57 protein-coding genes, 2 tRNA genes and 2 pseudogenes (1 of these 61 cut by a window edge) are annotated in these 57,671 nt (G+C 45.8%); 34 read left to right on the top strand and 27 right to left on the bottom strand.

The window, feature by feature from the left end:
• Positions 1-120: pseudogene (locus ICN16_RS09620) on the top strand (peroxidase family protein); its annotated part reaches 221 nt to the left of the window's first position; the annotation flags it as partial.
• A gap of 83 nt (positions 121-203) precedes the next feature.
• Here ICN16_RS09620 and ICN16_RS09615 read toward each other — a convergent pair.
• The 4 genes from ICN16_RS09615 to ICN16_RS09600 all read right to left on the bottom strand — a co-directional run bounded on the left by ICN16_RS09615 (position 204) and on the right by ICN16_RS09600 (position 3,182).
• Entirely contained in the window at positions 204-956 is a 753-nt protein-coding gene (locus ICN16_RS09615; RefSeq protein ID WP_216136824.1) for a YoaK family protein, read from the bottom strand.
• A gap of 36 nt (positions 957-992) precedes the next feature.
• Positions 993-1,676 carry a haloacid dehalogenase type II gene (locus tag ICN16_RS09610; protein ID WP_216136822.1) on the bottom strand — a complete coding sequence of 228 codons (684 nt, stop codon included), beginning with the start codon at positions 1,674-1,676 and terminating at the stop codon, positions 993-995.
• Between the two features lie 39 nt (positions 1,677-1,715).
• Positions 1,716-2,234 carry a DinB family protein gene (locus tag ICN16_RS09605; protein WP_216136820.1) on the bottom strand — a complete coding sequence of 173 codons (519 nt, stop codon included), beginning with the start codon at positions 2,232-2,234 and terminating at the stop codon, positions 1,716-1,718.
• Between the two features lie 105 nt (positions 2,235-2,339).
• Positions 2,340-3,182 carry an alpha/beta hydrolase gene (locus ICN16_RS09600; RefSeq protein WP_216136818.1) on the bottom strand — a complete coding sequence of 281 codons (843 nt, stop codon included), beginning with the start codon at positions 3,180-3,182 and terminating at the stop codon, positions 2,340-2,342.
• 192 nt (positions 3,183-3,374) lie between these two features.
• Here ICN16_RS09600 and ICN16_RS09595 point away from each other — a divergent pair, with 192 nt between their 5' ends.
• On the top strand, positions 3,375-3,725 hold the full coding sequence (locus ICN16_RS09595) for a DUF3147 family protein (RefSeq protein ID WP_216136816.1): 351 nt from the start codon (positions 3,375-3,377) through the stop codon (positions 3,723-3,725).
• A 35-nt stretch (positions 3,726-3,760) separates the two neighbouring features.
• On the opposite strand, the gene ICN16_RS09590 is transcribed toward ICN16_RS09595, so the two are convergent.
• The 10 genes from ICN16_RS09590 to def all read right to left on the bottom strand — a co-directional run bounded on the left by ICN16_RS09590 (position 3,761) and on the right by def (position 14,117).
• A tRNA-Phe gene (locus ICN16_RS09590) sits at positions 3,761-3,836 on the bottom strand.
• Positions 3,837-4,095: 259 nt separating this feature from the next.
• Positions 4,096-4,737, bottom strand: coding sequence for a trimeric intracellular cation channel family protein (locus tag ICN16_RS09585; protein ID WP_216136814.1), 642 nt, complete (start codon positions 4,735-4,737; stop codon positions 4,096-4,098).
• A complete protein-coding gene (locus ICN16_RS09580) occupies positions 4,734-5,405 on the bottom strand; it encodes a YoaK family protein (protein WP_216136812.1) in 672 nt (223 codons plus the stop codon). The genes ICN16_RS09585 and ICN16_RS09580 overlap by 4 nt, the downstream gene beginning before the upstream one ends.
• 8 nt (positions 5,406-5,413) lie before the next feature.
• Positions 5,414-7,609: an OsmC domain/YcaO domain-containing protein gene (locus ICN16_RS09575; protein ID WP_216136810.1), complete on the bottom strand. Its 2,196-nt coding sequence runs from the start codon at positions 7,607-7,609 to the stop codon at positions 5,414-5,416.
• Positions 7,610-7,716: 107 nt separating this feature from the next.
• Complete coding sequence (locus ICN16_RS09570) at positions 7,717-8,397, bottom strand: response regulator (protein WP_216136807.1); 681 nt, start codon at positions 8,395-8,397, stop codon at positions 7,717-7,719.
• A gap of 2 nt (positions 8,398-8,399) precedes the next feature.
• Positions 8,400-10,709, bottom strand: coding sequence for an ATP-binding protein (locus ICN16_RS09565; protein ID WP_216136804.1), 2,310 nt, complete (start codon positions 10,707-10,709; stop codon positions 8,400-8,402).
• The gene (locus ICN16_RS09560; RefSeq protein WP_255533719.1) at positions 10,706-11,287 is read right to left on the bottom strand and encodes a DUF4390 domain-containing protein; all 582 of its coding nucleotides are present in this window, start codon (positions 11,285-11,287) and stop codon (positions 10,706-10,708) included. Before ICN16_RS09560 ends, ICN16_RS09565 begins: the two co-directional genes overlap by 4 nt.
• The gene (gene rsmB / locus ICN16_RS09555) at positions 11,284-12,597 is read right to left on the bottom strand and encodes a 16S rRNA (cytosine(967)-C(5))-methyltransferase RsmB (protein ID WP_216136801.1); all 1,314 of its coding nucleotides are present in this window, start codon (positions 12,595-12,597) and stop codon (positions 11,284-11,286) included. The genes ICN16_RS09560 and rsmB overlap by 4 nt, the downstream gene beginning before the upstream one ends.
• A gap of 1 nt (position 12,598) precedes the next feature.
• Positions 12,599-13,594: a methionyl-tRNA formyltransferase gene (gene fmt, locus ICN16_RS09550; RefSeq protein WP_216136798.1), complete on the bottom strand. Its 996-nt coding sequence runs from the start codon at positions 13,592-13,594 to the stop codon at positions 12,599-12,601.
• Positions 13,595-13,601: 7 nt separating this feature from the next.
• Complete coding sequence (gene def, locus ICN16_RS09545; protein ID WP_216136795.1) at positions 13,602-14,117, bottom strand: peptide deformylase; 516 nt, start codon at positions 14,115-14,117, stop codon at positions 13,602-13,604.
• Positions 14,118-14,188: 71 nt separating this feature from the next.
• Here def and dprA point away from each other — a divergent pair, with 71 nt between their 5' ends.
• Positions 14,189-14,887 carry a DNA-processing protein DprA gene (gene dprA / locus ICN16_RS09540; RefSeq protein WP_216136792.1) on the top strand — a complete coding sequence of 233 codons (699 nt, stop codon included), beginning with the start codon at positions 14,189-14,191 and terminating at the stop codon, positions 14,885-14,887.
• A gap of 198 nt (positions 14,888-15,085) precedes the next feature.
• The gene (locus tag ICN16_RS09535; RefSeq protein ID WP_370625629.1) at positions 15,086-17,764 is read left to right on the top strand and encodes a DNA topoisomerase III; all 2,679 of its coding nucleotides are present in this window, start codon (positions 15,086-15,088) and stop codon (positions 17,762-17,764) included.
• A gap of 59 nt (positions 17,765-17,823) precedes the next feature.
• Here ICN16_RS09535 and mnmC read toward each other — a convergent pair.
• The 7 genes and pseudogenes from mnmC to rpmH all read right to left on the bottom strand — a co-directional run.
• A pseudogene (gene mnmC, locus ICN16_RS09895) lies at positions 17,824-18,825 on the bottom strand (FAD-dependent 5-carboxymethylaminomethyl-2-thiouridine(34) oxidoreductase MnmC); the annotation flags it as partial.
• A gap of 47 nt (positions 18,826-18,872) precedes the next feature.
• On the bottom strand, positions 18,873-20,720 hold the full coding sequence (locus tag ICN16_RS09530) for a phosphoenolpyruvate carboxykinase (GTP) (protein WP_216136790.1): 1,848 nt from the start codon (positions 20,718-20,720) through the stop codon (positions 18,873-18,875).
• 89 nt (positions 20,721-20,809) lie between these two features.
• On the bottom strand, positions 20,810-22,189 hold the full coding sequence (gene mnmE / locus ICN16_RS09525) for a tRNA uridine-5-carboxymethylaminomethyl(34) synthesis GTPase MnmE (RefSeq protein WP_216136979.1): 1,380 nt from the start codon (positions 22,187-22,189) through the stop codon (positions 20,810-20,812).
• Between the two features lie 41 nt (positions 22,190-22,230).
• Positions 22,231-23,907, bottom strand: a complete 1,677-nt coding sequence (yidC, locus tag ICN16_RS09520) for a membrane protein insertase YidC (protein ID WP_216136976.1) — start codon at positions 23,905-23,907, stop codon at positions 22,231-22,233.
• Between the two features lie 10 nt (positions 23,908-23,917).
• Positions 23,918-24,157, bottom strand: a complete 240-nt coding sequence (gene yidD / locus ICN16_RS09515; protein WP_216136788.1) for a membrane protein insertion efficiency factor YidD — start codon at positions 24,155-24,157, stop codon at positions 23,918-23,920.
• 1 nt (position 24,158) lies between these two features.
• Complete coding sequence (gene rnpA / locus ICN16_RS09510) at positions 24,159-24,407, bottom strand: ribonuclease P protein component (RefSeq protein ID WP_255533717.1); 249 nt, start codon at positions 24,405-24,407, stop codon at positions 24,159-24,161.
• Positions 24,408-24,484: 77 nt separating this feature from the next.
• Positions 24,485-24,619, bottom strand: a complete 135-nt coding sequence (rpmH, locus tag ICN16_RS09505) for a 50S ribosomal protein L34 (RefSeq protein ID WP_011903922.1) — start codon at positions 24,617-24,619, stop codon at positions 24,485-24,487.
• Between the two features lie 222 nt (positions 24,620-24,841).
• On the opposite strand from rpmH, the gene dnaA reads away from it, so the two are divergent.
• The 25 genes from dnaA (at position 24,842) to priA (ending at position 50,840) form a co-directional block, all read left to right on the top strand.
• On the top strand, positions 24,842-26,266 hold the full coding sequence (gene dnaA / locus ICN16_RS09500) for a chromosomal replication initiator protein DnaA (protein WP_216136783.1): 1,425 nt from the start codon (positions 24,842-24,844) through the stop codon (positions 26,264-26,266).
• A gap of 266 nt (positions 26,267-26,532) precedes the next feature.
• On the top strand, positions 26,533-27,648 hold the full coding sequence (dnaN, locus tag ICN16_RS09495; RefSeq protein WP_216136781.1) for a DNA polymerase III subunit beta: 1,116 nt from the start codon (positions 26,533-26,535) through the stop codon (positions 27,646-27,648).
• A gap of 11 nt (positions 27,649-27,659) precedes the next feature.
• A complete protein-coding gene (gene gyrB, locus ICN16_RS09490; RefSeq protein ID WP_216136780.1) occupies positions 27,660-30,158 on the top strand; it encodes a DNA topoisomerase (ATP-hydrolyzing) subunit B in 2,499 nt (832 codons plus the stop codon).
• A gap of 5 nt (positions 30,159-30,163) precedes the next feature.
• On the top strand, positions 30,164-30,658 hold the full coding sequence (locus ICN16_RS09485; protein ID WP_216136779.1) for an SET domain-containing protein: 495 nt from the start codon (positions 30,164-30,166) through the stop codon (positions 30,656-30,658).
• Positions 30,659-30,667: 9 nt separating this feature from the next.
• Positions 30,668-30,889, top strand: coding sequence for a DUF3717 domain-containing protein (locus tag ICN16_RS09480; protein ID WP_216136778.1), 222 nt, complete (start codon positions 30,668-30,670; stop codon positions 30,887-30,889).
• A 42-nt stretch (positions 30,890-30,931) separates the two neighbouring features.
• A complete protein-coding gene (locus ICN16_RS09475; protein WP_216136777.1) occupies positions 30,932-31,750 on the top strand; it encodes an ABC transporter ATP-binding protein in 819 nt (272 codons plus the stop codon).
• On the top strand, positions 31,747-32,451 hold the full coding sequence (locus ICN16_RS09470; protein ID WP_216136776.1) for an ABC transporter ATP-binding protein: 705 nt from the start codon (positions 31,747-31,749) through the stop codon (positions 32,449-32,451). Before ICN16_RS09475 ends, ICN16_RS09470 begins: the two co-directional genes overlap by 4 nt.
• Before the next feature lie 22 nt (positions 32,452-32,473).
• Complete coding sequence (locus tag ICN16_RS09465) at positions 32,474-33,697, top strand: ABC transporter substrate-binding protein (RefSeq protein ID WP_216136774.1); 1,224 nt, start codon at positions 32,474-32,476, stop codon at positions 33,695-33,697.
• A gap of 17 nt (positions 33,698-33,714) precedes the next feature.
• Positions 33,715-34,635 carry a branched-chain amino acid ABC transporter permease gene (locus ICN16_RS09460; protein ID WP_216136771.1) on the top strand — a complete coding sequence of 307 codons (921 nt, stop codon included), beginning with the start codon at positions 33,715-33,717 and terminating at the stop codon, positions 34,633-34,635.
• The gene (locus tag ICN16_RS09455; protein ID WP_216136769.1) at positions 34,636-35,565 is read left to right on the top strand and encodes a branched-chain amino acid ABC transporter permease; all 930 of its coding nucleotides are present in this window, start codon (positions 34,636-34,638) and stop codon (positions 35,563-35,565) included.
• A 236-nt stretch (positions 35,566-35,801) separates the two neighbouring features.
• Positions 35,802-37,727: a tRNA uridine-5-carboxymethylaminomethyl(34) synthesis enzyme MnmG gene (gene mnmG / locus ICN16_RS09450; protein WP_216136766.1), complete on the top strand. Its 1,926-nt coding sequence runs from the start codon at positions 35,802-35,804 to the stop codon at positions 37,725-37,727.
• Complete coding sequence (rsmG, locus tag ICN16_RS09445) at positions 37,720-38,382, top strand: 16S rRNA (guanine(527)-N(7))-methyltransferase RsmG (RefSeq protein ID WP_216136763.1); 663 nt, start codon at positions 37,720-37,722, stop codon at positions 38,380-38,382. The genes mnmG and rsmG overlap by 8 nt, the downstream gene beginning before the upstream one ends.
• Before the next feature lie 24 nt (positions 38,383-38,406).
• The gene (locus ICN16_RS09440; protein WP_216136761.1) at positions 38,407-39,177 is read left to right on the top strand and encodes a ParA family protein; all 771 of its coding nucleotides are present in this window, start codon (positions 38,407-38,409) and stop codon (positions 39,175-39,177) included.
• A gap of 23 nt (positions 39,178-39,200) precedes the next feature.
• Positions 39,201-40,088: a ParB/RepB/Spo0J family partition protein gene (locus ICN16_RS09435; RefSeq protein WP_216136759.1), complete on the top strand. Its 888-nt coding sequence runs from the start codon at positions 39,201-39,203 to the stop codon at positions 40,086-40,088.
• Positions 40,089-40,156: 68 nt separating this feature from the next.
• Positions 40,157-40,651: an ATP synthase subunit I gene (locus ICN16_RS09430; protein ID WP_216136757.1), complete on the top strand. Its 495-nt coding sequence runs from the start codon at positions 40,157-40,159 to the stop codon at positions 40,649-40,651.
• A 39-nt stretch (positions 40,652-40,690) separates the two neighbouring features.
• Positions 40,691-41,566: a F0F1 ATP synthase subunit A gene (gene atpB, locus ICN16_RS09425; protein WP_216136755.1), complete on the top strand. Its 876-nt coding sequence runs from the start codon at positions 40,691-40,693 to the stop codon at positions 41,564-41,566.
• 46 nt (positions 41,567-41,612) lie between these two features.
• Positions 41,613-41,879 (top strand): F0F1 ATP synthase subunit C, encoded by a 267-nt coding sequence (atpE, locus tag ICN16_RS09420; RefSeq protein WP_012357116.1) that lies wholly within the window; start codon positions 41,613-41,615, stop codon positions 41,877-41,879.
• A 63-nt stretch (positions 41,880-41,942) separates the two neighbouring features.
• Complete coding sequence (locus ICN16_RS09415) at positions 41,943-42,413, top strand: F0F1 ATP synthase subunit B (protein WP_215334139.1); 471 nt, start codon at positions 41,943-41,945, stop codon at positions 42,411-42,413.
• Position 42,414: 1 nt separating this feature from the next.
• Positions 42,415-42,951, top strand: a complete 537-nt coding sequence (locus ICN16_RS09410; protein ID WP_216136754.1) for a F0F1 ATP synthase subunit delta — start codon at positions 42,415-42,417, stop codon at positions 42,949-42,951.
• Positions 42,952-42,996: 45 nt separating this feature from the next.
• Positions 42,997-44,538, top strand: a complete 1,542-nt coding sequence (gene atpA / locus ICN16_RS09405) for a F0F1 ATP synthase subunit alpha (protein WP_216136752.1) — start codon at positions 42,997-42,999, stop codon at positions 44,536-44,538.
• 17 nt (positions 44,539-44,555) lie between these two features.
• Positions 44,556-45,425, top strand: a complete 870-nt coding sequence (gene atpG / locus ICN16_RS09400; RefSeq protein ID WP_215376411.1) for a F0F1 ATP synthase subunit gamma — start codon at positions 44,556-44,558, stop codon at positions 45,423-45,425.
• Positions 45,426-45,480: 55 nt separating this feature from the next.
• Complete coding sequence (gene atpD, locus ICN16_RS09395) at positions 45,481-46,881, top strand: F0F1 ATP synthase subunit beta (RefSeq protein WP_015420207.1); 1,401 nt, start codon at positions 45,481-45,483, stop codon at positions 46,879-46,881.
• 21 nt (positions 46,882-46,902) lie between these two features.
• Positions 46,903-47,319, top strand: coding sequence for a F0F1 ATP synthase subunit epsilon (locus ICN16_RS09390; RefSeq protein ID WP_015420208.1), 417 nt, complete (start codon positions 46,903-46,905; stop codon positions 47,317-47,319).
• Positions 47,320-47,328: 9 nt separating this feature from the next.
• The gene (hemE, locus tag ICN16_RS09385; RefSeq protein ID WP_216136973.1) at positions 47,329-48,447 is read left to right on the top strand and encodes a uroporphyrinogen decarboxylase; all 1,119 of its coding nucleotides are present in this window, start codon (positions 47,329-47,331) and stop codon (positions 48,445-48,447) included.
• 260 nt (positions 48,448-48,707) lie between these two features.
• Positions 48,708-50,840: a primosomal protein N' gene (priA, locus tag ICN16_RS09380; RefSeq protein WP_216136749.1), complete on the top strand. Its 2,133-nt coding sequence runs from the start codon at positions 48,708-48,710 to the stop codon at positions 50,838-50,840.
• Here the strand turns inward: priA and gcvH are convergent.
• Positions 50,837-51,229 carry a glycine cleavage system protein GcvH gene (gcvH, locus tag ICN16_RS09375; RefSeq protein WP_216136746.1) on the bottom strand — a complete coding sequence of 131 codons (393 nt, stop codon included), beginning with the start codon at positions 51,227-51,229 and terminating at the stop codon, positions 50,837-50,839. The genes priA and gcvH overlap by 4 nt on opposite strands.
• Positions 51,230-51,309: 80 nt before the next feature.
• Here gcvH and ICN16_RS09370 point away from each other — a divergent pair, with 80 nt between their 5' ends.
• On the top strand, positions 51,310-51,942 hold the full coding sequence (locus ICN16_RS09370) for an MBL fold metallo-hydrolase (protein ID WP_216136970.1): 633 nt from the start codon (positions 51,310-51,312) through the stop codon (positions 51,940-51,942).
• A 32-nt stretch (positions 51,943-51,974) separates the two neighbouring features.
• Here ICN16_RS09370 and ICN16_RS09365 read toward each other — a convergent pair whose 3' ends face one another.
• The 3 genes from ICN16_RS09365 to ICN16_RS09355 form a co-directional block, all read right to left on the bottom strand.
• A complete protein-coding gene (locus tag ICN16_RS09365) occupies positions 51,975-52,160 on the bottom strand; it encodes a hypothetical protein (protein WP_041396810.1) in 186 nt (61 codons plus the stop codon).
• A 41-nt stretch (positions 52,161-52,201) separates the two neighbouring features.
• Positions 52,202-53,344: a fatty acid desaturase gene (locus ICN16_RS09360; RefSeq protein WP_255533716.1), complete on the bottom strand. Its 1,143-nt coding sequence runs from the start codon at positions 53,342-53,344 to the stop codon at positions 52,202-52,204.
• 81 nt (positions 53,345-53,425) lie between these two features.
• Positions 53,426-53,501 (bottom strand) — tRNA-Arg (locus ICN16_RS09355).
• A gap of 105 nt (positions 53,502-53,606) precedes the next feature.
• On the opposite strand from ICN16_RS09355, the gene ICN16_RS09350 reads away from it, so the two are divergent.
• A complete protein-coding gene (locus ICN16_RS09350; RefSeq protein WP_216136743.1) occupies positions 53,607-54,098 on the top strand; it encodes a cytochrome c5 family protein in 492 nt (163 codons plus the stop codon).
• 41 nt (positions 54,099-54,139) lie between these two features.
• Here the strand turns inward: ICN16_RS09350 and rsmI are convergent, their stop codons facing one another.
• Positions 54,140-55,045 (bottom strand): 16S rRNA (cytidine(1402)-2'-O)-methyltransferase, encoded by a 906-nt coding sequence (rsmI, locus tag ICN16_RS09345; RefSeq protein ID WP_216136740.1) that lies wholly within the window; start codon positions 55,043-55,045, stop codon positions 54,140-54,142.
• Positions 55,046-55,152: 107 nt separating this feature from the next.
• On the opposite strand from rsmI, the gene ICN16_RS09340 reads away from it, so the two are divergent.
• From ICN16_RS09340 to ICN16_RS09330, 3 genes are read left to right on the top strand one after another with little or no spacing between them, the layout of a single operon-like run.
• Positions 55,153-55,755 (top strand): phosphoheptose isomerase, encoded by a 603-nt coding sequence (locus ICN16_RS09340; protein ID WP_216136737.1) that lies wholly within the window; start codon positions 55,153-55,155, stop codon positions 55,753-55,755.
• Positions 55,756-55,782: 27 nt separating this feature from the next.
• Positions 55,783-56,427, top strand: coding sequence for a BON domain-containing protein (locus ICN16_RS09335; RefSeq protein WP_216136735.1), 645 nt, complete (start codon positions 55,783-55,785; stop codon positions 56,425-56,427).
• A gap of 38 nt (positions 56,428-56,465) precedes the next feature.
• Positions 56,466-56,807 (top strand): c-type cytochrome, encoded by a 342-nt coding sequence (locus ICN16_RS09330; RefSeq protein WP_216136733.1) that lies wholly within the window; start codon positions 56,466-56,468, stop codon positions 56,805-56,807.
• On the opposite strand, the gene ICN16_RS09325 is transcribed toward ICN16_RS09330, so the two are convergent.
• Complete coding sequence (locus ICN16_RS09325) at positions 56,804-57,463, bottom strand: GNAT family N-acetyltransferase (protein WP_216136732.1); 660 nt, start codon at positions 57,461-57,463, stop codon at positions 56,804-56,806. The two genes, ICN16_RS09330 and ICN16_RS09325, sit on opposite strands and share 4 nt — an antisense overlap.
• Positions 57,464-57,671 lie beyond the last annotated feature (208 nt).

Genomic DNA, 57,671 nt, shown 5'->3' with positions numbered 1-57,671 from the left:
GGCTCTAACTCTATCCTGCGCGCCTATGCAGAAGTCTACGCACAAGATGACAACAAAGAAAAGTTTGTGAATGACTTTGTTGCAGCTTGGACTAAGGTCATGAACGCAGATCTTTTTTGATGCCTAAGTAGCAATAGCTTGTATTAGTAAAGGGGGCTATGCCCCCTTTACTTTTAGCAACTCAGCACAAAAGCAAAAATAGATTAGCCTTTTAATGCTGCCCAAATATCCCGATAAATCTGCAGGCTTGCTATGAAGACAAGCGAGAGGGAAAGCGGTATTACTGATATATAGCCAGCCGTCTTGAAGCTAATAGCACCAACTATTCCGCCCACCAAAAACATTCCAAAAATAAATAAATGAGTTTTTAACTTTTCTTTATTTGCCTGCACATACCCACTTTCATTCGCTTGCGTAGACTTATTCCAATACATCAACTTTCCCACTTCTATACCAATATCAGTAATAACACCTGTCATGTGGGTTGTTCTAATTTCTGCTTTGGAGGCTTTAGTGACAATGGCGTTTTGCAGGCCCATTACAAAACATAAGAGAAGAGCAATAGTCGGAACGGTTAAGGGTAAATATAAATTGAGATTGGCGCCTACTAAACCAAAGACCAATAGCAGAGCAGCTTCAAGGAATAGCGGCAAGGCAAACTCGCTATGAATTTTTCTTCTATGGCCCCAATTAACAATGATGGCTGTAGTAGCTGCCCCAAGTAGAAATGAGAGCAAAAGTGAGATGCCGCCTAAAACCGAAATGAAGTCATTCAGAGCAAGGTCATCGCCAATTGCAGAAATAATTCCGCTCATATGAGATGTATACCGAGAAATAGCCAAGAAACCACCCGCATTAACAGCGCCCGCTACAAACGCCATATAGGCGCCCAACTGAATATTGGTCTTATGGGATCGCTGTGCGCTTGTTAAGCGCCGAATGAATTCAATTGGCATTAAGTCTTTATTTTACGACTCAAGATTGATGCTCTATTAAATAATCTCTAGAACCTTACTTAGAGAGTTGCCTTCATAGTTTGGCAACTCACTAATTTCTTCAAATGGGTGCTCGAGGCGGTTAACCCAAAATACATCAAACCCAAACCACTTTGCCGCCAGCGCATCCCAAGCATTACTTGATACAAACAAAACCTCTTCTTTTGTTACCGGAAATGCTTTTAATAGAAGCTCATATGCTTGAGGGGCCGTCTTGAATAATCGTATATCTTCAACAGTCACTACCCGATCTAAGTAATTCGTCAAGCCGTTGCTATCAACTACGGTTGCCAGCATCTCTCTGCTGCCGTTGGACAAAATTGCTGTAGATATTCCCTTAGCTTTAATTGCCTTTAGAACGCTCAAGCTATCCTTAAAACCAGTGAGCTTCGCATACTGATCCATCAATCGTTTTTCGTAATCAGGGGTGAGGTTTAAGTGCATGCGCTTACATACATAACGCAATGAACGCACCGTTAACTCCCAAAAAGGAAGGTAGTACTTGCTACCGCCTGAACTTGGATCGCTCATGGTAACTAGGCGGGTGTACTCAATCTGTCGATCGCGCCACATTAAAGCGAAGGTCTGACCATTGCCAGGAAATAATTCTTCCGCCAACTCTCCCATGGAATAAACATCAAATAATGTTCCATAAGCATCAAAGGCTATAAGCTTGTACATGTAATCTACTCCATATTGATGTGATGGGGCCTGAATGTCTTATCCAAGGTCTGCCTCATTAAAGGCATCTCGTATATAGACAGGCAAATCTATTGATGGGGGTCGAAAACCAGACTGGTAAAACATATCTCCAATATGGCCACGATGAAATGCTTTGTGATTGCAGATATGAATCAAAATATCGCCCCTAGTCATTTCTCCGGCACCGCCATCAACAAAAGAAAATTTAATCTTTTGATTGAGTAGCGGGTCAGTCATGGAGTCAGCATATTTGATATACCAGTCGCCTGTTTCATTTAACTTTTCAGCAAGTAAAGCTAAGGAATCTAGTGCATCAGTGGTTCTGGATGTAAACCCGTGATCTTTCCCCAGTAAGTGGGCCCGCCAGATTTGATCAACAATCTCCATATGGGCCAAGGTAAAGGACATTCCGCCAAATGCTGCAGCGCGCTTTTTGGTCACTTCATCCGGCGGCAGGGCAGCAATCGCGTCCAAAAGCATGTTGTTTGCCCATTGGTTATAACGCGTGAGCATTCGGATGTTTCGAACAGCAGACATATAGCCCTTCTTTAACAAGTAAGCACAGTCTAACAAATGAAAAACCGCCCGAAGATGGTTTTGGTGTTTCTTGGTGAACGGGGCGGAATCGACTAGCGCCGGGGGCTATTCGCCAACAATAGCTTGAACTCGGCCGGTTTTAATCCACTGAATCACTGCGGTTGAGGCGGCCTCTTCTCTGCCCCCCATGGAATGTAAGTGCGTTCCACCACAAACATCCCCCGTGCCTTCGCCACCTTTTACTGTTATCAGATTATTTTTTGAATATGCGACAACAGTTGAATAAGGAGTGTGGGAGCATTGATCATCGCCATGATGAATATTTAATACAGGCGCCTTTAATGCTGACATATCGAATGACTCCACTGAAGAGCCATAGATCCTGTTGTAGTTATTGGCTAAGGTCATAGATGCCGAATGAATGCTGCCTCTTATTTCAGTACCTAGATTTTTAGCAAGCCACTTTGATGAGATTGTTCCGTAGCTATGGCCCATCACATAAAAATTTTTGATCCCATACTTTTCTTTTAACAGGACCATGATTTTCCTTACATCATCAGCATGCTTGCCTGAAGATCGGTAGTCGTCATTACACCCCAATGGTTTGTTGCCTGGTGCTACGCTATTCTCATCGCTAGGACAATCCATCACTACAAGAGCTATACCCGATTGAGAAAATAATTCTGTATTGTTTTGTAGGTAATTTAAATTTCTCTTCCAGTCATTCTCGGTCTTAATATTGGCAATGCCAGACCAACCGCGATAAAAGAGCAAAGCAGCATCTGTTGGCGTAGAAGGCTTAAGTAGTATCGCCCTTTGAACCACTGGAGATTTTGAAAAAACCCCCGACTCTCTTCCAGCATCTGCCTCCAGAAGAATGGGAGTCATTGTTTGAGCTGTTACAGAGCCAAGGCAAGCTAAGGCGCAGATGCTAAATAGCCATTTCATTTCATAACCCCAGACTTTTGTAGGTGAGTAACTTTACTAACTAGGAAACTCTACTCTATTGGTGAAATATTCACAGGGCCCACACGTGAAAAAACCACCCGAAGGTGGTTTTAGTGTTTCTTGGTGGTCCGGGGCCGAGGATATTTAATCCTGCTTTAGACTATCGAATGACCACTTCTTCCTAAGGCTCAAATGGCTTGGATCATCACAAAGTATCTATTAACAGCAGGATTGGTTGTATTCATTTCTGAAGTTGCTAAACGAAGCGATAGGTTGGGCGGCTTTATTGCGGCATTGCCCTTAATGACTCTTTTAACTTTAGTGTGGCTATATGTAGAAAATCAGCCGGAAGAGAAAATTGCTAATCACGCTTATTACACCTTTTGGTATGTGATTCCAACGCTACCTATGTTTCTATTATTTCCATATCTACTTCCTAAGCTCGGATTCTGGATAACCATGGGGGCTTGCGTGGCGACAACTGTTATCTGCTTTGGTTTATTTGTCTTGGTGATGAAGGGCTTTGGAATTAATCTGCTCTAAATGAAAAAACCACCCGAAGGTGGTTTATAGAATCTTGGTGGCCCGGGGCGGAATCGAACCACCGACACAAGGATTTTCAATCCTCTGCTCTACCGACTGAGCTACCAGGCCAAGAGTTGGAATTATAAATGAAACTCCATTCCAGCCTCAAAAACTGCAGAAAACTGTTCTGGCCTTGAGAATTTAGCCTGAAATCCTCTAGCGGCGGGGACAGTCGACTCTGTTTAATGATGAAAGTGATTGGCATTGCAGAGGGTTAATCGCACCCGATATGTCCAACCTCTTACATTCAAAACATATGGATGGGGCATTAAGGGAGCCCGCCTGATTTAATGAATGGTCAGAAATCACCAAATCATGAACGCTGATCTTATATTTTTGAGCGCAGTATTAAAAAACTTGGGACATGCCATTTCCAGTGAATTGCGCAGGCCCTAAAAAGAAATATTTGTGCAGAGCAAATAATTTCTCCGATCAATACATGCTCAGGGAAAAACTTTAGAACAGCAACCATGCTTATACAACCCAAGAGCACTGGGATGATATAAAGCTCGCTTGACATCAAAAGAGTTTTTCGGCTTGCCAGAACATCGCGAATAATTCCGCCACCAATTGCTGACATCACACCAAAAACAAGCGGAAGAATTGGAATGGTTAATCCAAGGCCCCATATTTTGATAGTTCCTTGAATGGCAAATAAGGCTGCACCAAAAGCATCTAAATACAACATCAGCACATAGACTTTTGTGTTTCTAAAAAATGGCCTGGCCAAGAAAACGCATACGCTAGCCAAAACGGCAAGCCTTATGTCAACAGCATCCGGCAGCCAAAATACTGGGACACCCACAATCAAGTCACGCAAAGTACCGCCGCCCACAGCAGTAATACTCCCCAAAACAATTACTGCAAAAATATCAATGTCGTCTTTTTCATTTACGGCTAATACCGCTGTTATTGCAAAAGCAATAACAGCTAAGTTATTAAGCCAAAAGTTTAGAGTTTGGGCATTCATAAGGTCGAAGTATCTAAAGCTTGGGCAGACTTATTGAATATCACCATGGCCAAGGACATTACGATGAATGCGAGTCCGAGCGACCATGCGGGATCAATTTTTGCCAAATAACCACCAATAGCGCCACTAACAATAAATAACAAAATAGAAGTTAGTCTTCTTATCCAGCGGTCACTTTTGGAGGCCGCTAAAGGAGACTCGGCAATCAGCGAGGTATACGTTCCCGTCAACAGACTAGTGGCGAAATCTTGAACACCATGCACTCTGACAATAGTTGTCATGGCACCCATAGCCATAGATAAAAGATTAACCAACATATCCCTGAGGGTGGGGTGCGTTTCTGGCGTCCCCCAAAATGTTAATGCCATTGCTGCGCCTATTAGCAGCCAAACAAGCCAAAAGGCTTTACGAGAGCGATTACCACTACCGCATGCTTTCATTACTCTTGCAGCAATAATGATGCCAATAGTAAATCCACCTAAAGCGCGAACATACTTTAAACCTAGCTCGATCGGATGGCCCTCGGCAAGCGCAATAGTGAACATCAATATATTGCCAGTCATCATGGCTGAAAATACGCCATTTAACCCAACAAAACAGGTGACATCAACTAAGCCGCAAACACAGGCCAAAAGATAAACGCCATATTTATGTTCTGGTATACCCACAAGTATTCCTAGCTATGGACTTTAGATCTGGCAGCATGAAGCTTCTTATAACTATCAAGTAGTCGATGGTGTCTATCCAGCCCCTCTAGCTTCATACTCGTGGGGGTCAAACCATAAAAGCGGATTGTGCCGTCCACCGACCCCATGACGGCATCCATTCTCGCGTTGCCAAACATTCGGCGGAAATTCACTATGTAATCTTCAAGCTCTAAATCATCGTCTAGCAGAGTCTCTAGCACCGCATTTAACGCCTGATAAAACAATTTGCGCTCGATGGTATTGTCGTTATATTGAAGAAATGCACCCACAAGTTCATGCGTTTCTTCGAATTGCTTTAAGGTAAGGTGGATGAGCAGCTTCAACTCTAGAACAGTTAACTGACCCCAAGGCGTATTCTCATCAAACTCAATGCCAATCAATGTGGCAATATCGCCGTACTCATCTAGCTCATTATTTTCTAAACGCTCAAGTAACGCACTTAAGCTTGCATCATCTAATTTAAATAGATTCAAAATATCAGCACGGAACAGTAATGCCTTATTGGTATTGTCCCAAACTAAATCTTCAATTGGATATACCTCAGAATAGCCTGGCACCAAGATTCGGCAAGCAACCGCGCCCAGCTGGTCATATACCGCTACGTAAGCTTCTTTACCTAGGGACTCAAGAATGCCAAATAAAGTGGTGGCCTCTTGAGTGTTCGAGTTTTTGCCTTTGCCGGAAAAGTCCCACTCAACAAATTCGTAATCTGATTTAGCGCTAAAAAATCGCCACGATACAATACCGCTTGAATCAATAAAGTGCTCAACAAAGTTATTTGGCTCGGTGACTGCTTCACTTGTAAAGGTCGGGGGAGGTAAATCATTGAGGCCCTCTAGGCTGCGACCCTGCAGCAACTCCGTCAAACTCCGCTCTAACGCCACCTCTAGACTTGGGTGCGCCCCAAATGATGCAAACACTCCGCCCGTTCTTGGGTTCATTAAGGTAACGCACATAACGGGATAGACGCCTCCCAGCGACGCATCCTTTACGAGGACTGGAAACCCTTGCTCTTCAAGGCTCTGTATGCCCGCCAGAATGCTAGGATATTTTGCGAGCACCTCTTGTGGCACATCCGGTAAAGCAATTTCACCCTCAAGAATTTCACGCTTTACGGCTCGCTCAAAAATTTCTGATAAGCATTGCACTTGTGCTTCAGCCAATGTGTTGCCTGCACTCATGCCATTGCTGACATACAGATTTTCAATTAAGTTTGACGGGAAATAAACAGCCTCACCATCCGACTGGCGCATATATGGCAAGGAGCAAATCCCCCGCTCAGCATTACCAGAATTAGTATCGATTAAATGTGAGCCACGCAGCTCACCATCAGGGTTAAAAATACTGAGGCAGTACTCATCCAGAATTTCTTTTGGCAACGCATCTTTTGGTCCTGGCTTGAACCAACGCTCATTTGGATAATGAACAAAAGCGCCATTGGCAATGTCTTCACCCCAGAATGCGCCAGCATAAAAATGATTGTTGCTGAGTCGCTCGATGTACTCGCCCAAGGCTGAGGCCAGAGCGCTCTCCTTCGTAGAGCCTTTACCATTTGTAAAACACATTGGCGAGTGCGCATCGCGAATATGCAAAGACCACACGTTGGGGATTAAGTTGCGCCATGAGGCGATTTCAATCTTGATTCCTAGCTTGGCTAATACACCGGACATATTGGCAATGGTTTGCTCTAATGGCAAATCCTTGCCCGCAATACTAGTGCCCACATCTGAAGCAGGCCTCAAAGTCAATAAAGTCTGTGCATCAGCATCTAGGCTTTTAACTTCCTCAATCACAAACTCGGGCCCAGCTTGTACGACTTTTTTTACAGTGCAGCGTTCGATGGAGCGCAATATGCCCTGGCGATCATTGGCTGAGATATTTTCAGGTAGTTCAACTTGAATTTTGAAAATCTGCTGGTACCGATTTTCTGGGTCAACAATGTTGTTTTGGGAAAGACGAATGCTCTCGGTTGAAATATTGCGTGTATCGCAATACAACTTCACAAAATATGCTGCACACAAGGCAGAGGAGGCCAGAAAGTAGTCAAAAGGCCCCGGGGCAGAGCCATCACCTTTATAGCGGATGGGCTGATCGGCAACTACTGTGAAGTCGTCGAACTTGGCCTCAAGACGCAACTTATCGAGAAAGTTAACCTTTATTTCCATGGGAATAATTCCGAAATGATGTGAGCACCATTATCCGTCGCAACATCGATGCTGTGTGCCTCATCGATAGCCCCAAAGATCATGGCTATCCACATGTAGTGGGTGCTTTACTGCTCGGCCTTATTACGCGAAGTGTCGATCCCCAAGGCTTTTAGCTTACGGTACAGATGGGTTCGTTCGAGACCAGTGTATTCAGAAATCTTAGTCATGCTACCGCCCATAATGATCATTTGATGCTCAAAATAGGCCTTTTCAAATAAGTCTCTAGCTTCACGGAGCGGCAAATCAAAATAGGTTTTTGCAATTCCGCTAATGTATTCACCATCTTGAGCTTGCGGGACTTGCTCGCTGACGACTGCTTTAGGAGTTGGACTTGTTGAAGTGGCTGATGAAGCCTTCTCTTCAGCAGGCTCAACGTATTTAGGAGAGCTCTCCAAGGCCTTATTGACTGTCTTTAGTAATTTTTGAAGCGCAATTGGCTTTTCTAAAAAGTTGAGCGCGCCAATACGCGTAGCTTCTACCGCCGTATCAATGGTGGCATGTCCAGACATCATGACTACTGGCATCGTGAGCTGCCCAGTCTTGGACCACTCTTTTAATAATGTAATGCCATCAACGTCTGGCATCCAAATGTCGAGCAAGACAAGGTCTGGGCGCATTTGTTCACGAATTGTGCGGGCCTGCATAGCGCTCTCAGCCGCATAAACAGTGTGGCCTTCATCCGTCAGAATCTCATTGAGAAGCTCTCGGATTCCCATCTCATCGTCGACCACCAAAATACTTGCCATTCTTATGCTGCCTCTTTTGCCAGATTCATAAACAAAATTGATACTTGTGCGCCAATCACTTCATCTCCCTGCATGCGGTTCCGAACTTCAATTTTGGCGCCATGATCATCTACGATTTTCTTCACTACCGCCAAGCCCAATCCGGTACCTTTACTCTTTGTTGTTACATATGGTTCGAAAGCTCTTGCCAATATCTTAGCCGGAAACCCTGAACCACTATCACTTATTGTTAATCGCACCGCATTTTGTGGCACACCACTTACTTCACCATAAGACACTAATTCTGTTTTTACTTCAACCGGCTCGGCTTGATGCTTACCCTCAAGGGTAGCATCTTGTGCGTTCTGCAAAAGATTATGAATAATCTGTCTGAGTTGCGTAGGGTCGCCCATAATATTTGGGCAACGTGCGTCTAGTTGAGTTTTTATTGGGCTTCCTTCATACAAACCCAAAATCTCTTGCGTCAAAGTATTAATAGAGATTGATTTCAGTTGTGGGCTGGGCGTTTTTGCAAAATCCCTAAAATCATTCACCATCTCCTTCATAGCCTGAACTTGGCCGATGATGGTTGCCGTACTGCGATTCATCATCTCTTCCTGCTCGGGGCTTAATTTGCCGGCCAGCTTATGCTGCAGCCTCTCAGCTGAAAGTTGTATAGGAGTTAGAGGATTCTTAATCTCATGCGCTAAACGCCTTGCTACCTCACTCCAGGCAATGGAGCGCTGTGCGCTCACGACATCAGTAATGTCATCAAAGACCACCATGCGTAAATCAGCCGTTAACTCGGTTCCACGAATAAATAAAGTGACGCCGGGTTCATTCTCAAACTCATTTGTACTGTGGAGCTGAATTTGTTTTTGCCATACTGATGCAGATTTATTGGCATCTACACCCGGTTGACCACTCTCTACGCCAACTGTAAGTTTCATTGTGGCAAAGCCCTCTTTAATTGCTTGCTCAAACTCAACAAGGCTTGGACTATCACTTAAAGGGCGTCCATCGATTTGCGTTAGGTCTTGCCCAAAGATACGGTCAGCACCCGCATTACTAGAAACTACATTAAAGTTTTTATCGAAGATGCAGACGCCGGCAGTTAAGTTACCCAGCACTGTTTCCAAGAATGATTTGGATTCTTGAAGCGATGTTCTTGTATCTGCTAGCTGGCGAGTCATCACATTAAATTGACGTGTCAGCATCCCCAGCTCATCGCCTGTATCAAGCTCTGGCTTAGGTGACAAGTCTCCCTGCGCAACGGCCTGCGTTCCCTTTAACAGCATCAGTAAAGGTCGGGCCAGCTGACGCCCCAGAGTGAGCGCCAAGGTAACTGCCACGAATAATGCAAAGAACAGAGTTAATGTAAGCGTACCTACGAACATTTTTCGTAGACCGGTTCTGCCAAGTGATTTCTCTTGATAGTCACTATAGGCAGATTCAACCGCAACAATATTCTTGGCTAATGGGCCAGGAATAAAGCGCACTAACTGCAAAAAATATTTATCATCGGCGGCCTTGCCAGAATCTAGCTTGCCGGGGATATATTTTTTACGAACAATCGGCACAATCGCCCTTACCCGATAACCACGTTGCCCCCCATCTACTTCGATTTGCTCTACGGAGGTGATGCCCTTCTTTTTAAATGCCTCTGCAATGACATCTGGAGCGGGCGCAGGTAGGTATTTTTTGGGCCGTGACTCGCTGGTTAAGATTAGGTTGCGCTGAATAGTAAACAGGCTTACCTCTTGTATGCCAAATTGATTGCGCGTCTTCATTACCATGGCACCAACCTGTTCAGAGGTTGCGCCAGATGGAACCTGGACAATTTGCTCAGCAATGTAATTGCCCTCAGCCAAAATCTCTTCTTGCGCAACACGCAAGGTAACGCGCCCTAATTCAAGACCAGCATCTAGCGCAGACTCTACTTGGACATCAAACCAAGTTTCAATGCTGCGGGATACGAACTGCAGGGAGACGCCATACAAAATAAGTCCTGGAACAACACCAACCAAAGCAAAAATCATGGCTAGTTTGGCAACTAAGCGCGTACCAAATCGACCCTTACGCCAACGAATGGCAATCACAATCACCAAAATCAGAATGACTAAAGTTAAGCAAATGCCAATGATTACATTTGCCGCATAGAGCCAAATAAAATAATTATCAAAAAACTCCGTGTTTGAAGTGGCAACCGACAACAGCACTAAAAGTAGGAGGGCAAAAGTGCCGATCGCTGTCATGGCTATAGGCAGCGCGCGCCTTTTCCAAGCATCCTTCTCAAATGCATTTGATCCAATGAAGTCTAGTGATATCTTCATCGCTTAATAACGTTAGGGCCATTTGGCAAAAATGGAAAGCGTAGCCAGTCGCTGGTGACATTCCAGTCACGATTGTTTAGCGCATTCACTTGGAACGGCTTTGGCAGCTTGCTTAAATCCAAAGTCATCCTTAATGCCGCGGTGTAAGATTTGCTTGAATCAATTTGGTTGTTATCGATTACTCGCCAACCGCCAATGCTACCAACAGCTTGTAGCGCTTCAAACATAGTCCTGGCAGAAAAGGTAATGCCCTCAGAGGCAATCCGATATTGTTGTGTCATTGGCTGGTAGGACAAGCGCGTTAATCGTTGTGCAAGAGCTGGTTTTTCATCAAACCAGTACCAACGTGATCTCGTTAAATCGAACTCAGTTTGAAAATATAAGACAACACCTTTTTGAACCGCATCTTCTAGGCCAGGAGTTAATTCAATCTGAAAGGTGGCATTTAATAGCCAGTCACCATCCACCCGCTCAAGATCGGCAGATTTAAGCTTGATACCCTCTGCGCTAGCCGCTGCTGAAAATAGACTCAGCGCCATCAATACACAAAGAATGAATTGTTTAATGCCTTGGGTCATGGACCATTTTTCTTAAACAAAGCGTAGTAGAAACCATCATTTAGCTCGGCGGGCAAAATTTGTCCGGGGGCGCTCAATCGTAACGCATCGGCATGTTCCGCCGCAAACCAATTGGCCTGCTCCTCACCCTCCTCGGGAAACACTGAGCAAGTCACATACAAGAGCGTGCCGCCTATCTTGAGCATCTTCCAGGCCTGCTCCAAAATGGCTCGTTGTCTCAGCTGCAAAGCCTTAATGTCTGACTCACGTCGCAAGAAAGGAATATCTGGATGTCTTGCAACAATGCCCGATGCTGAGCAAGGCGCATCCAGCAGGATTTTGTCGAATGGCTTGCCATCCCACCAGGCGGACTTTGAAGCGTCGCCGCGTAGTACTTGTACGTCATCAGACTGCAATCGCAAGCGGTCTAGGTTGCCACCAATTTTCCCAAGACGCTGGCCATCTAACTCCAAGGCAGTCATCTCGCATTGCGCCAACTCTAATAAATGGGCAGTTTTTCCACCAGGTGCAGCGCAAGCGTCCAATATGCGCTCACCCGGTTTTGGGTTGAGCAGTACGGCTGCGATTTGAGCGCCGGCGTCTTGAACAGAAACAGCGCCACTATAAAAGCCTGGCAAATCGGATACGGGCACCGGTTCTCGCAGGAGTAAGGCGGAATCCAGCGTAACCCCCGCAACACTCTCAATGGGCTCAGCAGCTATGCCAGCCTGCTGCAATAACTCTTGATATTCCTTGCGCGTATGTTGTTTAACATTCACTCGCAAAATCAAGGGTGCACGTTGGGCTTGCTGAATCAACATAGCCTGCCATGACTTTGAATAGTTTCGCTTCAGGCTGGCGCGCCACCAGGGCGGGAAGAACATTGGAGTAGGATCTGGCGGATAAGGCTTCTCACTCTCAGCCTGAACTGCAAGACTGACCTTGCGGAGTACAGCATTCACTAGGCCTTTGGCATACATCGTAGGCTCATACTCACTACAAGCCTTTACTGCCTGATCAACGATCGTATGAGCTGCATAACCCTTTCCCTCAGCCCCACTCTGCAAAAACAAGGCAATCGCTACGCTTAGCAAATACTCCACTTCCGGCGGTGGCGCCTTAGGAATAAATTGCTTAATAAAGTCATGTGATCGCACCCACTTACGCAGGGCATCAAATGTGAGGCTTTGCACAATAGGTCGCTCATGCGCATCCAGCTGATCCAACACTTCTGTGAGCGAGCGCCCCACCATTACCTCTCCAATTGCTTGCGCAGAAATAGTGATCGCCTCTGATAGCGGAAGACTGCGAAGTGTTTTTTGGTCGGTCAACTTAATCTTTCTTGAACTGCATTATTTTTTCTTGTGTGCGATAGGCTTGAAGGCAGGCACTTGCGCTTGTCTTTTTTCCACCAGGCTTTTGCATTTCCAATATTTCAATCACGCCCTCACCACACTGCACGTAAGCTCCATCTCCATCAAATCCTAAAACTTGTCCAGGGATGGCATCTTGATGTGCGTAGACATGAGCGGGCAAGCAAGAATTCCAAAACTTGAGTTGCTCGCCATGCAAGCAGCTCGTGGATCCAGGGAATGGATTGAAAGCGCGAATACGATGATCGATCTCAACGGCACTTAGCTGCCAGTTAATTTCTGCTTCGCTCTTTAATATTTTTTCTGCATAGGTGACGCCCGTACTAGGTTGTACAGTTCTTGCAACGGCAAGACCTTTGTCCAAGTCATTGAGGGTCTTGACCATAAGGTCAGCGCCAAGTGCCGCTAAACGATCATGGAGTGAAGCGCTGGTTTCATGTGATGTAATTTCTAGATCCCCGACCAAAACGGTATCGCCGGTATCTAAACCTGCATCCATCTGCATGATGCTTACGCCTGTGATGGCATCGCCACTCTCGATGGCGCGCTGTATCGGCGCCGCACCGCGCCATCGCGGCAGCAAAGATGCATGAATATTAAAGCAGCCATATCTACCATTGCGAGAGGCAAGATCAAGAATTTCTTGGGGAAGAATTAATCCGTAAGCAACAACCACCATCGCATCAAAATTAATATCTGATAAATATTGATATGTCTGTTGAGCGGCGATCTTCTTTTGTGGATCTGCATGTTCCCGCTTCAGTGTTTCAGGTTGCATTACAGGAATATTTTTTTCTTGCGCAAATAGTTTTACAGGGCTCGCCTGCAAATGCATGCCTCTTCCTGCACGACGATCTGGCTGAGTAAGCGCTAAAACAATTTGATGGCCAGCCCCCTCTATTGCACACATTGCTTGTGCAGCAAACTCCGGGGTGCCAGCAAAAACAATTTTCATTGGGCGCTTAGCGCTCGCCTACTAATTCTTTTGCGCGCTTTTTCATTTTGAGAGAAATGCGATTGCGCTTCAACATCGATAGATACTCGACAAACACTTTGCCCTGTAAGTGATCCATCTCATGTTGCAAGCAGACCGATAGCAGGCCATCTGCCTCTACTTCAAATTCTTTGCCGTTGATATCAAGCGCCTTTACTCGAACAATTGCTGGACGATCAACCTCATCGTAATACTCTGGCACTGAGAGGCAGCCCTCGCGCCATGATTTTTTTTCTGGGCTCGCCCAAACTAACTCTGGGTTGATGAACACCATGAGCTCGTCTTGATTGTCTGAAACATCAATCACCACAATTCGCTCATGAATATCAACCTGAGTTGCAGCCAAACCAACCCCGGGGGCTTCATACATTGTCTCGGCCATATCAGCCACAATTTTTTTGATACGCGCGTCCACCTGCGCCACAGGTTTAGCAACCTTATGTAGGCGTGGATCTGGATAGCAAAGGACAGTTAATAAAGCCATATGGGAATTATCCAACAGAGTAATCAGACTGTCTTGATAGTTATCTCTAGCCCCATGCTGAAAATTGCTTTATGCACACCAGCAAAAACCCGCACATCCGCCAAATTCATCGGAATGAGCCGAACTACCCAGTTCGCCTACTGGATTTATCTGATCCACCCAACTCACTCTATATATATGGAGACATTCGCTTACTAAATTTGCCCATGATTGCTATTGTGGGATCGCGTGCCGCTACCCCAGAAGGAATCAGAACTGCCCACTATTTTGCGCAAGCACTATCTGCAGAGGGCTATCTGATTGTTTCCGGACTGGCTAAAGGCATTGATGGCGCCGCCCACAGGGGTGCGCTAGGGCCAAACCAGGATCAAGCAACCATAGCGGTATGCGGGACTGGGCTAGACCTCGTGTACCCAAAGGAGCATCTGGGCTTGGCCCGGGCCATTGTGGGTAGCGGCTTGCTGGTATCTGAATTGGCGCCGGGATTGGGCCCAAAAGCCTGGCATTTCCCCCGCCGGAACCGCATCATTGCAGCCCTTGCCCTGGGAATCCTGGTAATTGAGGCTGCAGAACGCTCTGGTTCGCTAATTACAGCTAGGCTGGGCTGCGAGCTTGGTCGTGAGATTTTCGCAATTCCCGGGTCCATAGACCACCCTCTCTCGAGAGGGTGCCACCAGCTACTTCAACAAGGGGCCAAGCTGGTTCAATGCACAAAAGACATTCTTGAGGAGTTGCCAAAATACCAAAAAACATCATTTAAAGCCTATTAAATGGCTGTTTTTCCCAAATAAACCCCTTAAATAGCCTCTAAATAGGGGCCCAAAAACGAGGCTTTTGGACTTTTGTTAATTTATCGGTTAATAATAAAAAAGAGGGATATGACGGGTTTGCTCAGGATCTGGTTTAAATTGGTCACCCGTTTTCACCCATTAAAAACATCATTTCAAGCTCAAATTTAGGCAAAACGCGTGGCAACTAAAGCAACTACCAAAAAAAGCAGCTCAAAGACTTCAAGCGTGGATCACCCCAAGGCGCTGATCATTGCGGAAAAACCTTCGGTTGCAAATGACATTGCGAAGGCATTGGGTGGCTTCACTAAATATGAAGACTATTTCGAGAGTGATGACTTTGTTATCTCTTCTGCAGTTGGCCATTTATTAGAAATCGCCGCCCCCGAAGAATTTGATGTCAAGCGCGGCAAATGGTCATTTGCAAACCTTCCAGTTGTGCCGCCCTATTTTGATTTGCGACCGATCGCTAAAACTGAATCGCGACTTAAGGTATTGCAAAAACTGATTAAGCGTAAAGACATTAACGAACTTATTAATGCATGTGACGCGGGGCGCGAGGGTGAATTAATTTTTCGCTTAATTGCGCAGCATGCAAAAGCGCCACAGGCCATTAAACGTCTTTGGCTGCAGTCGATGACACCAGCAGCCATTCGTGATGGCTTTGCTTCACTGCGAAGCGATAGCGATATGCAGCCACTAGCAGATGCAGCGCGTTGCCGCTCTGAAGCGGATTGGTTGGTTGGTATCAACGGCACCCGCGCAATGACTGCATTCAATAGCAAAAGTGGTGGATTCTTTTTAACTACGGTTGGCCGCGTGCAAACTCCAACGCTCTCGATTGTGGTTGAGCGTGAAGAACTCATTCGTAAATTTATTTCAAAAGACTATTGGGAAGTAAAGGCAGAATTTATTGCAGCGGCTGGTGTGTATGAAGGGCGCTGGTTTGATCCTAAGTTTAAGAAGGATGCAGCCGCTCCGGATGCCCGCGAGAATCGCCTCTGGAGTGAAGCTGCTGCACAAAGCATTGTGGCCGCGTGCCGCGATAAAAAAGCAAGCGTCACAGAAGAAGCGAAGCCGGCCACCCAGCTTGCACCACAACTATTTGACTTAACCAGCTTGCAGCGCGAGGCAAATGCACGCTTTGGCTTCTCTGCAAAAAATACTTTGGGTTTGGCTCAAGCGCTTTACGAGCGTCACAAAGTGCTTACCTATCCACGTACTGATGCGAAAGCATTACCCGAAGATTATCTGGATACCGTGAAGCAGACCATGGAAAACTTGGCTGAACATTCACAAGAATATCGCTCCTTCGCTAAACAAATTTTGCAAGGCGATCCTAAAGATCCTAAGGCAAAAGCTGGATATGGCTGGATCAAACCGAACAAACGTATTTTCGATAACTCAAAAATATCAGATCACTTTGCAATCATTCCAACCTTAGAGTCTCCAAAGAGTCTGAGTGAACCTGAGCAAAAGCTGTATGACTTGGTTGTGCGTCGCTTCTTGGCAGTGTTTTATCCCGCAGCTGAATTTCGCGTCACGACTCGCATCACCGAAGCATCTGGACATCACTTCAAAACCGAAGGTCGCGTACTGGTCACACCAGGTTGGCTAACGGTATACGGCAGATCCAATCAAGCGGATGATGAGTTGGTGGCCGTGCAAGAGGGTGAAACTGTTCAGACTGAATCTATCTCAGCAATTCCATTAAAAACCAAACCGCCAGCTCGCTACACCGAGGCAACCTTGCTATCGGCAATGGAAAGCGCTGGCAAGTGGGTTGATGATGACGAGATGCGCGAAGCCATGGCCGAAAAGGGGCTGGGCACACCTGCAACACGTGCGGCCATTATTGAGGGCCTGCTAGCAGAAAAATATATGGTGCGCGAAGCCCGCGAGCTTATTCCCACTGCTAAGGCGTTCCAATTAATGACGCTCTTGCGCGGCTTGGATGTTGAAGAATTAACGCGCCCCGATCTGACGGGCAGCTGGGAAAACAAGCTTTCCTTGATCGAGCGCGGCGAGATGAATCGCGATACCTTCATGCAAGAAATTGCCCAGATGACGCAACGCATCGTCAAGCGCGCCAAAGAGTATGACAGCGATACTATTCCTGGTGACTATGCGACGATGTCTACGCCGTGCCCACACTGTAAGGGTGCAGTTAAAGAAAACTATCGTCGATTTGCGTGTGAGAAATGCGGCTTTACCATTAGCAAAACTCCGGGCGGACGTGCATTTGAATATCCAGAAGTAGAAGAATTACTGCGTGAGAAGACCATTGGGCCATTGCAAGGTTTCCGCAGCAAAATGGGGCGTCCATTTGCGGCAATTATTAAGCTAAGCGAAATTCCTGAAGATGATACTGACTATCCAAATGCAGGCTTCAAGCTTGAATTTGATTTTGGCAATACGCAAGAAGATGAATCTGAGGCAATTGACTTTACTGGTCGCCAGGCTTTAGGTGTTTGTCCAAAATGTTCTGGTGCTGTATATGAAGATGGCATGCGCTATCTTTGTGAAAACAATACCGGCCCAAATAAATCATGCGACTTCAAGACGGGCAAAGTAGTTTTGCAACAAGAAATTTCTGCTGAGCAAGTTCAAAAATTGCTCGCCGAAGGCAAAACAGATTTGCTGACCAATTTCAAATCAAACCGTACTGGTCGTGGCTTTAAGGCCTATCTTGCTTTAGGTGCGGACGGCAAAATTGGGTTTGAATTTGAAGCAAAAGCGCCTAAAGCAGGTGCTGCAACTAAAGCACCAGCAAAGAAGCGTGCAGGCGCAAGTGCAGCTACTAAGTCTGCAGCAAAACCTAAGCGAGCCAGCAAAGCAAAATCATCTTCAAGCACTTGAGCAGCAATAAGTTTGGCAGCTAAAGCTGACCAGAGTGCGCCTCTCGACCCCAGGGCTGTTGCCAAAAATATCCCTGGGCGTTGAGTCAGCGCGCCAATAATCGGCAAACGATCGCCAGCAACGCAACGTACACCTACAAAGCTTCCTGACTTTTGAAGTTGGCCAAGGTCGCCATGTTCGTAATTCAGCAGGCCTCTAGCCTGTTCACGATTAAAGTCATCGCTTGCATCCCAATCCTGAAGATCAGACTCTCCTTCATCAAAACTAGAGCCCACTATCCACTGGTAACGTCCATCGGGTAATTTCTTGGCCGGCAAACAATAGCCATCGCCTGATATAGCGGTGCAAGGTAGTTTTGCTACCCACGAACTCTGCTCATCAACGGAAAAAATGCTCAGCTGTCCGCGTACCGGTCTCAAGGGAAGCCGTACGTCAATACTTGCTGCTAAATTTTTAGTTTGGAGCGCTGCCGCAATAATGACTTTGCCAGCAGTCATGATGGGTCTATCGTGAGGGTCAATTAATTGCCAACCTGCATCGACTTTTTCTAATCGAGCTACGGGAGTGCTCCAGCAGCAAGTCAGTTTTGGGTGGAAAGCCAATGCATCTTGCGTTGCTTCAAACAAATTTAATGATGCTCCCCGTGGAAGCCAAATGCCATCTTGATCAATGCCGCAAGCTCGCATTGCATCTTCGGCATCAAGCGCTTGTGCCATGCCCTCATCGAGATCGAGTGCCCTCAGATAGCTTGCAACATCATCGCGATTAAAAACTTTGTCTTTTTTGTTTGGCTGAAAGATGCCGTGCTGATTCCAAACCTTGCCCCAGCGAGCCTCAGCTATCAGAAAAGCAATTCGGGTTAAGCGCAATAAACGAGGAGCGCCACGGCCAACATGCGGATGAGCAATAGCGTAGGCATGACTAGAGCATGCTGATGCAGGGTGGGGCGCAGAGTCAACAATGCAAACTGTTTGTCCGCGCTCGAGCAACTCACTGGCAATGCTGGAGCCTGCAATGCCTGCCCCAATCACCACGATGTCATGGTGTTGGGGTAAGGTCATTTAATAAAGGTGCTTTTGAAAAGGCTTCTTAAATTTCTAGGGAATGCCTAGGCGTTTAAGCGCTTCTCAATTTTGCTACGAGCTTCGATTAACTCTTTAGGTAAGCGCTCACCTAAATGCTCAAACAATTCTGAATGGAGTTTGAGCTCGTTCTTCCAGTCGTCAACACCAACAGTAATCGCTTTTTCAAACTTGTCTGCTGAGTAATCGAGACCACTCCAATGCATATCAGCGTGCTCTGGGCAAATACCAAATACAGTTTCCTTGCCTTTAGCTGTACCTTCAGCACGGCCCAAGATCCAAGATAGAACTCGCATGTTTTCACCAAAACCAGGCCATACAAACTTACCGTTTTCATCTTTGCGGAACCAGTTGACGCAATAGATTTTTGGCAACACAGCGCCTTCGGCAGCAAGCTTGCTACCGATATTCAACCAATGTTGGAAGTAGTCGCTCATGTTGTATCCAGCAAATGCAATCATTGCAAAAGGATCGCGACGAACAACGCCAACTTGACCAGTAATAGCAGCAGTAGTTTCAGAGCCCATTGTGGCAGCCATGTAAACACCTTCTACCCAGTCACGTGCTTCGCTTACCAATGGAACCGTGTTCGAGCGACGACCGCCAAACAGGAATGCATCAATTGCCACACCTTCAGGGTTATCCCAGTTAGGATCTACTGCAGGGTTGTTAGTAGCAGCAACGGTGAAGCGTGAGTTTGGATGTGCAGCTTTGCGGCCAGCAGCGCCATCAGCAGGAGTCCAATCCTTGCCTTGCCAATCAATTAAATGTGCTGGGGGTGTATCGGTCAGACCCTCCCACCAAACATCACCATCATCGGTTAAGCCAACGTTGGTAAAGATCACGTCTTGGTTTAATGAATCGAGACAGTTTGGATTGGTTTGGCGGTTTGTCCCTGGAGCAACTCCAAAGTAACCAGACTCTGGGTTAATCGCAAACAAACGTGTCTTACCTGTAACAGGGTCTTTTCGTGGCTTGATCCATGCAATGTCATCACCAACTGTAGTGACCTTCCAACCCTCGAAGCCCTTTGGAGGAATCATCATGGAGAAGTTGGTTTTTCCGCAGGCAGATGGGAACGCAGCAGCGATATGGTATTTCTTGCCTTCAGGTGAAGTCACACCCAAGATCAACATGTGCTCAGCTAACCAACCTTGATCGCGCCCCATATTGGATGCGATACGCAAAGCAAAACATTTTTTACCTAGCAATGCATTGCCGCCGTAGCCAGATCCGAAAGACCAAATTTCGCGTGTCTCTGGATAGTGAACGATGTACTTGTTTTTATTGTTAGGCCATGCAACGTCTTTTTCGCCGGCAGCCAAAGGCTTACCAACAGTGTGAATACAAGGAACGAATTCGCCATTAGCGCCAAGCTGATCAATCACAGCTTTACCCATGCGAGTCATTAGGCGCATATTGATTGCAACATACGGGCTATCAGAAAGCTCAACGCCAATGTGGGCGATTGGGGAACCGATTGGGCCCATTGAGAATGGCACTACGTACATTGTTCTGCCGCGCATGCAACCATCAAACAATGGCTGAAGAGTGGCACGCATTTCACTTGGCTCTACCCAGTTATTCGTTGGGCCTGCGTCTTCTTTTTTTGCGGAGCAGATAAATGTGCGATCTTCAACACGAGCTACGTCATCTGGATCTGATAATGCCAGAAAAGCATTTTTACGCTTGGCTGGGTTGAGGCGCTTAAATACGCCAGCGTTTACCAGCAACTCGCAAAATTCATCGTACTCAGACTGGGAACCATCACACCAGTGAATCTTGTCTGGCTTGGTTAAGGCTGCCACTTCGGCAACCCATTGAATCAGTTTTTGATTTTTTACGTACTCAGGTGCATTGGTATTGATAGTCATGAGAGTCCTATGAAATGTAATATTTTTGATCGCACCATTTTAACATTTTGGGCATATTTTTAGGGCCTGGCCCACCAAGAGCAAACCCTTTACTTACCAATACAAAATTGGCTAAAAATCTTGCCCAAAAGGTCGTCCGGGAGTAGCTTTCCAGTAATATGCCCAAGCTGATCTTGCGCTAAACGGAGCTCTTCTGCAAATAACTCCAGTGATATGTTGCCATCTGCTGCGAATTGTTGAGATTTATCTATATGGGTAGCAGCCCTGTCTAGACAATCCAAATGTCGTCTACGCGCCAAGATTACGCCCTCTTGAGTGCCGCCCCAGCCGACCGACTCTAAGATTTTCTGTTTTAGCATCTCAATACCATCGCCAGTCTTCGCGGAAATCAATAACCGGGTGTTTCCATCTTGATTTAAAGCGGATTCGCCCAATAGGTCTGATTTATTGCGAACCTCTAAAACGGGGCACTTTGGGGGAAGCGCTTGCAATATTTGAGCCTTCAACTCCGAAGCCTCAGCATTGATGCTTGCATCTGTAGAGCCTGGGTCTTGAAGAAATATAACCAAGTCGGCAGCCCGAATAGCCTCCCAAGATCTTTCGATTCCCTTTGCCTCAACCAGGTCGCCGGTCTCACGCAATCCCGCGGTATCAATAATGTGCATAGGCACCCCATTGATGGTGATGCTCTCCTTAACCCGATCCCTTGTTGTTCCGGCGATAGGTGTGACAATTGCCACCTCCTCACCAGCCAAGCGATTGAGAAGAGAGCTCTTCCCAACATTGGGGGCGCCCGCCAAAACCAACTGGATGCCGTCACGCAAAATTTTTCCTTGCTTTGCACCCTCACGAAGCCCTTGCAACTTATTCATCACCGCGCCGAGACGCTCGCGAGCGTGGGCATTCTCTAAGAACTCAATCTCCTCTTCAGGAAAATCTAGGGTGGACTCAACCAATATACGCAATTGGGTAATTTCTTCGATCAAGCTATTGATGTCGCTTGAAAAAGCCCCCTGCAATGATCGTGCCGCCCCTCGAACTGCCGCCTCACTTTGGGCATCAATTAAATCTGCGATAGCCTCTGCTTGGGCTAAATCAATTTTGTTGTTGAGGTATGCGCGTAAAGAAAATTCGCCCGGCTCAGCAATCACCAGACCTTGATCTTTTCCCAGCTCAAGACAGCGCTTCATGACCAACTCTAAAAGATGTGGTCCACCATGGCATTGCAGCTCTAAAACATCCTCACCCGTAAAGGATGCAGGGGCAGCAAAATAAATGGCAATGAGTTGGTCAATCGATTCGCCGCGGGCATCACGAAGTGTCAGCAAGTTAGCCTGACGAGGTGGGAGCGCCCTGTGAAACAAAGCCTCCGACAGCGCTAAAAGCTGAGGGCCACTGATGCGAATGACGCCAACACCCGCCTTGCCGGGCGCGGTGGCAACCGCAATGATGGGCAACTTTCTAGTCATCATTGCGGGCACTCCGTATTCATCTTTGGGCAGCTAAAAATTTATTTAGCTGGCTTCTTTCCAAACATTTGGTTGATCTGCCATTGTTGAGCAATCGACAGCAAGTTATTTACTACCCAGTACAGAACCAAGCCAGCAGGGAAGAAGAAGAACATTACCGAGAACACCAGCGGCATATACATCATCACCTTCGCCTGAATTGGATCAGGTGGCGTCGGATTTAGCTTGGTTTGCACAAACATAGAAGCCGCCATGATGATTGGCAAAATGTAATACGGGTCAGGCACTGAAAGGTCGTGAATCCAACCAATCCAAGGTGCATTGCGCATTTCTACTGAGGACAACAGAACCCAGTACAAAGAAATAAATACAGGGATCTGAATCACCACTGGCAAGCAACCACCCAAAGGATTAATTTTTTCCTTGCGATACATTTCCATCATCGCTTGGTTTAACTTTTGTGGCTCACCCTTGTACTGCTCTTTCATGGCAACCAAGCGCGGTTGAACCTCTTTCATGCGAGCCATTGATTTATAGCTTGCAGCAGATAAGGGGAAGAACACCAACTTAATCAAAATGGTCAGCAAGATGATTGACCAACCCCAGTTACCTACATAAGCGTGGATATTTTCTAGCAACCAAAAAATGGGTTTTGCCAGAATAGTGAGGTAGCCGTAGTCTTTTAATAAAGCGAACCCTGGAGCAATCGTCTCTAAAACACTTTCTTCTTGTGGCCCTACAAATAGCTTTGCTTTTTCAACAACGGTTGTGCCTGGTGCAACCACGCCCAAAGGAGTTTGCATACCAATGCGGTATAGATTGTTATCAATCCTTCCGGCATAAATGTCGCGTGCCGCTTTGTCGCCTGGAATCCACGCACTTGCAAAGTAGTGTTGAACCATAGCAATCCATGCAGGATCTCCAGCAGGTACTTGCGTAGGAATAGTAATTTTGTTTTTATCAATCGCCGTGAATTCAAGCTTATTGAATTTTTCTTTCTCGGTGTAAGCGGCAGGACCAGTAAATGTGCTGGCTGAAAATGCGCCATCAAATGGGCCAATTTTTTGTTCTTGTGAAGCGTCGCGAACGATCTCTGTGTAGAGAACCAAAGGTGCTGCATTTGCATTGCTTTGTGTAACGCGATGTCCAACATCAACAACATAACTACCAGGGCTTAAGATGAACGTCTTCTCTAGTTTTACGCCGTTGCGCTCGCTAGCTAAAACAATGAATGGTTTTCCAGACCCATCTTTGCCAGACTGCACTAATTTAAATGTGCTTGTGTGATTGGGTAGATCCGCATTACCCAGTGCAATCAAACCAGAGCGCGCAAAATATTTATGGTTTGTCGCGTACTGAAATAATTCAACAGGCTTCTTTTCTGCCGTCAGCTGCTTAGGTAACTTCGCATCAATAATGTTGGCACCATTGGCGCTGATTTCTAAAATCAATACATCGTTTTGCAATACAAATTTTTCTGCTGTTTCAATCGCATTAGTAACAATCGCAGGCGTTTGATTTGGCGCCGGAATGTTTGGGTTTTGTACTGGAGATGGAATATCTACTTTGCTTGCTTGAGCTTTGTCAGCTACAACGGTAGTGCTTGAAGGGTTTCCGCCAAACATTGATGGCTTACCTTCGTGAACCTGCCAGTTGTTGTACAACATCAGGCCCGACATTGAGAAGACCGCCCAAAGAATTGTTTTTTTAAAGTCCATTTGCATTCACTTAATTATGATGAGGTGTTGGTTTTACTGCGGGGTCTAGCCCGCCTTGCGACCATGGGTTGCAACGCAAAACACGCCACACCATTAGCCTACAGCTTTTTAAGAATCCGTAATTTGCAAAACAGTCACAGGCGTATTGAGAACAAGAAGGCACAAACTTACAACTCATACCAACAAAAGGGCTGAGCGCAATTTGATAAACCCTCAAAACCTTAATGGCTAGCTTGTTTAATAGTTGCACGTTAAATTAAGCCTGCAATTTGAGTGCGCAGCGTTTCTTTTTCTTTGCTTCTGAGCCTGCCGCGGGTCTCGCGACCTATTGGTTTTTTCAGCTTGACCACAACATCGCTATTGAGATCTTTAGCTTGAGCGCCTCTAACTAATTCACGGATCATGCGCTTTAATCGATTGCGATCTACTGCACGCTTAGCCAACTTTTTGGCAACAGCAATACCTAAGTCTGGTTTAGCGTCTTGGCCCGAAGATGCCAAATACAAACCCCAATACAAACTTGTCTTGGGGCGTGTTTTTAGTAATTCAGAAATCCTGGCGCTATTCAACTGCTAAATTAAACAGCTAGACGTTTGCGGCCTTTAGCGCGACGTGCATTTAATACTGCGCGTCCACTCTTGGTTTTCATACGAATACGGAAACCGTGAGTGCGTTTACGACGTGTTACTGAGGGTTGGTATGTTCTTTTCATGATTCATCCTGCAAAACCCCGTATTTTCCTTGTTGCACGTCAAAAGGTCAACTGCTGCGCAACAATATATAGGTATTTTTCTCTATTTTGGTACGCCAAATTTAGCAACCCATTGATTTATATAATTTTTTTGTATTTATACACAAGTTATCCACAGGTTTTCCACGATTTTCTAGCTTGTGGATAACTTTATGGGATCGCTACAATGGATCCTCCAAAAATATGAGCAACTTACAGAATCCCCCAACATTGAATTCACTTAGCCCACTGGGTTTTTGGGATGGCGCTCTTGGCGCTCTTTCGCGCGAGCTATCCCCCCAACAATATAAAACCTGGATTCAACCATTAAGCCTGGTTTCTTATGATGAAAGTGAGCAATCACTCATTATTGGAGCCCCAAATAGATTTAAGCTTGATTGGATTAAGAAAACTTTTTCCGACCGGTTCCAGGCGATGGCAGACCAATATTTTGGCCACCCAGTCTCACTAAACTTTGTTTTAAGTGTAGAGGGCTCTGTTACTCAAACCGTTGATCTCAACCCCCCACAGGAAAAGTTGGGATCCCAGGAGCCCGTACTTACGCTAGACAGCACGTCTACAGAAGAGCAGGCCTTTGAAATTGAAGACCACTCCAAACTTAATCCCAACCTAACTTTTGAGACTTTTGTCACCGGCAAAGCCAATCAACTGGCAAGGGCGGCATCAATTCAGGTTGCCCACAACCCCGGCACATCCTACAACCCCATGTTCTTATACGGTGGGGTTGGTTTAGGTAAAACCCATCTAATCCACGCAATCGGTAACCACCTTTTAAAAGAAAAGCCGAATGCCAGGATTCGCTACATACATGCTGAACAATACGTCTCAGACGTGGTGAGAGCCTATCAACAAAAGGCTTTTGATCGCTTTAAGCGCTATTACCACTCGCTGGATCTATTGCTAATTGACGATATTCAATTTTTTAGCGGGAAATCAAGGACACAAGAAGAGTTTTTCTATGCCTTTGAGGCACTCCTAAGTAATAAGGCGCAAGTCATTATTACAAGTGACACCTACCCAAAAGAGATGGCTGGAATTGATGATCGCCTAATTTCTCGTTTTGACTCTGGTTTAACGGTGGCCATAGAGCCGCCTGAGCTAGAAATGCGAGTTGCCATTTTGATGAAGAAGGCCTTAAGCGAAGGCATCCCCATGAGCGAGGATGTGGCTTTTTTCGTAGCAAAACACCTTAGATCGAACGTGCGTGAGCTTGAGGGCGCACTAAGGAAGATATTGGCATTTGTGCGCTTTCACGGCAAAGAGGTCACTATTGATGTAGCCCGCACAGCCCTAAAAGACCTACTTTCAATACAAAATCGACAAATTTCGGTTGAAAACATCCAAAAAGCAGTTGCTGATTTTTACAGTATTAAGGTTGCCGACATGTACTCGAAGAAGCGCCCTGCCAATATTGCGCGTCCACGTCAGATTGCCATGTTTATGGCTAAAGAATTGACCCAAAAAAGCCTCCCGGAGATTGGTGAGCTTTTTGGTGGACGAGACCACACAACCGTCTTACATGCAGTTCGAAAGATTGGGGAAGAGCGCTCACACGATGGACAACTCAACCACGAAATCCATGTTATCGAACAAACCTTAAAGTCTTAGGTTTTGTTGCCTGTGGATAAGGCTGTGGATAGCTCAATGGATAACTTTGGGAACAAGGTGTGGATAAATTGTGGAAAGCTCACGCTTCATGCAAAAATAGGGTGTTGATAAAAAGTTATCCACTATTTATGCAGTGTTTATACAAAAGTTTTCCACAGGTTTTTTTGGTTTTAATGGGTTGTTTTATATACGGTTTTTGAGTTATCCACTGAAAAGATGAGCCTTATTACTATTACTAATAAGATATATACAAGGATTTAAAAGCAATGCAACTAGTAAACACTTCACGTGACAGTTTGTTAAAACCACTCCAGGTTGTTAGTGGCATTGTTGAACGTCGACATACTTTACCCATCCTGGCAAATTTGTTATTTAAGAAGCAAGGCGACAAAGTATCTTTTATCTCAACGGATATTGAGATTCAAATCACAACCAATGCAAGTTTTGGTGTTGGTGCTGAGGATGTAACCACTACAGTGGCTGCACGTAAGCTGCTTGATATTTTGCGTGCATTACCAGAGGGTCCGGTAGCGCTAAATCTTAAAGACAACAAGATGGTTGTACAAAGCGGCAAGAGCCGTTTTTCTCTCCAAACCCTATCTGCAACAGAGTTCCCTGTAATGCAAAGTGTTGGTGAGGTTACCGCCAGCTGGAAGATGACTCAAAAGAGTTTTAGGCAACTAGTTAGTCAAGTTCATTTTGCAATGGCGCAACAAGATATTCGTTACTACTTAAATGGCATGCTATTGGTTGTTGAGGGTAAGCAGGTAATCGCTGTTGCTACTGACGGCCATCGTTTGGCTTATTCCCAGGTTGAGCTGGCGGAAGCCCCAGTGGGATCTGGACAAAGACAGGAAATTATTATTCCTCGTAAGACTATTCTTGAGTGCCAACACTTACTTGAAGACTCGGATGAATTACTTGAAATGAGTCTGACATCAAATCAGGTCAAATTTACATTTGGCGACATTGAGCTCATTTCAAAATTAGTGGAGGGTAAGTTCCCTGATTTTCAACGCGTTATTCCTAAGGGGCACAAAAATTCCTTGGTGGTTGGGCGCGATCTTTTGCAATCCGCTCTTCAACGTGCTGCAATTTTGACGACGGATAAATTTAAAGGTGTACGTTTTTCTCTGTCACCTAATCGCATCACCGTTCAATCTACCAATGCTGAGCAAGAAGAGGCGCAGGAAGAAATTGAGACTGAATACGCTGGTGATTCAGTAGAGATTGGCTTTAATGTAAGTTATTTGTTAGATGTTTTATCAAACTTGAAGAATGAAAAAATCCAAATTAGTTTGGGTGATGCCAATAGTAGTGCGGTGATTACTTTGCCTGGTTCGGAAGACTTCAAGTATGTTGTGATGCCAATGCGTATTTAATTTAGAAAAAAATGACTGAAGAAAAAAAAGTGGTAGAGCAGTACGGTGCATCATCAATCCAAATCTTAGAGGGTCTTGAGGCTGTTCGTAAGCGTCCAGGAATGTACATTGGGGATACCTCTGATGGGACAGGTTTACACCATTTAGTTTTTGAGGTTTTGGATAACTCTATTGATGAAGCCCTAGCGGGTTACTGCTCAGAAATTACAGTTGTCATTCAAACTGATAACTCAATCTCTATTGTTGATAATGGTCGCGGCGTTCCAACAGGCATTAAATACGACGACAAGCATGAGCCAAAAAGAAGTGCGGCTGAGATTGTGATGACCGAGCTACACGCTGGCGGCAAGTTTGATCAAAATAGTTATAAGGTTTCAGGTGGTTTGCATGGTGTTGGTGTTAGTTGCGTTAATGCGCTATCCAAATGGTTAAAACTCACCATCCGCCGTGATGGCAAAGCCCATTACATGGAGTTTGCGCGCGGTGTTATTCAGAACCGCAATATTCAAGAAGAGAATGGTGTTGCGGTTTCTCCAATCACCATTACTGGAGACACCACGTTATCTGGTACAGAAGTCCACTTTTTAGCTGACGAAGAAATTTTTGGAAACATTGAGTTTCATTATGAAATTCTTGTTAAGCGTATTCGTGAGTTATCTTTCCTAAACAACGGTGTACATATCAAACTCATTGATCAGCGCTCTGGTCAAGAAGAAGATTTTGCTTTTTCTGGTGGTGTAAAAGGTTTTGTTGAGTACATCAACCAAACTAAAAATGTTTTACACCCCAACATTTTTTATGCTGAAGGTATTCGCCCATCAGACTTGGGTGGCAATATTACTGCTGAAGTATCGATGCAGTGGAATGATAGTTTTAGTGAGCAAGTACTTTGTTTTACTAATAACATTCCTCAGCGTGACGGTGGTACCCACTTAACGGGTTTACGCGCCGCCATGACACGTGTCATTAATAAATATATTGATGAACATGAAGTAGCCAAGAAAGCTAAGGTAGAAATTTCTGGTGACGATATGCGTGAGGGACTTGCCTGCGTCTTGTCAGTCAAGGTTCCAGAACCAAAATTCTCAAGCCAAACAAAAGACAAGCTGGTTTCCAGTGAGGTTCGTGGCCCGGTAGAAGAGATTGTTGCAGAGGCTTTGAGTGCTTATCTCCAAGAGCGTCCTGCAGATGCAAAAATCCTTTGCGGAAAAATTGTAGATGCTGCTCGTGCTCGTGAGGCTGCACGCAAAGCGCGTGATATGACTCGCCGCAAGGGTGTTTTGGATGGTTTGGGCCTCCCTGGAAAATTGGCAGACTGCCAAGAAAAAGATCCAACCAAATCCGAATTGTTTATTGTCGAGGGAGACTCCGCAGGAGGCTCTGCGAAGCAGGGGCGCGATCGCCGTTTTCAGGCAATTCTTCCACTTAAAGGAAAAATCCTGAATGTGGAGAAAGCTCGCTTTGACAAAATGTTGGCCAGTCAAGAAGTGGTCACCCTAATTACTGTGTTGGGTACTGGTATCGGCATTGAAGAATACAAGGCTGATAAGTTACGTTATCACCGCATCATCATCATGACCGATGCGGACGTTGACGGTAGTCATATCCGCACGCTTTTACTCACCTTCTTCTATAGACAGATGCCTGAGTTGATTGAGCGTGGTCATATTTATATTGCGCAACCACCTTTGTATAAAGTGAAGTTTGGCAAGAATGAGCAATACATTAAAGACGATGCCGAGCTTAATCAACTGCTTTTGAAGATCGCTCTAGAGTCAGCATCACTTCAAACTCCGGCAGGCGAAATTATTGAAGGCGCAGCTTTGGGTGAGTTGGCCAAACACTATCAGGTAATTCAATCCGTAGTTGATCGCTTGTCGCGCACCATAGATGAGGATGCTTTGCGTGCCATCGCCTCTGGCACACAACTAAACTTGGATACGGAGAAGTCTGCACAAGAATCCGCTGAGCGCTTGCGTATAGCGCTGGCCGACTCTTTAAACCCTTTAGCACTTCCACCAGAAATTATTGTGCAAAAAGAAGAGCGTACCGATCGCTATAAGTTGCTGTTATCACGACGTATTCACGGCAACCTAAAGTTATCAGCAATCAACTCAGATTTTGTTCATGGTGATGATTACCAAAGCCTGGCAAATGCTGCTGCGGTCTTGTCTGGAAAAGTAGTGCCGGGTTCAAAAGTACGCCGTGGTGACCCAGATAAAAACCAAAAAGAGCAATCCATTCAAGATTTCAGGGCTGCCTTTGCTTGGCTGCTTTCTGAAGCAGAGCGCGTCCTCAGTCGTCAGCGCTACAAGGGTCTTGGTGAAATGAACCCATCACAGTTGTGGGAAACCACAATGGATGCCGGCTCACGCACCTTGCTTCAAGTCAAAATTGAGGATGCCATTGCTGCCGATCAAGTCTTTACTACTTTGATGGGTGATGAGGTTGAGCCGCGACGTGCTTTCATTGAGAAAAACGCATTAATCGCTCGTAATTTGGACGTTTGATTTAAATGGGTAAAAAGAAACTGCTTGTGCCGAGTATGGATAGGTCGTGCATTGTTGTTAAATCCTCACCTATTCATGGCAAGGGTGTGTTTGTCGCTAAGCCTATTAAAAAGGGTGCAGCCATTATTGAGTACAAGGGTGAGCGCATCAGTTGGAAGTTGGCGGAGAAGCGTCACCCACACGACCCCAAAGATCCAAACCACACCTTCTATTTTTCACTCGAAGATGGCCGTTGCATTGATGCCAAATATGGTGGTAATGCTGCCCGTTGGATCAACCACTCTTGTAAGCCAAGCTGCGAGACTAGGGAAGATAGTTTTAATGGTGAACCTCGCGTATTTATTTATGCGAAACGCGATCTCAAAAAGGGTGAAGAGCTTTTTTATGACTATTCCCTTGATGTTGAGGGCCCAATTACCAAGCAGATGAAAAAAGATTACGAGTGCCGTTGTGGTGCAAAAAAATGTCGTGGCACGATGTTGTCGCTTGACGATAAGTAATTCATAAAAATGTTGTTTGTCAGTATTCAAGAGCTAGAGGCAGCAATTAATTATTGGCGCAGCCAGTCACCAGCTGTTGGTGAGGAGCTGCATTTGTGCCCAGAAGCCGCAGCGCTTGCAAAGCCTTATGCCCTCATGATTGTTCAGGGCGCTCAAAGAATTCCAGTTGATGTATTGGATGAGCTTGCAAGACTGGCAATTCGAAACTTCAAAAATACCAATACAAATTAAACAACACACATTGTGTGTTTAGGGTTATCGCTATATTAGTAAATGCTCTATTGGGGTATTCTCAAACTCTTGCCCAAGAAAGATTATGGGGATTTGAGTTTGCAAGAAACAATATTAAAAACAATTGGTCTTGGAAAAACCTTTAAAGGTTTTTCTGCGGTGAGTGACGTCAACCTGGACGTCACTCGAGGAACTATTCACGCCCTTATTGGGCCTAATGGGGCGGGCAAAACAACTTGCTTTAATCTCCTTACGAAATTTCTGGAGCCTAGCAGCGGCCAAATCCTATTTAATGGTTTTGACATTACCAAGGAGAGGCCGGCACAAATTGCGCGGCGTGGTGTAGTTCGATCATTTCAGATTTCTGCTGTTTTCCCTCACTTGACTGTTTTGGAAAATGTTCGTGTTGCGCTGCAGCGAGGCCTGGGAACAGAATTTCATTTTTGGAAGTCCGGAGACTCCCTTAACGTCCTCAATGAGCGCGCTGAAGCACTTTTGTGTGAGGTTGGTTTGGCTGATTTTGCGCACGAAGAGACGTTAAATCTAGCCTATGGACGCAAAAGGGCCCTAGAAATTGCCACAACCATGGCAATGGAGCCCGAATTAATGCTGTTGGATGAGCCAACACAGGGCATGGGGCATGAGGATGTAGAGCGTGTTACCGAGTTAATCGACCGGGTGGCTAAGGGCCGCACCATTTTGATGGTTGAGCACAATATGAAGGTTGTTTCTTCCATTGCTGATCGAATTACTGTGTTGCAAAGGGGCTCGGTGTTAGCTGAGGGCTCCTATCAAGATGTTTCAAACAACCCCCTGGTGGTTGAGGCTTACATGGGCAGTCATGGGGGTGATAACTTATGAGCACCATGGCACTAGAGGTTAAAAACCTTGAGTCTTGGTATGGTGAATCGCACATTCTTCATGGCGTGAACTTTGCTGTTCGTGATGGCGAGGTAGTCACTCTTTTGGGACGCAATGGTGCAGGACGAAGCACCATCTTGAAAACGATTTTGGGTTTAACTAGCAAAAGAACGGGTTCGGTAGAAATTTACGGCACCCAAACCATTGGGATGCCAACTTATAGAATTGCCCGCCTGGGCGTTGGTTTTTGTCCAGAGGAGCGGGGCATCTTTGCTAGCTTAAGCACCGAAGAGAACTTGATGTTGTTGCCAGAGATCGCCCCTGGCGGCATGGGTTTGGATGAGATTTATGAGATGTTCCCCAACCTTTATGAGCGCCGCAATAGCCCCGGCACAAGGTTGTCTGGTGGTGAGCAGCAAATGCTCGCAATGGCGCGTATTTTAAGAACAGGCGCAAAACTTTTATTGCTAGATGAAATTACTGAAGGTTTAGCCCCCGTGATTGTTCAAAAGTTGGGTGAGGTGGTAACTAGTTTGCGAAATAAGGGGTTCACCATTGTGTTGGTCGAGCAAAATTTCCGCTTTGCTGCACCTTTGGCCGATCGCCATTATGTGGTTGAGCACGGCAGTGTGGTTGAGGTGGTGAATCAAAACGAGTTGACTGAAAAAGCAAGTTTATTAAATGAGTATCTTGGTGTTTAGTAGTTATTTATAGGAGACATAAATGAAGTTAAAGCAAATTACTGCATGTCTGGTGGCTGCAACCTTTTTTGGTTCAAATCCAGCATTCGCGCAAACCTCTAAAGTTAGTGGGGATGTAATTAAGATTGGTGTGTTAACTGATCTGTCCTCAACCTATTCAGATTTGGCTGGCCCTGGTGCCGTGATTGCAGCAAAAATGGCAATCGCTGACTTCTCAAAAGACGGCACAGTTATTGGTAAGAAGATTGAGTTGGTTAGTGCTGATCATCAAAACAAGGCAGATATCGCCGCAAATAAAGCGCGCGAGTGGTACGACAAAGATGGCGTTGATGTGATTGTTGAGTTGGTGTCTACCAACGTTGCGCTTGCGGTAATGGAAGTGGCAGAACAAAAAAATAAAATCACTTTAGTTTCTGGCGCAGCTTCTTTGCCAATCACGAATGAAAAGTGTACCGCCAATAATGTGCATTGGACTTACGATACTTATGCACTTTCAAATGGTACGGCTAAGGCTGTTGTAAAGCAGGGCAAGAAAAATTGGTACTTCCTTACGGCTGACTACGCTTTCGGCGCAGCTTTAGAGAAAGATTCAACCAACGTTGTTAATGCTAACGGTGGAAAAGTGTTGGGAACCAGTAAACACCCATTTCCTAACAGCGACTTCTCTTCATACCTCTTGAAGGCTCAAGCCAGCGGTGCCGATGTTGTGGCGTTGGCTAATGCCGGTCAAGATACTATTAACTCAGTGAAGCAGGCTTCAGAGTTTGGTATCAACAAAAAGCAAACTGTAGTGCCTTTACTCATGTTTATCTCCGATGTTCACTCTTTAGGTTTGAATGCCGCACAAGGCATGTATTTAACCGAGGGCTTCTACTGGGATAAAGATGACAAGACTCGCGCATTCTCTAAGCGCTTTATCTTGCAACACAAGCGCATGCCTACCAGTGTTCAGGCCGGTGTTTACTCATCCGTTCTTGCCTATTTAACCGCAGTACAAAAAGCCGGCACTGACGATACTCAAGCGGTAATGAAGGCCTTGAAATCTACCAACATTGATGATGGTTTATTTAAAGGAAAAATCCGCGCTGATGGTAAGTTTGAGCACGATATGTATTTGCTTGAAGTGAAGAAGCCTTCTGAATCTAAGAGCCCATGGGATTATTACAACGTCAAGGCGGTGATTCCTGCTGCTGAGGCAACACAACCACTTTCATTGTCACGATGCAAGCTGGTTACTAACAAGTAATTAGTTTCTAGCTAAGTATGTTTGAACTTCTTGGAATTACCCCACAAGGGCTGGTCGCTCAGCTCTTGGTGGGGCTTATTAATGGCTCCTTCTATGCCATTTTGAGTTTGGGTTTGGCCATTATCTTTGGCCTACTTAACATCATCAATTTTTCGCATGGCGCACAGTACACAATGGGCGCATTCGTTGCATGGATTGGTTTGACGCAGGTTGGTCAGTGGTTGGGCTTTCCTGAGTTCTCAATTAATTACTGGTTTGCATTAATTCTGGTGCCCTTGGTGATGGCGGGATTCGGCTTGATTCTTGAGCGCACAATGCTCAAGCGTCTTTATCACCTTGATCACCTTTATGGTTTGTTATTAACTTTCGGTTTAGCGCTCATTATTGAGGGCATGTTCCGCCACTGGTATGGCATTTCAGGTGAGAGTTATCCTGCGCCAGAGTTATTACAAGGCGCCATCCCGCTGGAGTCAATTGGTATTATTTTGCCCAAGTACCGTTTGTGGGTTGTTGTAGCTTCCTTGGTGGTTTGCTTCTCTACTTGGTATGTGATTGAGAGAACCAAGTTGGGCGCCTATCTTCGCGCTGGTACTGAGAATCCAAAACTACTTCAGGCATTTGGTATCAACGTGCCCTTAATGATTTCTTTGGCTTATGCCTACGGCGTTGGCCTTGCTGGTTTTGCTGGTGTTTTAGCGGCACCCATTTTTCAAGTGAACCCATTGATGGGTTCAAACCTCATCATTGTGGTTTTCGCAGTTGTTGTGATTGGTGGCATGGGCTCCATCATGGGCTCTATTTTGACTGGCCTTGCTTTGGGTTTGATCGAAGGTCTAACCAAAGTTTTTTATCCGGAAGCATCTGGCGTAGTAATTTTTGTGATCATGGCAATCGTGTTGCTCATTCGTCCTGCTGGACTTTTCGGCCGGGAGAAATAAGTGAACTCAAAAACAAAACTGCTTTACGCCATCCTGGTTTTAATTGCCCTACTACTTCCATTCCAAGATTTTATTTATTTAGTTTTTGCAATGAAGGTTTTGTGTTTTGCCCTCTTCGCTTGCGCCTTTAATTTGTTGTTGGGATTCACGGGGCTTCTTTCTTTTGGACACGCAGCATTCTTTGGAACTTCCGCTTATATCACCGCCTATCTATGTAAAGAGGCTGGCCTATCTCCGGAGTTCGGCATTGTGCTGGGTGTTTTGGGCTCCGGCATCTTAGGCTTTCTGATTGGCTCTTTAGCCATTCGTAGGCAAGGCATTTATTTTGCGATGGTGACGCTTGCACTCTCCCAGATGGTTTACTTCTTGGCAGTTCAACTCCCCTTCACAGGTGGTGAAGATGGTATTCAGGGTGTTCCGCGCGGAATGTTATTTGGTCTGATTGATTTAAAAGATGATGTCAGCATGTATTACTTTGTGCTTGCCGTTTTCTTGCTTGGATTTGCGTTGATAGTTCGTACGGTGCACTCCCCCTTTGGTCAGGTCTTAAAAGCCATTCGTGAAAATGAGCCGCGTGCAGTTTCTTTGGGTTACGACGTTGATCGTTTCAAGCTAATCTCTTTTGTGATTTCAGCTGCACTTGCCGGTCTTGCTGGTTCTTTGAAGACCCTCGTCTTCCAACTGGCAACATTGACCGATGTTCATTGGCACATGTCTGGAGAAGTTGTTTTAATGACCCTGCTTGGTGGCATGGGAACTATCCTTGGCCCAGTAGTTGGCGCCGGCATTGTGGTTGGTTTGCAAAACTATTTAGCCAACATCGGATCATGGAGCACTATTGCAACCGGATTCATTTTTGTAATTTGTGTCTTGGCATTCCGTCGCGGTGTTGTTGGCGAGATTACTCACCTCTTTAAGAAGAAAAATTGATTTAGTTTTTTTCTTATTCGCTTTTAGTGCGGCGCTTCGGCGCCGTACTCATTTAATGATCTTCCCTGCCCATTTCGATGGTGCATTTAACCCCAATAGTCCCTACGATTTTTATAAAAAACTAATTAAATCAATGGGTTATGAAATAACGACCACATTTTTTATTGTTTTGGCATGCATTTGTTTCACGTGAAACCCACAAAATGCTATGATCATCGCCCTATCTGAGGCAAATCATGCGTTATTCAAAGAACTTCGATGTCATTGTGGTTGGCGGCGGTCACGCTGGGACTGAGGCTGCCCTTGCGGCTGCGCGCATGGGATGTGACACTCTTCTTATTACTCACAGCATTGAGAATTTAGGTGCCATGAGCTGTAATCCCTCAATTGGTGGGATTGGCAAAGGCCACTTAGTTAAAGAAATTGATGCTATGGGTGGCGCCATGGCGGCGGCTACTGATGAGGCTGGTATTCAGTTTCGGATATTGAATTCGAGCAAGGGCCCTGCTGTCCGCGCGACTCGAGCGCAAGGCGATCGAGTTTTATATAAGGCAGCGATTCGCCGACGCCTTGAGAATCAGGAAAACCTGACCCTTTTTCAAGCTGCGGTTGATGACTTGCTGGTCCAGGGTGATGAGGTCCAGGGTGTGGTTACCCAAATGGGTCTGAAGTTTATGGCCAAGAAAGTGGTCTTAACGGCTGGCACCTTCTTGGATGGAAAGATCCATGTCGGCTTAAATAATTACGCTGGTGGTCGAGCCGGTGATCCAGCAGCCGTTTCTTTGTCAGCCAGGTTAAAAGAGTTGAAACTTCCTCAGGGAAGATTAAAGACGGGCACACCCCCTCGGATTGATGGCCGCACTATTGATTTCTCAGTCATGTTGGAGCAGCCCGGCGACTTAGATCCAGTGCCGGTCTTCTCTTATTTGGGTCGACCCGAGCAGCACCCAAAGCAAGTCCCCTGCTGGATTTCCCATACCAACGAGCAAACACACGACATTATTCGCGGTGGTCTAGATCGTTCGCCAATGTATACGGGGGTGATTGAGGGTGTTGGCCCCCGCTACTGTCCCTCTATTGAGGACAAGATTCATCGTTTTGCCTCCAGAAATAGCCATCAGATCTTCTTAGAGCCCGAGGGTTTAACAACAAACGAGTTTTATCCTAACGGAATCTCTACTAGCCTCCCCTTTGATGTTCAGTGGAGTTTGGTGCGAAGCATTCGGGGCTTAGAGTCAGCGGTGATTGTGCGCCCTGGTTATGCAATTGAGTACGATTTCTTTGATCCACGCCACTTACGCCATAGTTTGGAAACCAAGGCGATTGCCGGCCTGTACTTTGCCGGTCAGATTAATGGCACTACAGGTTATGAAGAGGCTGCAGCACAGGGCATGCTTGCTGGTATTAACGCTGGTCTGGCGGCACAGGGCAAGGAGCCTTGGTTACCCAAGCGAAGTGAGTCCTATATTGGTGTTTTGGTGGATGACCTGATTACTTTGGGCGTTCAGGAGCCTTACCGTATGTTTACAAGCCGCGCAGAATACCGCCTTAGCTTGCGCGAAGACAATGCGGATTTGCGTCTAACCACCATTGGCCGTGAGCTTGGCTTGGTGGATGACTACCGCTGGAATACGTTTTGCAGAAAACAAGAAGCTGTTTCACGTGAAACATCCCGCTTGCAAGATATTTGGATTGGACCAAAGCATGGCTCAGCAAAGGCTGTTTCTGAGCTTTTAGGCCAAGACTTATCGCACGAGTGTAGTTTGGCTGATCTTTTGCGACGCCCTGGCATCACTTATGAGGCGGTCACCAGTTTGGCCGACGGCCTTTGGTCGCCAGGAGCGCTAGACGATGACTTGGGTTTGGCGCAGCAAATTAGCGATCAGGTTGAAATTTCTATTAAATATCAAGGTTATATAGATAGGCAGGCAGTTGAGATTGCTCGTCAAGAGCATAACGAGAGCTTTCCTTTGTCTGAGTCTTTGGACTACACCCAGGTGCTCGGCCTATCTAAAGAGGTGCAGCAAAAACTGAATCTTCATAAGCCTGGCACCCTGGGTCAGGCTGGCAGAATTTCTGGTGTGACGCCGGCAGCTCTCTCGCTGCTACTGGTACACCTTAAAAAAGGCTTAGGCCGTACCCAAGAAGAAACCCATGAGTAATGACTTGGTTTCATTGGGGATTGAGGGTTTGGGCCTCAATCTCAGCCTTGAGAATATTGGAGATTTAGAGCTCTTTTTGCAGGAAATGGGTCGCTGGAATCAGGTGCACAACTTGACTGCAATTGAGGGCGAAAAGAACTCAGTACGATTGCATCTTATTGATTCTATTACAGTTTTACCCGTGATGCGTCAATTTTTGGATTTAAAAAACCCCAAAATTGCAGACCTTGGTTCGGGCGGTGGTTTGCCAGCAATCCCTATCGCCATCCTGCAGCCTGAGTGGCATGTGACCTTGATTGAGGCTATCCGCAAAAAAACGGCGTTCTTGCAACACGTACGCGGCAAGTTGGGCCTAAAGAATATTCAAGTCTTGAGTGAGCGAGTCGAAGCGGTGGCTAAATCACAGCCGGGACACTTTGATGCTGTGATTTCTAGGGCGTTTACAAATCTTGCCCATTTTCTAGAGCTTTCCCTGCCCCTTCTCAAGCCCAATGGCATGGTATTTGCGATGAAGGCTAAACGTGCGGATGAAGAGTTGCAGGATGTTTGTATGGACAGCTGGAGATTGGTGGCCGACGAGCCCTTGCACATCCCAAATTTGGCGGTTGAGCGCCGACTTTTGGTCTTAGCCCCCGTGAGAAAATTACCCCTTTAAAGCACCACTTTTTTAAGAAAAACTATGGCCAAAATATTTTGTATCGCGAATCAAAAAGGCGGTGTTGGGAAGACAACCACTGCTGTTAATTTGGCCGCTGGTTTAGCCGGACATCAGCAGCGTGTTTTATTGGTAGATTTGGATCCACAAGGTAACGCCACAATGGGATCTGGAATTGAAAAGGCAGATCTTAATAACACGGTGTATCAAGTGTTGATTGGTCTTACATCAGTGAAAGAATCTGCGATACGTTGTGAGAGTTCTGGCTATGACGTGTTGCCAGCGAATCGTGATTTAGCTGGTGCAGAAATTGAGTTAGTGGATTTAGATTCTCGCGAACAACGATTGAAAGATGCGCTTTCACTCGTAGCGAATGACTACGATTTTATTTTGATTGATTGTCCCCCTGCACTATCTTTGTTAACGTTAAATGGATTGTGCGCGGCGAACGGCGTGATCGTACCAATGCAGTGTGAATATTTTGCATTAGAAGGACTGTCGGATTTGGTTAACACTATCAAACAAGTGCATGCAAACTTAAATCCTGATTTGGTGATCATTGGATTGTTGCGCGTGATGTTTGATGCGCGCATGACATTGCAACAACAAGTTTCCGATCAATTGCTTGAGCACTTTGGTGACAAAGTATTTAAGAGCATTATTCCCCGCAACGTCCGCCTGGCCGAGGCCCCGTCCTATGGGCTTCCTGGGGTGGCGTTTGATAAGTCATCACGTGGCGCTAAGGCTTACTTAGAGTTTGGCGCTGAGATGATTGAGCGCATTAAGCAAATGTAAAACCCAGGAACGAGAAAATCATTATGGTTGCAATAAAGAAAAAAGGTTTAGGTCGCGGACTGGAAGCATTGCTTGGCGACAAGGCTCAAAAAGAAACTACAGCGGAAGTTAATCGTTTGCCATTAACCGCATTGCAGGCTGGTAAATATCAGCCGCGTCAGAAAATGGAAGTGGGCGCATTACAAGAGTTGGCTGAAAGTATTCGCGAGCAAGGTGTGATGCAACCATTGTTGGTGCGTTTGGTTGCTCCGGGCAAATACGAAATTATTGCAGGCGAGCGTCGGTTTCGTGCGGCAACTTTGGCGGGTTTAAAAGAGGTGCCTGTTTTAGTTTCTGGCGCAAACGATCAAGCTGCTGCAGCAATGGCTTTGGTTGAGAATATGCAGCGCGAGGATTTGAATCCGCTGGAAGAATCTCAGGGTCTCGCAAGGTTGATTGAAGAGTTTGGTTTCACACATGAGCAAGCAGCAAAAGCGGTGGGTAAGTCGCGGAGTGCTGTAACTAATTTATTGCGTTTAAATCAACTGGCAAAGCCAGTGCAGGCGATGCTTTTAGCGGGCGATATTGATATGGGCCACGCCCGCGCTTTATTGCCTCTGCCTGGAGCTAGTCAAGTCGCGTTGGCGCAAAGAATTGCCGCTCAAGGCTTATCTGTTCGGGAGGCTGAAAGAATGTCTACTGCCCTGGCTCTTGCCGGGGGTCAGATTGGAGACAAAAAGGCCAAAACGAAGCTTGAAGGGGGCGCGCCTAGCCGTGACCCAGACATGCGCCGTTTAACCCAAGAAATTGCTGATTTGATAGGTTTAAACGCAGAATTTAAGTTTAAGGGTAAGGGTGGCGAGCTCAGAATCCGCTTTAGCCAATTCGACGAGCTGGATTCTTTGCTGAAAAAGCTGGGTGTTGAGGCCTAAAAGTCTTCAGAAATGACCCTAAACCATTTGACCTATTGCACTGCACACATTAAACTCACGGGGCTAAATTGATTCCTCAAAAAAATCGATTTTCTGAGGCAAATGACTGGGATGAGCCCGAGGAAGAGGTATATCGGGTTTTAAGTAAAGCGGAAATGACGGCGTTGCAAGCTGGTAACGCTCTTAAGCATCCCCCGCTGTCACCTTGGAAGATTTTGGCCGCGCAAGTAGCGCTTACCGCGCTCAGTATGGCGATTTGGTCGATTTTTGGGGAGCCGGTAGGGGTAAGCCTTTATACTCAGTCGGCCTTTTTAGGTGGTTTAATTAGCGTCTTGCCTTCGGCCTTGTTTTTAATCAGGCTAGAGTTTGCAAAAAAAACGCAGATATTGAACCCAGGTAATTATTTGGCAGCATTGGTTTCGGGCGAATTTATCAAAATCGTCTTTACTCTGATGCTGTTTATAGGGACTGCATATTGGGTCCCGGGCGTGCTTTGGGTCCCTTTATTGGTGACTTATGTGCTTGCCCTTAAGTGTGTGTGGCTAGCGTGGTTGTGGCGCTAATAGTAATAAATGAGATTGAACCAAAGGACTAGTTAAGAGATGTCTAGCGAAGTAAACCAAGCCCACGCGGCAGCCGAGCAAATGACGCCAACAGCGTACATTTCTGAGCACTTACAAAACCTCAACAATACAGGTGGACCACAGACGTCCATCATTGATTTCAGCATCATCAATTTAGATACTATTTTTTGGGCATCAGCCATGGGCTTGCTCGCTGTATTTATTTTGTTGATTGCAGCACGTCGTGCAACTCCGGGTGTACCAGGCCGTTTCCAATGTTTCGTAGAAATGATTGTTGAAATGGCAGAGACTCAATCTAAGAGCATTGTTCATGGCGATCGCTCTTTCATTGCGCCGCTCGCACTATTTGTTTTCTTCTGGATCATTCTTTTGAATACCCTCGATTTAATCCCTGTGGATTGGGTTTTGGGCGTAAATCATTTCATTGAAAGTTTTGGTGTGCATGTTCCGCACCATAAGGTTGTTCCAACAACCGACCTGAATGCAACGATGGGTATGTCCATGTCTGTCTTGCTTTTAGTTTTCTTTTACAGCTTCAAGGTAAAAGGTTTTGGCGGCTTCTTGCATGAGCTGGTTTCTGCCCCATTTGGTGCGAAGTGGTACCTGGCCCCATTTAACCTTGCTTTGAACATCATCGAATATCTTGCCAAAGGCGTTTCATTGGGAATGCGACTATTCGGCAACATGTATGCCGGCGAGTTAGTTTTCTTGTTGATTGCCTTGCTAGGTAGCGTTTGGACATTTAATTTAGATTTATCCCTGTTCGGATTGGTGGGTCATGTTATTGCTGGATCAGCTTGGGCCATCTTCCACATTTTGGTAATTTTGTTGCAAGCCTTTATTTTCATGATGTTGACCTTGGTTTACATCGGGCAAGCGCATAGCCACCACTAAGATTTTTTATTTTTAACTTATCTCTTTAACTTCAGGAGTCAGCAACATGCAACAATTTCTCGCAAACATTCAAGGTTTCACAGCAATCGCTATCGGCATCATCATCGGCCTCGGCGCGATCGGTGCTTGTTTAGGTATTGCATTGATGGGCGGCAAGTACATCGAAGCTTGTGCACGTCAACCAGAATTGATGGAGCCACTCCAAACTAAGATGTTCCTCTTGGCTGGTTTGATCGACGCTGCGTTCTTGATCGGCGTTGGTGTTGCAATGTTGTTTGCTTTCGCAAACCCACTGCTCGCAGTTATCAAGTAATTGTTTTGGCGTGGATGACCATCGGGTCATCCAACCGTTCTCAACAATACTGAAAGGAATATCGTGAATCTGAACGCGACCCTATTCGCGCAAATGATCGTTTTCTTCGTCTTATGGTGGGTTGTTGCACGCTTTGTGTGGCCACCGCTAGTTAAGGCGTTAGATGAGCGTTCAAGCAAAATTGCTGACGGCTTAGCTGCTGCCGAGCGCGGTAAAGAAGCACTCGCATTAGCAAGCAATGAAGCAGAGCAAGAATTAAATAAAGCACGCCAAGAGGGTGTGCAGCGTGTTGCAGAAGCAGAAAAACGTGCACAAATGTCCGCTGAAGAAATTCGCGTCAACGCACAAGCTGAAGCAGCCCGCATTATTTCTCAAGCTAAGCAAGATGCAGATCAACAAGTTACTCGTGCGCGTGAAGTGTTGCGCGCTGAAGTTGCAGTGTTGGCTGTTAAAGGTGCCGAGCAAATTTTGCGTCGTGAAGTTGATGCAAAAGCCCATGGCACATTGCTTGATCAACTAAAGGCAGAACTTTGATATGGCTGAATTAGCCACTATTGCACGCCCTTATGCTGAAGCACTTTTTCAAAGTGCCAAGCCTGCTGAGCTTGCTTCTTGTTTAGAGCAGTTAAATGAATTGGCGCAGCTAGCTGCATTGCCAGAGGTTGCTGCTTTATCAAACAATCCAAAAGTATCTGCAGATGATTTAAGCAAATTGCTTTCCGGCATGGTGAAGACAAAGCTGGACGGCAAAGTTGCAAGCTTTTTAAGTCTTGTAAATCAAAACCATCGTTTATCTGCCATTCCTGAAATTGCTCGTCAATTTGAGGCAATGAAAAATCAGAGCGAAGGTGCAGCAGAAGTAATGATTACTAGCGCATTCCCATTAGAGGGTTCTGCGTTGAATGATTTGTTGTCAAGTTTGAAGAAGCGCTTTGGGGGTAAAGAATTGCGCCCAACTATTCAAGTAGATCCTGCGTTGATTGGCGGAGTTCGCATTCAAGTTGGAGATGAAGTATTGGATAGTTCAGTTAAGGCACAGTTAGCTCAAATGCAAGCAAGTCTTGGCGCATAAGTTATCCCTATTAAGAACATACGAAATAAGACCCAGGAGTAAGTAATGCAACTCAACCCTTCCGAGATCAGTGAACTGATCAAAAGCCGAATTAGCGAAATGGGTGTTGATTCCCAGCTTCGCAACGAAGGCACTGTAATTTCAGTGACCGACGGTATTTGCCGCGTACATGGCTTGTCTGGTGTTATGCAGGGCGAAATGTTGGAATTCCCTAACAACACAATCGGCCTCGCGTTGAACCTTGAGCGTGATTCAGTTGGTGCTGTAGTGTTGGGTGAGTACACCCACATTAAAGAAGGCGACCCAGTTAAATGTACTGGCCGCATTTTGGAAGTTCCAGTTGGTCCAGAGTTGCTCGGTCGCGTTGTAAACGCACTCGGTCAACCGATTGATGGCAAAGGCCCAATCAATACTAAGTTGACTGACTTTATCGAAAAAGTTGCTCCAGGCGTTATCGCTCGTCAATCTGTTAGCCAGCCAGTTCAAACTGGTTTGAAGGCGATTGATGCAATGGTTCCAATCGGCCGTGGTCAGCGCGAGTTGATCATTGGTGACCGTCAAACAGGTAAGACAGCTGTTGCGGTTGACGCAATCATTAACCAAAAAGGTAAAGGCGTTTATTGCGTTTACGTTGCGATTGGTCAAAAAGCTTCTACTATTGCTAACGTTGTTCGTAAGCTCACAGAGCTAGGCGCAATGGAATACACCGTTGTTGTTGCTGCAAGTGCTTCTGAGTCTGCAGCGATGCAATACCTCTCAGCATATGCTGGTTGCACAATGGGCGAATACTTCCGTGACCGTGGCGAAGACGCATTGATCGTTTATGACGATTTAACAAAACAAGCTGTTGCATACCGTCAGATTTCTTTGCTCTTGCGTCGCCCACCAGGCCGCGAAGCTTACCCTGGCGACGTGTTCTACCTCCACTCACGTTTGTTAGAGCGCGCTGCTCGTGTAAACGCTGAATACGTAGAGAAATTTACAAATGGTTCAGTAAAAGGTAAGACAGGTTCTTTGACTGCATTGCCAATTATTGAAACTCAGGCCGGTGACGTTTCTGCATTCGTTCCAACTAACGTAATTTCGATTACCGACGGTCAGATCTTCTTGGAAACTGACTTGTTTAACGCGGGTGTACGTCCTGCGATTAACGCCGGTATTTCTGTGTCACGTGTTGGTGGTGCAGCTCAAACTAAAGTCATTAAGAAATTGTCTGGCGGTATTCGTACCGACTTGGCACAGTACCGTGAATTGGCAGCGTTTGCGCAGTTCGCTTCTGACCTTGACGAAGCAACTCGTAAGCAGTTAGAGCGAGGTCGTCGTGTTACAGAATTGTGTAAGCAAGCTCAGTACAAGCCTTTGCAGGTTTGGGAAATGGCAGCTTCACTCTACGCTGTGAATAACGGTTATTTTGATGACCTCGAAGTGAAGAACGTATTGCCATTCGAAAAAGGTTTGCAAGATCATTTGAAATCTAAATACGCTGATTTAGTTGGCCGTATCGAAGATACAAAAGATTTGAGCAAAGATGACGAAGCTGCTTTGCGTGCCGCAATTGAGGATTACAAGCGTTCAGCCTCTTTCTAAGAGGGCTCGCATAAATCATGGCAAGCACAAAAGAGATACGATCTAAGATCAAGAGCGTGCAAAACACGCGCAAGATCACGAAGGCAATGGAAATGGTCGCCGCATCCAAGATGCGTCGTGCCCAAGAGCGCATGCGTAATGCGCGCCCATATGCCGAAAAAATTCGTGAAATTGTTGCCAATCTTTCCAAAGCAAATCCTGAGTTCCGCCCTGCATACATGGCAACTCGCGAAGTGAAGAAAATTGGCACGATCTTGGTTACAACAGACAAAGGTTTGTGCGGTGGTTTGAATACCAACGTATTGCGTCTGATTGCAAACCAAGTGCGCGATATGGAAGGCAGCAATGTTGGCATTGAATACACTGCCATCGGTTCAAAAGGCCTCCAGTTTTTAAATCGTTCTAAAGCAAAACTCATTTCTCAAACAATTCAGATTGGCGACACGCCACATATGGATGTTTTGATTGGCGCAATCACTGCCCAGTTGGAAGCGTTTGAGCGCGGCGAGATTGATGCTGTTTATTTGGCATACACCCGCTTTGTTAACGCAATGAAACAAGAGCCTGTTTTAGAAAAACTCTTGCCACTGGAGCCAGCAGCATTAACTCCAGAAGAGAAAGCAGGAAATTCTTGGGATTACATCTACGAACCAGATGCAGAGTCTATTTTGAATGGACTGCTCAAGCGTTACGTAGAGGCAATGATTTATCAAGCTGTTGCTGAAAATATGGCTTCAGAGCAATCTGCACGGATGGTCTCAATGAAGGCCGCTTCAGATAATGCGAAGAATGTGATCGGCGAATTGCAATTGGAATACAACAAAACACGACAGGCTGCTATTACTAAAGAGTTGTCAGAGATTGTTGGCGGAGCGGCTGCTGTTTAAGCGGTCAGCGTTTAGGAATACGAAAGAATTCAGGAATTAAAAGCGGAGAAATGCGATGAGTAACGGAAATATCGTGCAGTGTATCGGTCCAGTGGTGGACATTCAGTTCCCACGCGACAAAATGCCAAACATTTATGATGCATTGACATTAGTTGATAGCGGCGAAAAATCATTTGCTGAAAAAGGTTTGACCTTTGAGGTGCAACAACAGATTGGTGACGGCGTAGTTCGCGCGATTGCCATGGGTGCAAGCGATGGTTTGCGTCGCGGCATGGAAGTGAAATCTACTGGTGGTCCAATTTCTGTTCCTGTTGGTCCAGCAACATTGGGACGCATCATGGACGTTTTAGGTCGCCCAATTGATGATGCAGGTCCGATTGCTACTGAAGAGCGTCGCGCTATTCACCAGCCAGCACCAAAGTTTGATGAACTATCTCCTTCCGTTGACTTGTTAGAAACCGGTATTAAGGTTATTGACTTAGTTTGCCCGTTTGCTAAAGGCGGTAAGGTTGGCTTGTTCGGTGGCGCTGGTGTTGGTAAGACCGTGAACATGATGGAATTGATTAACAACATCGCTAAGCAACACTCAGGTTTATCTGTGTTTGCTGGTGTTGGTGAGCGTACTCGTGAAGGTAATGACTTCTACCACGAGATGAAAGAATCTAACGTTATCGACAAAGTGGCGATGGTGTTCGGTCAGATGAACGAGCCTCCTGGCAACCGTTTGCGCGTAGCGTTGACTGGTTTGACAATGGCTGAAGCGTTCCGTGATGAAGGCCGTGACATTTTGTTCTTCGTTGACAACATCTACCGTTACACACTCGCAGGTACTGAGGTATCAGCGTTGTTAGGTCGTATGCCTTCAGCTGTGGGTTATCAACCTACTTTGGCAGAAGAAATGGGTAAGTTGCAAGAGCGTATTACTTCAACTAAGACTGGTTCTGTTACCTCTATTCAGGCCGTTTACGTTCCTGCGGATGACTTGACCGATCCATCACCAGCAACAACCTTCTTACACTTAGACTCCACAGTTGTGTTGTCACGTGATATTGCTGCTTTGGGTATCTACCCAGCGGTTGATCCATTGGATTCAACTAGCCGTCAGCTTGATCCACAAGTGGTTGGTCAAGAGCACTATGAAGTTGCTCGTGAAGTTCAAATGACATTGCAACGCTACAAAGAGTTGCGCGACATTATTGCTATTTTGGGTATGGACGAGTTGTCACCAGAAGACAAATTAGCTGTGTCACGTGCACGTAAGATTCAACGTTTCTTGTCCCAGCCTTTCCACGTTGCTGAAGTGTTTACTGGTTCACCAGGCAAATACGTTCCATTGAAAGAAACTATCCGTGGTTTCAAAATGATTTGCAGCGGTGAATTGGATCACTTGCCTGAGCAAGCGTTCTACATGGTGGGTTCAATTGATGAAGCCATCGAGAAAGCTAAGAAGCTTTAATCGAACTCATCTAGGGAAATTATGTCAACCATACGCGTCGATGTAGTAAGTGCTGAGCAATCTATTTTCAGCGGTGAAGCCAAGTTTGTTGCGCTTCCTGGTGAAAATGGTGAGCTCGGTATTTTGCGCGGCCACACTCCTTTGATTACACGCATTCGTCCAGGTTCAGTTCGTATTGAAAAAGCTGATGGTGATGAAGAGTTTGTATTCGTTGCGGGTGGCTATTTAGAAGTTCAGCCTGATCATGTCACTGTATTGGCAGACACTGCTATTCGCGGCCATGATTTAGATGAAGCTAAAGCTAACGAAGCTAAGAAGCGCGCTGAAGAAGCAATGCAAAATCGCGGAACAGACTTTGATTTGGCCTTGGCTCAATCAGAGTTTGCAATGGCAGCAGCACAGCTTGCAGCAATTGCTCGTTTCCGTCGTAAAAAGTAAGAGCCGGTCATCTCCTTGTTGTTAAATGATCGGTTTTTAAAAGCCTGCTTGGGCGAAGCGGTTGATCAAACACCGCTTTGGCTCATGCGCCAAGCGGGCCGCTACCTACCTGAGTACAACGCTACTCGTGCAAGAGCCGGAAGCTTTCTTGGCCTTGCTAAAAATCCAGCCTACGCTACCGAAGTAACGCTCCAGCCATTGGACCGTTATCCACTAGACGCAGCAATTTTGTTCTCTGACATTTTGACCATCCCCGATGCAATGGGTTTGGGTTTGAAATTTACAGCGGGCGAAGGGCCTAGCTTTGATCATCCACTTCGAACTGAAGAGGCGGTGAAGAAGTTATGTGTTGCGGATATGGATCAGCTTAAATATGTTTTTGATGCTGTCTCTGAAATTCGTAAAGCTTTGATTCAGGATGGCAAGCAGCGCGTACCCTTGATTGGATTCTCTGGAAGCCCGTGGACGCTGGCTTGCTACATGATTGATGGTTCTGGCTCTGATGACTTCCGTCATGCCAAGACGATGATGTTTAGCCGCCCTGATTTGCTGGAACATATTCTTGAAATTAATGTGCAGTCAGTAGCCGCTTATTTAATTGAGCAGGTAAAAGCTGGCGCACAAGCGCTGATGATTTTTGATACTTGGGGAGGTTTGCTTCCTGATGGTTGGTATCAGCGCATGTCTTTAGCGGCCATGCAAAAAGTTATCGCATTGCTGCCGCGCGAACATGAGGGACGCAAGATCCCAATCATCATGTTTACTAAAGGCGGCGGTATTTGGTTGAATGATATGGCTCAAGTTGGCGCTGATGTTATCGCGATTGACTGGACTATGCGATTAAGTCGCGCTCGTAAGCAACTCTTAGATATTAAGAAGCCTTTAGCTCTGCAGGGCAATTTAGATCCACTGATTTTGTTTTCAGAGCCAAAGAAAATTGCTTCAGCAGCGGAAGGTCTTTTGGACGACTTGGCCAGCGCCCCAGCCTTAAAATCGGGATTACATGCACTTGATGGCCATGTCTTTAATTTAGGGCATGGCATTAACCAATTTACCCCGCCTGAAAGCGTGACGGCTCTCTCCGAGGCTGTAATCTCTAGGTCAAAAGCCCTGCGGGCAAAGCAATAAGCACAAGTAATTGCTAACTTTTGCAGATATTTTGGCAAAAGTTATGCACAGAAATGTGCAAAATCATAAATACAGTGAGATTCGTGAGAAATATGAACTTTCACATTTAGTAATCAATTTAAGCTATTGATTTATATAGAAAATTAATAAAATACTAATTTTCCATACCAGATGGCATTCCTATAAAATGAACTCAGAGACATAAAGCAAAGAATGATATCCACAGACTTATCCACAGGGTAAGACAGAAAATTTAGCGAATGACGTCCAAACCCATCGTTGTGCAAGTAGTTGTAGATAAGCCGTTGGCTCAGGGCTTCGACTATCTATGGGATGCTCAAAAATTAGGCAAATTGCCAGCAATTGGTCATGTCGTCGAGGTGCCTTTTGCCAGATCAAAAATAGTAGGCTTGGTAAGCAAAGTTAGCAGTCACTCCGAGTATGATCTGGCAAAACTAAAAGCTGTAGAGCGCCTTGCCCCCCTTCCGCCATTTGATCCAGCCCTGCTGCGATTAATGAATTTCGCAAGCCAGTATTACATCCACGCCCTAGGTGAAACCATCCTGCCCGTTATTCCACAGATGTGGAAAAAAGCTGACGATTGGGAAAAGATCCCAGAAAAATTAGCATCAGCAGAAAAGAAGAACAAAAAAAAGATTGATGCAGTTCCAGAGGGGTTGATTACGCAAGATCAATTGAACCCAAATCAACAAATGGCCCTTCAGCAATTAGTTGCAAATGGCGAAAAAGAAAAACAATTTAGAGCGATCTTATTGCAGGGTCAGACGGGGAGCGGCAAAACAGCGGTCTTCCTAAATTGGCTAACAAGTATCTTCAATGATGAAAGTGCGCAGGTCTTATTGCTGGTGCCAGAAATCAACTTAACACCGCAACTAGAGAGGCGAGTAAGCGCATATTTCCCAGATAAAAAGATGGCAGTGTTACATAGTGGTGTCAGTGAAAAGAAGAGAGGCGTTGCTTGGTATGAGGCAATGACTGGCAAAGCACAAATTATTCTAGGAACAAGGTTGGCAGCATTAACTCCGATGCCAAACTTGCGCGCTATCGTAGTCGACGAGGAGCATGACCCATCGTATAAACAGCAAGATGGTACGCGATATTCAGCAAGAGATTTAGCAATATGGAGGGCGCATGACCAAAAAATTCCTATCCTGCTTTCATCGGCAACACCATCACTAGAAACTTGGCTCGCAGCTCAGTCGGGTCGCTATGAATACATTCGTTTGGATCAGCGCGCTCAGGGCGCAAGTCTTCCCAGCGTGCATTTAATCAACACACGCGACCCACAAAGTCAATTCAGCCCTGGCGATGCGGATGCTCCAAAGGAAAAAAGCCTCATTACTAAAACGCTTGCAAATGCAATTAGTAAATCGCTTGCGGAAAAAAAGCAGAGCCTAATTTTAATTAATCGCCGAGGCTATGCTCCAGTGCTGAGTTGCTCGGCATGTAATTGGTTGTCAAAATGTACTCAATGCTCCACTTATACGGTGATGCATAAGGCAGGCGCTTTAGGAAAAAGATCGGTATTGAGCTGTCATCACTGTGGGCTAGTAAAACCGATTCCACATTTTTGCCCAGATTGTGGCAACGCTGATTTAAAAACCTTAGGCCATGGCACACAAAAACTAGAAGACGCTATTGAGCAAATGTGGCCAAAGGCAAGAGTGCTGAGGGTAGACACAGACTCGAGCAGAAAGAGCAAGGGGGCGGAGACGCTCTTTCAGGAAATACACGAAGGCAATGTAGATATTGTTGTTGGCACTCAAATGATTGCCAAGGGACATGATTATCAAAATATTGGATTGGTTGCAGTTTTGGATGCTGACAGTCGACTCTACTCTGCAGACTTTAGAGCTGCTGAAAGATTATTTGCACAGTTGGTTCAAGTGGCTGGACGCGCTGGCAGATCTGGTACCAGCGGTGAAGCTGGCGGTGATATTTATATCGAGACCCAGTATCCAGAATCACCCGTATTCCAATATTTATTAAGACATGACGTAGATGGATTTTTAGCTTTTACTGCTGCCGAGCGGGAGGAAGCGAAGTTGCCGCCCTACTCCTATCAAGCCCTCATCCATGCAGAGGGAAAGAGCCTAGATAAGGCAATTCAGTTTTTAAATGAACTGAAGGCTCGTATGAGAAATAGAGGGATGATTACTAAAGAGCTGAAGATCTATGACCCAGTGCCTAAGCCAGTAATGAGGGTTGCTGGCTCAGAGCGCGCCCAATTATTAATCGAATCTGGTAATCGCAAGCTATTGCAAGAAGCGCTAGAAATGATTGATCAAGAACTACGCCAAGATTCAACAGGAAGAATTAGTAAAACATCCCATATTCGCTGGTTAGTAGAGCGCGATCCGATTGCTATTTAAGCGCCTGGGCCAGATTCGTATTGCGCAAGAGACATTAAGCTATCGAGATTAGCAGTCAGAGATTCTGTTGATGTCGGCTTAATTTTAAATAGCCAAACTGCGTAAGGCTTTTCATTCACCACTTCAGGGCTGGCATCCATCTCTTCATTGAGAGCGACGATCTCGCCATTAATGGGTGCATGAATATCGCTCGCCGCCTTAACAGACTCTATCGCAGCAATAGCCTCGCCTTGTTTTACTTGTTGCCCAATCTTAGGTGCTTGAAAAAACATGACATCACCCAAAGCTTCTTGTGCGTGATTGCTAATACCAACCCACACGAGTCCATCATCTTCGATGCTGGCCCATTCATGTGATTCTGCGAATTTAAATGTGTCTTGAGTTTTCATTGTGTATCCTGTGAGATATATTCTAGCGTCTTTGCCATAAACTAGTGGCTAATCAATTTAAGCGTTTTCTATTTATGCCGATCAAATTAGGAATTGTTCCTGTTACCCCATTTGAACAAAACTGTTCTATCTTGGTTTGCCAGGAAACTGGCGATGCAGCAGTGGTTGATCCGGGCGGAGATATCGACAAGATTTTGGATGGCGTTAAACAATTGGGCGGAAACGTTAAAAAGATTTTATTAACTCACGGCCATCTAGACCATTGTGCTGCAGCCAAGGACTTAGCTGATCAATTGGGCGTGCCTATTGAGGGCCCACAAATAGATGAGCAGTTTTGGTTGGATCAATTGCCTGAACAAACTGTGCGCTTTGGCTTTGGGCATGCAAAAGCATTTGTACCAACGCGATGGCTAGAAGATGGCGATCATGTGCAAGTGGGTAATGTTGATTTAGAGGTTTTGCATTGTCCAGGCCACACGCCAGGGCATGTTGTTTTCTTTGATAAGGAAGATCGCTTAGCTCTGGTGGGCGATGTGCTTTTTGCGGGCTCAATCGGGAGAACCGATTTTCCTCGCGGCAATCACGCGGATTTAATTCATGCAATTAAAACAAAACTGTGGCCATTAGGTGACGATGTTCAGTTTGTTCCTGGTCATGGGCCTATGTCTACGTTTGGCAAAGAGCGCCAAACAAACCCCTATGTTGGGGATTGATCAATCTTGAGTTGGTGAAGCCTAATGAGAAATTAGGTTTTTGCAGAGCCAGTACGGTGTGTGCGGTTGTACAAGCAGCTTGCACAAATCCAGCGTTGCTTACGATTGCTTGTTGGAATCCAGGTACCGCCTTCCAGGCGCTTTTCGCGACTGCATGAAGAGCAAAACTTGAGGCTCTGTGAGGTTTCTTGGGTAGCAGCTGGAGTCGAGGTAGTCATGGGCAATCCGGGTAAGCCAAATCTTGTACAGAAGATCTATTTTACCCGTTTTGTCCCGCTGGGGCTGGGCTTAAGACGACTCTGACTGAATCAGCCGTTTTATTGCCGTCAAAATCGAGCCAAGCCTTGTTCTCGAAATCATAGAGCTTGCATTTACGTGCTGTATCGAAATACCAGGCCCAAGAGAACTTTTGTATAAAAATACGCTCTGGAAGGATGGTTTCCAGGGTATTTTGAGCCTCTTGGAGGCGGTATAGGGGAACACTCATATCTACGTGATGGGCAGTGTGTTCCATGATGTGGTGCATTAAAGAGCCCCAGATCCAGTTAAAGGTCAAATGCACCGTGGTTGAAACAAAAGGCTGGGCGCGTAACCACCCGGACTTTTTGTCGTACCAAGAAACTTTTGGGTGGGTATGGTGAACATAGACCACAAAGCCAATCATTCCGTTCCAGAACAAGAAAGGAACAACAAAGCCAGTAATCAGGCCGAGCCAAACTGATTGGCCGGTAGCAAGCGCGCCAGCAATAAGGCAGCCAATCCAGATGATGGCAAAGCCAGTAACTAGCAAATTGTCTTTCAAGAAAATTGGGCGATCGCCTGGTTTGTTCTTGGCATTTGGGAAGTACTCACGTCTCCACCAAATTTCAATGAGGTAGTAGAAAACAGGGCCCCAGCCGCTTCGGTACAGGCGCTCTAAACCTTTGCGCCATGCTGGTAAGGCATCAAACTCTGCTTTTGATAATGGAGCCCAGACAAAGTCAAAGCCCTTGAGGTTAGTTTGACCGTGGTGAACAACATTATGGCCTACATCCCATAAGCTATATGGGGTTAAGGATGGCAGGAATGCAATGCGACCCAATACCTTGTTGAGTTCGCGGTGTGGAGTGTAGCTTTGGTGGCAAGCATCATGACCTAAGATAAAGATGCGGCCAGTAACAAAGCCAGCAACCAAGCCCAAGATGATCTTGATGAGGATGCTTTCGACAAAAATAGTGCCAGCGATACAGGCAAGCCACAAAACAGCATCTAATACTAGAAGCGCGATTGCTTTTACTGTTTCCCCTTCAGCCATTGGGATCAGCCAGCTGCGAATGACTTTTCGATGCGGCAATGGAAGATCAGGAGCCAAAGGATTGGCAATAGATGGCTCAGAGAGTGCAGAATTTAGATGATTTGACATGATAAGAATCAATAAGTTAGGTGCAAATGATAGCCTTTTTCACGAATTTACGCATGATGTAGGTCAAAAACCCCCCTATTTTGGTGCGCCCGGCAGGAATCGAACCTGCGACCCTTGGCTTCGGAGGCCAATACTCTATCCACTGAGCTACGGGCGCCAGTAGGAAATTCGCTAACTACGCCATTGTAAGTGCCTATACCCTCCCGGTCTCGTTATAATCACGGCAAAGTAACCCTTAAACCCGTCAAACGATAAAAGTCCTATGAGCGAAGCGCACGGCAGCCTAATTAAGTCCCCTAAACAACTGATCATCATGGTGTTTGCCAGCTTTTTTGTGCCCCTGATTATTATTTTGTTGCTGATGGTGTTTGTAAACAATGGCAAGCGTACAGATGCTGAGGCTTCTGCAGAGGCTTTGATTAAGCCTGTTGCCCAATTGAATTTCAAAGACGCTAGCGCACCACGTGAATTACAAACTGGTGAGCAGGTATATAAAACAGTATGTGCTGCATGCCACGCAAGTGGTGCTGCGGGCGCGCCAAAGTTTGGTGATGCTGCCGCTTGGAGTGCTCGTCTAGGTAAGGGCTACGATGGCTTGTTAACTTCAGTTATTAAAGGCAAAGGTGCAATGCCGGCGCGTGGCGGAGCAAATCCAGCTGATATCAGTGATTATGAGTTGGGTCGTGCAGTTGTCTACTTGGCAAATTCTGCTGGCGGTAAATTGCCAGAGCCTAAGGCCCCTGCTACTAAATAATTTTTAGTACATATAAAAAAGCTGGCTATACGCCAGCTTTTTTATTGCCCCTTATCTTGGGATTTAGCATCAAGCGCTACCTGGTATGCCTCCTTTTTGCTGAGCCCCAGCGTTTGTGCCAATACAGCAGCAATTTCTTTGCTGCCTAAATAAGGGTTCAATGCATTGGCCCAGAGCAATAACATTGAATGCTCCGGAGCCTCATCGGCATTGGCTTGGCGGCCAGCCACTAAAATAATAAATTCACCTTTAAGGCTTTCTGCTTTCTCAAGCCACTCTGGAATACCTGCGGCGGAGAGCGTTACCAGTTGCTCAAATTTTTTCGTGAGCTCTCTACCTACTAGTACTTGTCGCTCAGGTTCGAGCTCTTTACTAAGTGTAATTAGTGTGTCGTGTATTTGATGTGGCGATTCAAAGAAGATGCTCGCTTTTGAATTACTTTTAATGTCTAGAATAAGTGCGTCGCGCTCTTTAGACTTATTTGGCCAGAAGCCGAGAAATTGAAAGCGCCCTTCTGATGGGAGCATGACAGAGCCGCTGGCAGAAATAGCTGAGGACACAGCGCTAGCACCTGGAATAGGAATAATTCGAAACCCAGCTTTTTGAACGGCGTTGACTAGTCGTGCGCCTGGATCCGAAACGCCAGGGGTACCTGCATCTGAAATGTAGGCCCAACGTTCGTTTTGTGAGAGATGCTGAATAATTGTTTGTGCTCCAACAATCTCATTGTGCTCATGAAGGGCGACACATTTTTTATGAATTCCAAAGTGTTGAAGCAGGGGTGCGCTATGTCGGGTATCTTCACAGGCAATGCCATCTACGGAATTAAGAACATGCAGTGCGCGCAAAGTGATGTCTCCCAAATTGCCGATGGGGGTGGCAACCATATATAGGGCTCCAGCAGGCAGGTCCTGTTGTTTTAAAAAGTCAAAGGAGCTTGGTTCCATGGGGGCAATCTTTTGTACAAGAGATATTAATAAGTAAGAGAATACGTCTCTTTTGAAATCAGGGGCGACCTAGACATTTTGCTTAAAGTTTGGCGCATAATAATGAGATGGACAAAGATACTCTCGAACGTTTGCGCGCTCGCGCATCCCAACATTTCTTAGACAGCATCGCTGTAAAGCAAGAGGCTGAAAAAGTTCTTCCTGAACAAGTTGCTCGCGGCATAGTCGCTATGACAGACTGTTTGCGTGCTGGTGGAAAGGTGATGGCTTGTGGCAACGGTGGATCTGCTGCCGATGCCCAACATTTTGCTGCCGAACTTATTGGGCGCTTCGAAAGAGAACGGCAAGAGCTGGCTGCGATTGCATTGACAACAGATACCTCAATCTTGACTGCTGTAGGAAACGACTATAGCTATGACGAGATCTTTAGTAAGCAAGTGCGTGGCCTTGGAAAAAAAGGCGACATCTTAATCGGCATCTCTACCTCAGGAAATTCAAAAAACGTAGTGAAAGCAATTGAAGCTGCAAAAAAGATGGGGATCAAAATCATCGCTCTGACTGGTAACGGTGGTGGAAAAATTGCAAGCTTGCTAGATGCAGATGACATCCATTTGTGCGCACCCTCCACTCGCACTGCTCGTATTCAAGAAACGCATTTAGTTTTGCTTCATGCGCTATGTGATGGTGTAGATCATCTGTTGCTCGATTAATAGCATCATCAATTAGAAGGTTCGTAAATGAGAAATTCAATCACCATCAAACTATTTGCTGCAATTTTGATTTCATCATTCTTATCTGGATGTGGTGTGTTGGTTGTTGGTGGGGTTGTAGCGGGCGCAAGTGTCATGGCCGATCGCCGTACTCCAGCCGTGCAGGCAATAGATAAGGGGATAGAGTTGGAGGCTGGGAATGCTCTGGCTAAGCGTTATGGTGATGATGCGCACATCAACGTGACATCCTTCAATCAAAAGGTGCTGTTAACTGGCGAAGTAAAAGATGCTGATATCAAAGGCCAGGCTGGCGCTTATGTAAAGACCATGAAAAACGCACGCTCTGTTTTCAATGAATTGGTCATTGGACCAAATAGCAGTTATACATCTCGCGCGAATGATTCTTTCCTTGAATCCAAAATCAAAACCCAAATGATTTTTACAGATAAGTTGCCATCGAATTCAATGGTAATTATTGCTGAAGGCAGCAGCGTTTATTTGATGGGCATTCTGACGCAGAATGAAGCAGCGATTGCTAAGAAAGTTGCAAGCAATGCTGATGGCGTAAAAGATGTATACGCCTACTTCGATATTATTTCTGATGCAGAAAAAACGCGTTTAGAAAAACAAGGGAAAGCAGATGAGTCGCAGCCTAGCTCAATGCCCAACTAGTTAATCTATTTGATGCTAAGTGGGCAATAAATTTATTTATGCAAGCGCTCAAACTTCTTTCGTTCTGCGCCCTCTTCTTGCTTTGCTCTTTTTGCGTGCAAGCTACGACTGAGGATGCAAAAGCGAAAGCAGTTGCAAAACAAAATGCCTGCTTAGGCTGTCATGCGGTAGATAAAAAAATTGTTGGCCCTAGCTTTCAGGCAGTTGCAAAAAAATACGCTAACGACCCTAGTGCAAAAGAATTTTTGAAAAATAAAATTCTAAAAGGTGGTTCGGGATCTTGGGGTGTTGTGCCTATGCCAGCAAACGCGAAATTAAGCGATACCGATGTAGCGTTGCTGACAACTTGGATTTTGCGCGGAGCGCCCAGCGCTAATTAAGTTGTGCGAGTGCCTGGTCTGCCAAGAAACCATGACCACACATCATTCGAGCGCTTAAGATTTTCTTTAATCGCGTAATCAAAATCTGCCCACTGCTCATTGGCAGCCTCTTCGACAATCGTGCTGGGATTTGCAGGGGGTAATGTCAAGTACGCATCTGCATCACCATAGGCGTATTCAACGCGCATACCGGCTTTTTGAGCCAGATGCATCATGGCCCTATTGTTAGCCAAGCAATGTACAAATAAAGATTCAACTTGAGTGTTGCGTGAGTGCACAGCGGCGCGAGCCAATAGGGCCGTTCCAATGCCCTGTCCACGACCATCGGGAAGTACCGACACCCCAAACTCAGCAGCCTTTGCATGGCCTTTGCTTACTGGCAAATATGCCAAGTGAGCCATTCCAATCAGATTCAACTGGGAATCAAAGCTACCAAACACCGAGTCTTTATTGAAATCTAGGCCCTCAACATAGTGATGAATAACTTCATCGGGCGTCTGAGTTCCAAAACGCAAGCGTCGATCTTCTTCATTTAAGAGCAAAAGATGATGAAGAATCTCATCTCTATGGCCGCCATGTAATTCGCGTACAGGGACAGCCAACCCAGCCAGATAAGGCTTGGTGGGTGAGTGACTATTTGCTAATTTGTTGTGCATAGCAGCATTTTAGCAGAAAAGCAGGAAAATTACAGGGTTTTCCCTAGGAATGCATAGTTGTGGAGAGAAAAGCAACAAAGTGCTAGAAAGGCCCCTGGCTCACGCCCTTATTGCCTGTCTTAGCCATAAAAACCCGGATAGTTTGAAAAAAATGAAAATATTTTTTAAACTATATCTCATTGTTTTTATTGAATTTAATTTATAAGTA

The sequence above is a fragment of the Polynucleobacter sp. es-MAR-4 genome, from assembly GCF_018882055.1.
Classification (GTDB): Bacteria; Pseudomonadota; Gammaproteobacteria; order Burkholderiales; family Burkholderiaceae; genus Polynucleobacter.
Note: the sequence above shows the minus strand (reverse complement) of the source record. Positions and strands in the feature narration are given on the sequence as shown.

Coding starts and splice junctions, on each gene's coding strand:
- ICN16_RS09615 (WP_216136824.1), bottom strand. CDS start 956: ATGCCAATTGAATTCATTCGGCGCTTAACAAGCGCACAGCGATCCCAT.
- ICN16_RS09610 (WP_216136822.1), bottom strand. CDS start 1,676: ATGTACAAGCTTATAGCCTTTGATGCTTATGGAACATTATTTGATGTT.
- ICN16_RS09605 (WP_216136820.1), bottom strand. CDS start 2,234: ATGTCTGCTGTTCGAAACATCCGAATGCTCACGCGTTATAACCAATGG.
- ICN16_RS09600 (WP_216136818.1), bottom strand. CDS start 3,182: ATGAAATGGCTATTTAGCATCTGCGCCTTAGCTTGCCTTGGCTCTGTA.
- ICN16_RS09595 (WP_216136816.1), top strand. CDS start 3,375: ATGGCTTGGATCATCACAAAGTATCTATTAACAGCAGGATTGGTTGTA.
- ICN16_RS09585 (WP_216136814.1), bottom strand. CDS start 4,737: ATGAATGCCCAAACTCTAAACTTTTGGCTTAATAACTTAGCTGTTATT.
- ICN16_RS09575 (WP_216136810.1), bottom strand. CDS start 7,609: ATGGAAATAAAGGTTAACTTTCTCGATAAGTTGCGTCTTGAGGCCAAG.
- ICN16_RS09570 (WP_216136807.1), bottom strand. CDS start 8,397: ATGGCAAGTATTTTGGTGGTCGACGATGAGATGGGAATCCGAGAGCTT.
- ICN16_RS09565 (WP_216136804.1), bottom strand. CDS start 10,709: ATGAAGATATCACTAGACTTCATTGGATCAAATGCATTTGAGAAGGAT.
- ICN16_RS09560 (WP_255533719.1), bottom strand. CDS start 11,287: ATGACCCAAGGCATTAAACAATTCATTCTTTGTGTATTGATGGCGCTG.
- fmt (WP_216136798.1), bottom strand. CDS start 13,594: ATGAAAATTGTTTTTGCTGGCACCCCGGAGTTTGCTGCACAAGCAATG.
- def (WP_216136795.1), bottom strand. CDS start 14,117: ATGGCTTTATTAACTGTCCTTTGCTATCCAGATCCACGCCTACATAAG.
- dprA (WP_216136792.1), top strand. CDS start 14,189: ATGCACACCAGCAAAAACCCGCACATCCGCCAAATTCATCGGAATGAG.
- ICN16_RS09530 (WP_216136790.1), bottom strand. CDS start 20,720: ATGACTATCAATACCAATGCACCTGAGTACGTAAAAAATCAAAAACTG.
- mnmE (WP_216136979.1), bottom strand. CDS start 22,189: ATGACTAGAAAGTTGCCCATCATTGCGGTTGCCACCGCGCCCGGCAAG.
- yidC (WP_216136976.1), bottom strand. CDS start 23,907: ATGGACTTTAAAAAAACAATTCTTTGGGCGGTCTTCTCAATGTCGGGC.
- rpmH (WP_011903922.1), bottom strand. CDS start 24,619: ATGAAAAGAACATACCAACCCTCAGTAACACGTCGTAAACGCACTCAC.
- dnaA (WP_216136783.1), top strand. CDS start 24,842: ATGAGCAACTTACAGAATCCCCCAACATTGAATTCACTTAGCCCACTG.
- dnaN (WP_216136781.1), top strand. CDS start 26,533: ATGCAACTAGTAAACACTTCACGTGACAGTTTGTTAAAACCACTCCAG.
- gyrB (WP_216136780.1), top strand. CDS start 27,660: ATGACTGAAGAAAAAAAAGTGGTAGAGCAGTACGGTGCATCATCAATC.
- ICN16_RS09485 (WP_216136779.1), top strand. CDS start 30,164: ATGGGTAAAAAGAAACTGCTTGTGCCGAGTATGGATAGGTCGTGCATT.
- ICN16_RS09480 (WP_216136778.1), top strand. CDS start 30,668: ATGTTGTTTGTCAGTATTCAAGAGCTAGAGGCAGCAATTAATTATTGG.
- ICN16_RS09475 (WP_216136777.1), top strand. CDS start 30,932: ATGCTCTATTGGGGTATTCTCAAACTCTTGCCCAAGAAAGATTATGGG.
- ICN16_RS09470 (WP_216136776.1), top strand. CDS start 31,747: ATGAGCACCATGGCACTAGAGGTTAAAAACCTTGAGTCTTGGTATGGT.
- ICN16_RS09465 (WP_216136774.1), top strand. CDS start 32,474: ATGAAGTTAAAGCAAATTACTGCATGTCTGGTGGCTGCAACCTTTTTT.
- ICN16_RS09460 (WP_216136771.1), top strand. CDS start 33,715: ATGTTTGAACTTCTTGGAATTACCCCACAAGGGCTGGTCGCTCAGCTC.
- mnmG (WP_216136766.1), top strand. CDS start 35,802: ATGCGTTATTCAAAGAACTTCGATGTCATTGTGGTTGGCGGCGGTCAC.
- rsmG (WP_216136763.1), top strand. CDS start 37,720: ATGAGTAATGACTTGGTTTCATTGGGGATTGAGGGTTTGGGCCTCAAT.
- ICN16_RS09440 (WP_216136761.1), top strand. CDS start 38,407: ATGGCCAAAATATTTTGTATCGCGAATCAAAAAGGCGGTGTTGGGAAG.
- ICN16_RS09435 (WP_216136759.1), top strand. CDS start 39,201: ATGGTTGCAATAAAGAAAAAAGGTTTAGGTCGCGGACTGGAAGCATTG.
- atpB (WP_216136755.1), top strand. CDS start 40,691: ATGTCTAGCGAAGTAAACCAAGCCCACGCGGCAGCCGAGCAAATGACG.
- atpE (WP_012357116.1), top strand. CDS start 41,613: ATGCAACAATTTCTCGCAAACATTCAAGGTTTCACAGCAATCGCTATC.
- ICN16_RS09410 (WP_216136754.1), top strand. CDS start 42,415: ATGGCTGAATTAGCCACTATTGCACGCCCTTATGCTGAAGCACTTTTT.
- atpA (WP_216136752.1), top strand. CDS start 42,997: ATGCAACTCAACCCTTCCGAGATCAGTGAACTGATCAAAAGCCGAATT.
- atpG (WP_215376411.1), top strand. CDS start 44,556: ATGGCAAGCACAAAAGAGATACGATCTAAGATCAAGAGCGTGCAAAAC.
- atpD (WP_015420207.1), top strand. CDS start 45,481: ATGAGTAACGGAAATATCGTGCAGTGTATCGGTCCAGTGGTGGACATT.
- ICN16_RS09390 (WP_015420208.1), top strand. CDS start 46,903: ATGTCAACCATACGCGTCGATGTAGTAAGTGCTGAGCAATCTATTTTC.
- priA (WP_216136749.1), top strand. CDS start 48,708: ATGACGTCCAAACCCATCGTTGTGCAAGTAGTTGTAGATAAGCCGTTG.
- gcvH (WP_216136746.1), bottom strand. CDS start 51,229: ATGAAAACTCAAGACACATTTAAATTCGCAGAATCACATGAATGGGCC.
- ICN16_RS09365 (WP_041396810.1), bottom strand. CDS start 52,160: ATGACTACCTCGACTCCAGCTGCTACCCAAGAAACCTCACAGAGCCTC.
- ICN16_RS09360 (WP_255533716.1), bottom strand. CDS start 53,344: ATGTCAAATCATCTAAATTCTGCACTCTCTGAGCCATCTATTGCCAAT.
- ICN16_RS09350 (WP_216136743.1), top strand. CDS start 53,607: ATGAGCGAAGCGCACGGCAGCCTAATTAAGTCCCCTAAACAACTGATC.
- rsmI (WP_216136740.1), bottom strand. CDS start 55,045: ATGGAACCAAGCTCCTTTGACTTTTTAAAACAACAGGACCTGCCTGCT.
- ICN16_RS09340 (WP_216136737.1), top strand. CDS start 55,153: ATGGACAAAGATACTCTCGAACGTTTGCGCGCTCGCGCATCCCAACAT.
- ICN16_RS09335 (WP_216136735.1), top strand. CDS start 55,783: ATGAGAAATTCAATCACCATCAAACTATTTGCTGCAATTTTGATTTCA.
- ICN16_RS09330 (WP_216136733.1), top strand. CDS start 56,466: ATGCAAGCGCTCAAACTTCTTTCGTTCTGCGCCCTCTTCTTGCTTTGC.
- ICN16_RS09325 (WP_216136732.1), bottom strand. CDS start 57,463: ATGCACAACAAATTAGCAAATAGTCACTCACCCACCAAGCCTTATCTG.